This is a genomic window from Ornithinibacillus bavariensis (assembly GCF_050433565.1).
GTDB lineage: Bacteria > Bacillota > Bacilli > Bacillales > Amphibacillaceae > Ornithinibacillus > Ornithinibacillus bavariensis.
Genome location: NZ_JBNPWZ010000001.1, coordinates 666,515 through 724,185, shown reverse-complemented (window position 1 = coordinate 724,185; position 57,671 = coordinate 666,515). Strand labels below are relative to the sequence as shown.

The 57,671-nt window shown below is 35.5% G+C and carries 56 protein-coding genes, 2 riboswitches and 1 other annotated feature (1 of these 59 cut by a window edge); of the genes, 16 read left to right on the top strand and 40 right to left on the bottom strand.

The window, feature by feature from the left end:
- Positions 1-320 carry the 5' portion of a 3-hydroxyacyl-CoA dehydrogenase/enoyl-CoA hydratase family protein gene (locus HNR27_RS03415; RefSeq protein ID WP_429338760.1) on the bottom strand. Its footprint begins 2,080 nt before the window's first position, so 320 of the gene's 2,400 nt are visible here — the first part of the coding sequence; it begins with the start codon at positions 318-320; the stop codon falls past the left edge of the window.
- A 338-nt stretch (positions 321-658) separates the two neighbouring features.
- On the opposite strand from HNR27_RS03415, the gene HNR27_RS03410 reads away from it, so the two are divergent.
- The 6 genes from HNR27_RS03410 to crcB (HNR27_RS03385) all read left to right on the top strand — a co-directional run bounded on the left by HNR27_RS03410 (position 659) and on the right by crcB (HNR27_RS03385) (position 4,454).
- Positions 659-1,597, top strand: coding sequence for a metal ABC transporter solute-binding protein, Zn/Mn family (locus HNR27_RS03410; RefSeq protein ID WP_429338759.1), 939 nt, complete (start codon positions 659-661; stop codon positions 1,595-1,597).
- A gap of 16 nt (positions 1,598-1,613) precedes the next feature.
- Positions 1,614-2,372, top strand: a complete 759-nt coding sequence (locus tag HNR27_RS03405) for a metal ABC transporter ATP-binding protein (RefSeq protein ID WP_429338758.1) — start codon at positions 1,614-1,616, stop codon at positions 2,370-2,372.
- 15 nt (positions 2,373-2,387) lie between these two features.
- Positions 2,388-3,224, top strand: coding sequence for a metal ABC transporter permease (locus HNR27_RS03400; RefSeq protein WP_429338757.1), 837 nt, complete (start codon positions 2,388-2,390; stop codon positions 3,222-3,224).
- A gap of 80 nt (positions 3,225-3,304) precedes the next feature.
- Positions 3,305-3,718, top strand: a complete 414-nt coding sequence (locus HNR27_RS03395) for a Fur family transcriptional regulator (RefSeq protein WP_212922132.1) — start codon at positions 3,305-3,307, stop codon at positions 3,716-3,718.
- The gene (crcB, locus tag HNR27_RS03390) at positions 3,694-4,101 is read left to right on the top strand and encodes a fluoride efflux transporter CrcB (RefSeq protein ID WP_429338756.1); all 408 of its coding nucleotides are present in this window, start codon (positions 3,694-3,696) and stop codon (positions 4,099-4,101) included. The genes HNR27_RS03395 and crcB (HNR27_RS03390) overlap by 25 nt, the downstream gene beginning before the upstream one ends.
- Positions 4,098-4,454 (top strand): fluoride efflux transporter CrcB, encoded by a 357-nt coding sequence (crcB, locus tag HNR27_RS03385; RefSeq protein ID WP_429338755.1) that lies wholly within the window; start codon positions 4,098-4,100, stop codon positions 4,452-4,454. Before crcB (HNR27_RS03390) ends, crcB (HNR27_RS03385) begins: the two co-directional genes overlap by 4 nt.
- On the opposite strand, the gene HNR27_RS03380 is transcribed toward crcB (HNR27_RS03385), so the two are convergent.
- The 12 genes from HNR27_RS03380 to HNR27_RS03325 form a co-directional block, all read right to left on the bottom strand.
- A complete protein-coding gene (locus tag HNR27_RS03380) occupies positions 4,437-4,751 on the bottom strand; it encodes a DMT family transporter (protein WP_429338754.1) in 315 nt (104 codons plus the stop codon). The two genes, crcB (HNR27_RS03385) and HNR27_RS03380, sit on opposite strands and share 18 nt — an antisense overlap.
- Positions 4,752-5,093, bottom strand: coding sequence for a DMT family transporter (locus HNR27_RS03375; protein ID WP_429338839.1), 342 nt, complete (start codon positions 5,091-5,093; stop codon positions 4,752-4,754).
- Positions 5,094-5,197: 104 nt separating this feature from the next.
- Positions 5,198-5,287: riboswitch (guanidine-I (ykkC/yxkD leader) on the bottom strand.
- A gap of 42 nt (positions 5,288-5,329) precedes the next feature.
- On the bottom strand, positions 5,330-6,526 hold the full coding sequence (locus HNR27_RS03370; RefSeq protein WP_429338753.1) for a hypothetical protein: 1,197 nt from the start codon (positions 6,524-6,526) through the stop codon (positions 5,330-5,332).
- Between the two features lie 23 nt (positions 6,527-6,549).
- Positions 6,550-7,740 (bottom strand): hypothetical protein, encoded by a 1,191-nt coding sequence (locus tag HNR27_RS03365; protein ID WP_429338752.1) that lies wholly within the window; start codon positions 7,738-7,740, stop codon positions 6,550-6,552.
- Complete coding sequence (locus tag HNR27_RS03360; protein WP_429338751.1) at positions 7,730-8,947, bottom strand: DUF58 domain-containing protein; 1,218 nt, start codon at positions 8,945-8,947, stop codon at positions 7,730-7,732. The genes HNR27_RS03365 and HNR27_RS03360 overlap by 11 nt, the downstream gene beginning before the upstream one ends.
- Positions 8,947-9,888, bottom strand: coding sequence for an AAA family ATPase (locus tag HNR27_RS03355; RefSeq protein ID WP_212922139.1), 942 nt, complete (start codon positions 9,886-9,888; stop codon positions 8,947-8,949). The genes HNR27_RS03360 and HNR27_RS03355 overlap by 1 nt, the downstream gene beginning before the upstream one ends.
- A gap of 165 nt (positions 9,889-10,053) precedes the next feature.
- Complete coding sequence (locus HNR27_RS03350; protein ID WP_429338750.1) at positions 10,054-11,337, bottom strand: hemolysin family protein; 1,284 nt, start codon at positions 11,335-11,337, stop codon at positions 10,054-10,056.
- A 387-nt stretch (positions 11,338-11,724) separates the two neighbouring features.
- Positions 11,725-12,927 (bottom strand): C40 family peptidase, encoded by a 1,203-nt coding sequence (locus HNR27_RS03345; RefSeq protein WP_429338749.1) that lies wholly within the window; start codon positions 12,925-12,927, stop codon positions 11,725-11,727.
- A 362-nt stretch (positions 12,928-13,289) separates the two neighbouring features.
- Positions 13,290-14,123, bottom strand: a complete 834-nt coding sequence (locus HNR27_RS03340) for an undecaprenyl-diphosphate phosphatase (protein WP_429338748.1) — start codon at positions 14,121-14,123, stop codon at positions 13,290-13,292.
- A gap of 14 nt (positions 14,124-14,137) precedes the next feature.
- Positions 14,138-14,746 (bottom strand): DedA family protein, encoded by a 609-nt coding sequence (locus HNR27_RS03335; RefSeq protein ID WP_429338747.1) that lies wholly within the window; start codon positions 14,744-14,746, stop codon positions 14,138-14,140.
- Positions 14,747-14,966: 220 nt separating this feature from the next.
- Positions 14,967-15,344 (bottom strand): PilZ domain-containing protein, encoded by a 378-nt coding sequence (locus HNR27_RS03330; RefSeq protein WP_429338746.1) that lies wholly within the window; start codon positions 15,342-15,344, stop codon positions 14,967-14,969.
- Positions 15,345-15,503: 159 nt separating this feature from the next.
- Positions 15,504-16,109 (bottom strand): DUF1836 domain-containing protein, encoded by a 606-nt coding sequence (locus HNR27_RS03325; RefSeq protein ID WP_429338745.1) that lies wholly within the window; start codon positions 16,107-16,109, stop codon positions 15,504-15,506.
- A 128-nt stretch (positions 16,110-16,237) separates the two neighbouring features.
- Here HNR27_RS03325 and trhA point away from each other — a divergent pair, with 128 nt between their 5' ends.
- Entirely contained in the window at positions 16,238-16,885 is a 648-nt protein-coding gene (gene trhA, locus HNR27_RS03320) for a PAQR family membrane homeostasis protein TrhA (protein ID WP_429338744.1), read from the top strand.
- A 71-nt stretch (positions 16,886-16,956) separates the two neighbouring features.
- On the opposite strand, the gene HNR27_RS03315 is transcribed toward trhA, so the two are convergent.
- Positions 16,957-17,706 (bottom strand): AraC family transcriptional regulator, encoded by a 750-nt coding sequence (locus tag HNR27_RS03315; protein ID WP_429338743.1) that lies wholly within the window; start codon positions 17,704-17,706, stop codon positions 16,957-16,959.
- A 124-nt stretch (positions 17,707-17,830) separates the two neighbouring features.
- Here HNR27_RS03315 and HNR27_RS03310 point away from each other — a divergent pair, with 124 nt between their 5' ends.
- The 5 genes from HNR27_RS03310 (at position 17,831) to pgmB (ending at position 24,284) form a co-directional block, all read left to right on the top strand.
- Complete coding sequence (locus tag HNR27_RS03310) at positions 17,831-19,093, top strand: extracellular solute-binding protein (protein WP_429338742.1); 1,263 nt, start codon at positions 17,831-17,833, stop codon at positions 19,091-19,093.
- Between the two features lie 107 nt (positions 19,094-19,200).
- On the top strand, positions 19,201-20,418 hold the full coding sequence (locus tag HNR27_RS03305; RefSeq protein WP_429338838.1) for a carbohydrate ABC transporter permease: 1,218 nt from the start codon (positions 19,201-19,203) through the stop codon (positions 20,416-20,418).
- Between the two features lie 11 nt (positions 20,419-20,429).
- Positions 20,430-21,263 (top strand): carbohydrate ABC transporter permease, encoded by an 834-nt coding sequence (locus HNR27_RS03300; protein ID WP_429338741.1) that lies wholly within the window; start codon positions 20,430-20,432, stop codon positions 21,261-21,263.
- Positions 21,264-21,310: 47 nt separating this feature from the next.
- Positions 21,311-23,623, top strand: coding sequence for a glycoside hydrolase family 65 protein (locus tag HNR27_RS03295; RefSeq protein ID WP_429338740.1), 2,313 nt, complete (start codon positions 21,311-21,313; stop codon positions 23,621-23,623).
- On the top strand, positions 23,616-24,284 hold the full coding sequence (gene pgmB / locus HNR27_RS03290) for a beta-phosphoglucomutase (RefSeq protein ID WP_429338739.1): 669 nt from the start codon (positions 23,616-23,618) through the stop codon (positions 24,282-24,284). The genes HNR27_RS03295 and pgmB overlap by 8 nt, the downstream gene beginning before the upstream one ends.
- Positions 24,285-24,315: 31 nt before the next feature.
- Here pgmB and HNR27_RS03285 read toward each other — a convergent pair whose 3' ends face one another.
- The gene (locus HNR27_RS03285) at positions 24,316-25,371 is read right to left on the bottom strand and encodes a M42 family metallopeptidase (RefSeq protein WP_429338738.1); all 1,056 of its coding nucleotides are present in this window, start codon (positions 25,369-25,371) and stop codon (positions 24,316-24,318) included.
- Between the two features lie 945 nt (positions 25,372-26,316).
- Here HNR27_RS03285 and nhaC point away from each other — a divergent pair.
- Positions 26,317-27,705: a Na+/H+ antiporter NhaC gene (gene nhaC, locus HNR27_RS03280; protein WP_429338737.1), complete on the top strand. Its 1,389-nt coding sequence runs from the start codon at positions 26,317-26,319 to the stop codon at positions 27,703-27,705.
- 383 nt (positions 27,706-28,088) lie between these two features.
- Here the strand turns inward: nhaC and HNR27_RS03275 are convergent, their stop codons facing one another.
- From HNR27_RS03275 to HNR27_RS03205, 15 genes are all read right to left on the bottom strand, one after another.
- Positions 28,089-28,469 (bottom strand): rhodanese-like domain-containing protein, encoded by a 381-nt coding sequence (locus HNR27_RS03275; protein ID WP_429338736.1) that lies wholly within the window; start codon positions 28,467-28,469, stop codon positions 28,089-28,091.
- 33 nt (positions 28,470-28,502) lie between these two features.
- Complete coding sequence (locus HNR27_RS03270) at positions 28,503-28,802, bottom strand: rhodanese-like domain-containing protein (protein WP_212922154.1); 300 nt, start codon at positions 28,800-28,802, stop codon at positions 28,503-28,505.
- 138 nt (positions 28,803-28,940) lie between these two features.
- Entirely contained in the window at positions 28,941-29,213 is a 273-nt protein-coding gene (locus HNR27_RS03265) for a hypothetical protein (RefSeq protein WP_429338735.1), read from the bottom strand.
- Between the two features lie 33 nt (positions 29,214-29,246).
- Positions 29,247-31,508 (bottom strand): hypothetical protein, encoded by a 2,262-nt coding sequence (locus tag HNR27_RS03260; RefSeq protein ID WP_429338734.1) that lies wholly within the window; start codon positions 31,506-31,508, stop codon positions 29,247-29,249.
- A complete protein-coding gene (locus HNR27_RS03255; RefSeq protein ID WP_429338733.1) occupies positions 31,498-31,824 on the bottom strand; it encodes a hypothetical protein in 327 nt (108 codons plus the stop codon). Before HNR27_RS03255 ends, HNR27_RS03260 begins: the two co-directional genes overlap by 11 nt.
- Positions 31,784-32,362, bottom strand: a complete 579-nt coding sequence (locus HNR27_RS03250; RefSeq protein WP_429338732.1) for an RNA polymerase sigma factor — start codon at positions 32,360-32,362, stop codon at positions 31,784-31,786. The genes HNR27_RS03255 and HNR27_RS03250 overlap by 41 nt, the downstream gene beginning before the upstream one ends.
- Positions 32,363-32,728: 366 nt before the next feature.
- The gene (gene aroD, locus HNR27_RS03245; protein ID WP_429338731.1) at positions 32,729-33,493 is read right to left on the bottom strand and encodes a type I 3-dehydroquinate dehydratase; all 765 of its coding nucleotides are present in this window, start codon (positions 33,491-33,493) and stop codon (positions 32,729-32,731) included.
- Between the two features lie 260 nt (positions 33,494-33,753).
- Positions 33,754-34,791, bottom strand: a complete 1,038-nt coding sequence (locus HNR27_RS03240) for a YkvI family membrane protein (RefSeq protein ID WP_429338730.1) — start codon at positions 34,789-34,791, stop codon at positions 33,754-33,756.
- A 73-nt stretch (positions 34,792-34,864) separates the two neighbouring features.
- The gene (metG, locus tag HNR27_RS03235) at positions 34,865-36,508 is read right to left on the bottom strand and encodes a methionine--tRNA ligase (RefSeq protein WP_429338729.1); all 1,644 of its coding nucleotides are present in this window, start codon (positions 36,506-36,508) and stop codon (positions 34,865-34,867) included.
- Positions 36,509-37,226: 718 nt separating this feature from the next.
- Positions 37,227-37,493: a binding site (T-box leader), on the bottom strand.
- Positions 37,494-37,572: 79 nt separating this feature from the next.
- A complete protein-coding gene (locus tag HNR27_RS03230) occupies positions 37,573-38,850 on the bottom strand; it encodes an MFS transporter (protein ID WP_429338728.1) in 1,278 nt (425 codons plus the stop codon).
- A 262-nt stretch (positions 38,851-39,112) separates the two neighbouring features.
- Positions 39,113-40,312, bottom strand: a complete 1,200-nt coding sequence (locus tag HNR27_RS03225) for a M20 metallopeptidase family protein (RefSeq protein WP_429338727.1) — start codon at positions 40,310-40,312, stop codon at positions 39,113-39,115.
- A 65-nt stretch (positions 40,313-40,377) separates the two neighbouring features.
- A complete protein-coding gene (locus tag HNR27_RS03220; RefSeq protein WP_429338726.1) occupies positions 40,378-41,787 on the bottom strand; it encodes a YfcC family protein in 1,410 nt (469 codons plus the stop codon).
- A 184-nt stretch (positions 41,788-41,971) separates the two neighbouring features.
- Positions 41,972-42,150: riboswitch (Lysine riboswitch) on the bottom strand.
- Positions 42,151-42,293: 143 nt separating this feature from the next.
- Entirely contained in the window at positions 42,294-42,803 is a 510-nt protein-coding gene (locus HNR27_RS03215; RefSeq protein WP_429338725.1) for an RNA polymerase sigma factor, read from the bottom strand.
- Between the two features lie 24 nt (positions 42,804-42,827).
- Positions 42,828-45,080: a HAMP domain-containing sensor histidine kinase gene (locus tag HNR27_RS03210; RefSeq protein WP_429338724.1), complete on the bottom strand. Its 2,253-nt coding sequence runs from the start codon at positions 45,078-45,080 to the stop codon at positions 42,828-42,830.
- Entirely contained in the window at positions 45,058-45,750 is a 693-nt protein-coding gene (locus HNR27_RS03205; protein ID WP_212922167.1) for a response regulator transcription factor, read from the bottom strand. Before HNR27_RS03205 ends, HNR27_RS03210 begins: the two co-directional genes overlap by 23 nt.
- A gap of 254 nt (positions 45,751-46,004) precedes the next feature.
- Here HNR27_RS03205 and HNR27_RS03200 point away from each other — a divergent pair, with 254 nt between their 5' ends.
- Positions 46,005-46,151, top strand: a complete 147-nt coding sequence (locus HNR27_RS03200; protein ID WP_212922168.1) for a hypothetical protein — start codon at positions 46,005-46,007, stop codon at positions 46,149-46,151.
- Between the two features lie 513 nt (positions 46,152-46,664).
- On the opposite strand, the gene HNR27_RS03195 is transcribed toward HNR27_RS03200, so the two are convergent.
- From HNR27_RS03195 to HNR27_RS03150, 10 genes are all read right to left on the bottom strand, one after another.
- Positions 46,665-47,006, bottom strand: coding sequence for an SCP2 sterol-binding domain-containing protein (locus HNR27_RS03195; RefSeq protein WP_212922169.1), 342 nt, complete (start codon positions 47,004-47,006; stop codon positions 46,665-46,667).
- 24 nt (positions 47,007-47,030) lie between these two features.
- The gene (gene fabG / locus HNR27_RS03190; RefSeq protein WP_429338723.1) at positions 47,031-47,774 is read right to left on the bottom strand and encodes a 3-oxoacyl-ACP reductase FabG; all 744 of its coding nucleotides are present in this window, start codon (positions 47,772-47,774) and stop codon (positions 47,031-47,033) included.
- 180 nt (positions 47,775-47,954) lie between these two features.
- On the bottom strand, positions 47,955-48,680 hold the full coding sequence (locus HNR27_RS03185) for a GTP pyrophosphokinase (protein ID WP_429338722.1): 726 nt from the start codon (positions 48,678-48,680) through the stop codon (positions 47,955-47,957).
- 406 nt (positions 48,681-49,086) lie between these two features.
- Positions 49,087-49,689: an alpha/beta hydrolase gene (locus HNR27_RS03180; RefSeq protein ID WP_429338721.1), complete on the bottom strand. Its 603-nt coding sequence runs from the start codon at positions 49,687-49,689 to the stop codon at positions 49,087-49,089.
- Between the two features lie 15 nt (positions 49,690-49,704).
- Positions 49,705-50,691 carry a ring-cleaving dioxygenase gene (locus HNR27_RS03175; protein ID WP_429338720.1) on the bottom strand — a complete coding sequence of 329 codons (987 nt, stop codon included), beginning with the start codon at positions 50,689-50,691 and terminating at the stop codon, positions 49,705-49,707.
- A 3-nt stretch (positions 50,692-50,694) separates the two neighbouring features.
- Positions 50,695-51,633, bottom strand: a complete 939-nt coding sequence (locus HNR27_RS03170; RefSeq protein WP_429338719.1) for a ring-cleaving dioxygenase — start codon at positions 51,631-51,633, stop codon at positions 50,695-50,697.
- 10 nt (positions 51,634-51,643) lie between these two features.
- The gene (locus HNR27_RS03165) at positions 51,644-52,252 is read right to left on the bottom strand and encodes a flavin reductase family protein (RefSeq protein WP_429338718.1); all 609 of its coding nucleotides are present in this window, start codon (positions 52,250-52,252) and stop codon (positions 51,644-51,646) included.
- Between the two features lie 12 nt (positions 52,253-52,264).
- Complete coding sequence (locus tag HNR27_RS03160) at positions 52,265-53,200, bottom strand: ring-cleaving dioxygenase (RefSeq protein ID WP_429338717.1); 936 nt, start codon at positions 53,198-53,200, stop codon at positions 52,265-52,267.
- Between the two features lie 408 nt (positions 53,201-53,608).
- Positions 53,609-54,160: an NADPH-dependent FMN reductase gene (locus HNR27_RS03155; protein WP_429338837.1), complete on the bottom strand. Its 552-nt coding sequence runs from the start codon at positions 54,158-54,160 to the stop codon at positions 53,609-53,611.
- Between the two features lie 606 nt (positions 54,161-54,766).
- A complete protein-coding gene (locus HNR27_RS03150) occupies positions 54,767-55,207 on the bottom strand; it encodes a cell wall hydrolase (RefSeq protein WP_212922178.1) in 441 nt (146 codons plus the stop codon).
- A 218-nt stretch (positions 55,208-55,425) separates the two neighbouring features.
- Here HNR27_RS03150 and adh point away from each other — a divergent pair, with 218 nt between their 5' ends.
- Together adh and HNR27_RS03140 are read left to right on the top strand one after the other, a co-directional pair.
- Entirely contained in the window at positions 55,426-56,946 is a 1,521-nt protein-coding gene (gene adh, locus HNR27_RS03145) for an aldehyde dehydrogenase (protein ID WP_429338716.1), read from the top strand.
- A gap of 69 nt (positions 56,947-57,015) precedes the next feature.
- Positions 57,016-57,372, top strand: coding sequence for a DUF779 domain-containing protein (locus HNR27_RS03140; protein WP_429338715.1), 357 nt, complete (start codon positions 57,016-57,018; stop codon positions 57,370-57,372).
- Positions 57,373-57,671: the final 299 nt, after the last annotated feature.

Here is a 57,671-nt window from a genome sequence, read left to right as displayed (position 1 = left end):
ACTTCTATTATCCAATCCACATCTGCAAGTTTTTCCATATCATCGTCCATATTGCCAACTTCAATTAATTCAAGACTTGCTTTTGAAGTGATTGGTGATGGCTTTTGCTTTAATAAAGCCGCTTTACTTTGTTGTGCTATTCGATTACGTACATCCTTATCCTCTAGTGTTAGTCCTTGCTTTTGCTCTTCATCTGTCAAGGATCTTGGCACGATATCAAGCATTATGGTTGGAATACCAATATTCGCCAAGTGAGCAGCAATTCCAGAACCCATAACCCCAGAACCTAAGACTGCAGCACGCTTGATTGTTCGCTTCATGATTTGTCCCCCAATCATTATTTGAATGAATACTCATTCATTTTTTTGTAAAAAATTAAGGACAGTCCCCTATCCATATATACTTACTATAATGTAATTTCAGATATTTCGCAATAAAAAATACGAAGGAAAAATTATATTTTTATATACTTTCCTCGATCCCTATCCACTTAGCCTTACTAGTATTGTATACAAAAGCTTAAAATAGCCATTTTATTAAGAAGAGTAGCATCTACAAAAATGACATTCCAAAACGTAATCATTCTTATTTACAAATCGTAACGATTACGATATTATACAATATGTTCACTATTATTGCGATATTTTGTGAGGTCAATATGAAACCATTATCATCATATATATCAATCATTATGATTATCATCCTTCTTTCTGGTTGCTCTAGTTCCTCTCAAGATGACATATCAAAAGAGAAACTCTCTATTTATACATCGATTTACCCTATTCAATTTTTGGTTGAAAGGATTGGTGGGGATACAGTTGTTACTAAAACTATCTTCCCACCTGGCGTTGAAGCTCACTCGTATGAGCCAACTGCAAAGGACATGGTATCCATTGCAAAGAGTGATGCATTTATTTATATGGGTGGTGGTATGGAAGGTTTTTCGGAGACAATTGCTTCCGCACTGGAATCCGAACAGGTTGAACTTATACCACTAAGTGCGAATGAAGAACTATTCGAGCATTCCCAAAGAACAGAGATACATGGGGCACGTGAAGAAGAGCACAACCATCATGACCACAATCCACATTTATGGCTAGATCCGATACGGATGATACGTATGGGACAATCGGTAAAGGATGTACTAATAGAACTAAATCCAGATAAAAGAACAATCTATGAAAAGAATTTTAACTACTTGTCAATTGAACTTAAATTACTGGACAAGAAATTCAAGGAAACACTGCAAAATAAAACAAAAAGAGAAATTCTAGTTTCCCATGCTGCCTATAATTATTGGGAGGAGCGGTATGGAATTATCCAAATTCCTATAAATGGCATTACATCAAGTGAAGAACCCTCACAAAAAGACCTGGTAACCATTATTAAAGAAGCGGATAAAAGTAATTTGCATTATGTACTATTTGAACAAAACACAATTAATTCCGTATCAGCGATTATTCAAAAGGAAATTAGAGCCCAGGCATTCGTTCTTCATAATTTAGAGGTGCTGACAGAAAATGATATCGAGCATGGCGAGGATTATTTTTCCTTGATGTATCGAAATCTAAACGTATTGGATAAAGTTACAAAATGAAAAGGAGTTACAATGCATGAATGACAAATCTATCATTTCTTTACAAGACGTATCCTATTCCTATGAAAAAAAAGTCGTTCTAGATCATATTAATTTCACTATTGATAAAGGATCATTTATCGGGCTGATTGGTCCTAATGGTGGTGGTAAAACGACCCTAATAAAATTAATATTAGGAATTTTAAAGCCTGCTAGTGGAGCCATTTCCTTATTTAATCAACCTATAGAGCAATTTAAGGACTGGAGAAAAATAGGCTTTGTCTCTCAGAAATCGAATTCCTTTAATAAGGGATTTCCTGCAACCGTATTTGAAGTAGTTTCTACTGGGTTGACGAGTAAAATAGGGTATTTTAAATTTTTCACGCAAAAACATAAAGCTAGTATAAAGAAAGCAATCGAGCTGGTTGGAATGGGTGAATATGTATATGAGAACATTGGCAATCTATCTGGCGGTCAACAACAACGTGTCTTTATAGCTCGTTCACTCGTTAGCCAGCCTGAATTACTAATCTTAGATGAACCAACTGTCGGTGTTGATACAGAAAATGTGAAACGCTTCTATGAATTATTGCATGATTTAAACCGTAATCAAGGGATTACATTATTATTGGTTACGCATGATACTGGAACAGTGACTAAATTTGCAACTGATGTGGCATGTCTAAACAAAACCCTTCATTTCCACGGAAAACCGGGAGATTATGAGAAATTATCATCAGAGGAAATATCTAGAGCATATGGTCATTCTGTAAATTTAGTATCACATGACCATTAAAACGGGGGAAAACAAATGATTGCTGATTTAATACAATTTGACTTTTTACGAAACACTTTTTTAACGGGTATACTAATCGGAATTATCGCACCTTTACTAGGAACATTTATCGTAGTAAGGCGTCTGTCCTTAATTGCAGATGCACTATCGCATGTAACTTTGGCAGGCATTGCATTTGGATTGTTTTTAGAAAAAAAATTTACATTTATATTACTACCTCCATTATATAGTGGCTTAGCATTTTCGGTTTTAGGATCTATTTTCATTGAGAAGCTTCGCAGTGTGTACAAATCCTATCAAGAAATTGCAATTCCCATCATTCTATCTGGTGGGGTTGGCCTTAGTGTCATTTTTATTGCACTTGCAGATGGATTTAATACGGAATTGATGAATTTTCTCTTCGGTTCAGCTTCTGCTGTTAGTCAAGGCGATTTCATTACAATTCTAGCAATATCTATATTGGTTGTACTTATTATTTATTTATTTTATAAAGAGCTATTTACACTCTCATTTGATGAAGAATATGCTAGTGTATCGGGAATACATGCAAAACAGATTCATTTACTATTTATTATATTAACAGCACTTGTCATTGCTGCCTCCATTCAAATAGTTGGTGTGCTATTAGTTTCTGCATTAATGACACTACCAGTTGCAGCAAGTATGCGAATTGCAAAAGGCTTTAAACAAATGATGTTTCTTTCTATTGCATTTGGTGAGCTAGCTGTTATGATAGGATTAACGTCAGGTTATTACTTAAATATTCCTCCTGGGGGGACAATTGTAGTTGTAGCGATTCTTATTCTGCTTATTACAATCGGCATGAAGAAATTACGTATTCGAAAAGCGTAAGGCGCCGGGGTGTACATGGCTGTTGCTATTTAACCAAAACTAGTACTTTCTTACTCTGAAATAAAGGTGGGGAACTAATCATGAATACAACGGACGCAATTGAACTCTTAAAACAAAAAGGCTATAAAACAACAGGGAAAAGAAAAGATATATTATCTTATTTCGAGGAAGCAGATGGTTACCGAACTGCTAAGGATCTCATTCAACATCTTGAAGAAACCTATGAGGGAATAAGCTTTGATACCATTTATCGTAATCTCCATTTATACAATGAAATGGGGATCTTAGAAACTACTGAATTAAATGGGGAGAAGCATTTTCGCATGAACTGTACCCATCATCATCATCACCATTTCATTTGTAAGGACTGTGGAAGAACAAAAGAAATTGATGTTTGCCCAATGGAAGAAGTTAAAAAGTCCCTTAAAGATTACGATATTGAGGACCATAAATTTGAAATTTATGGCCTATGTCCAGAATGTCAAAGGGTTTAAATCATAGTAAGCTGTACCTTTCTGTCGGAATAGGAGGAATGATTGGTGCTACATTGCGTTATAGCGTATCCCTCCTATTCGCAAATAATATACTATTTCCTTATGATACCTTATTCGTCAATCTTCTTGGGTGCTTTATTTTAAGCTATTTACTTCATCAGGACCTTGTAAGAAGGAATTTTAAACCAGAGATCTTTACAGGTATTACGACTGGTATTATAGGCTCCTTTACTACTTTTTCAACTTTTTCCGTTGAGGTAGTATCGTTATTCCATAGTAGTATTTCGTTCGCAATATTTTATATTATAATAAGTATCGTTGGCGGAATTTTTCTATGCTATATTGGCTATTTATGTGCTACTAAAAGGCAGGAATCTATATGAGTTTTTTATATGTTGCTGTTGGAGGGTTTTTTGGAAGTATTCTCCGTTTTTATATTTCAACCAAATTAGACAAACGATTAATTGGGACTTGGATTGCTAATATTACAGGCGCATTGCTTCTTGCTTTCATTGTTTATGCCCATGAAACCAGAATATTGTCTGAGACCTTTTGGCTATTTTTAGGGGTAGGGTTTTGTGGGGCCTATACGACTTTTTCAACATTTGGTAATGAAGTACTTCAACTTTTATTACAGAAACAATTCGTACAGGCCGCTTGGTATATTCTAATTTCCATACTTGTCTCTATTAGTATCGTTTCGTTGATACTATGGAGCTTAAGATATCAATTTTAATCCAACTGCAGCGACGATAACCATACCAATAAAAATTATGCGCCAAATGTCTTTGGATTCATGATATATAATCATACCAATTAGTACACTACCTACCGTACCTATTCCCGTCCAAATGGCATAAGCAGTTCCCATCGAAATGGTTTGCATAGCAATTGATAAAAAGAGAAAGCTCATTGTAAAACCACCAACTAGCAGCAGGAAATTTCCAATCGTTTTTTTCTGATTAACTCTATTAATTCCAGTCACACCAAGTATTTCTCCAACTCCTGCAATAATTAAACATATCCATTCCATTTAAAACTGATCTCCTTTCTGCTTCGGCTCTTTTGTTACGGCTTTTAAGCCGATAACACCTGTTAATAATACTAAAATTAGTACTATTTTTATTGGATTAAAAGGTTCATGAAACACTACCATTTCCAAAAGTACTGTCAGTGCCGCACCTGAACCTGTAAATACAGCGTAGGATGTACCTACTGGTAGCTTACTGGAAGCAACAATAAGTAAATGCATACTTACATAAATAGCAACAATCGTAAGCCCCCATGTCCACCAACTATTAGCATGTTTTAGTCCAGTAACCCAGCCTACCTCAAAAACGACACCTATCCATATTAAATTCCAATATTTATTCATCATGCCACCTCATTTTTCTTTTCATTTATTTAATCAGATTTTCCTTCATTCATAGCTCCTACTAAAATGGTAAAAGCCCGGGAAAGATATCAAAATAGATGATATCCTCCCGGGCTTTTCTCCCTCCGTGTACACTTTCGTGCGTTTTCTCTCGGACCAGACCATTATTATGCGGAACCCTAGAAAACCTTTTATGCAATTACTTATAGTATATCACATGAACAGTTACTTTTCATTTAAACTTCTTCTAATACTGAAAGTCTATTCTCTAATCTCTTCAAAGTAAGCTTTATTTCTTCTTGTTCTTTTATAGTAATCTCTTGACCACCATATCTAACCTTTTGATATATATCGATATTTTCCTCAAAACCAAGTCGCTGAAACCAATCTTCTAATGACTCATAGGATAAGCGTCCCATTTTAAGCTTTGCTGCTCTTTTTTCAAATTGATACATTAGTTTTCGTACAGGATGATCTATTTTGACCTTCTTTTTTCTAAAAAGCACTTGTTTTCTTCTTCCAGGCAAATCTAGCTTTTCTTCCGTTTTATTAAAATTTGAAGGAGAGGTTATATTTCTTTCTCTTACTTTTGCTTTCATCGCTCTGTATATTGCTAATATGAACATAATAATGAGCGCACAAATTATAATCGCCATGAAAAAATCAAGATTACCAGTACTCGACGCTTCCTCAGGCAACTCAAAAGGTTCATCCTGATTTATCAACTCAACACCCTGCATTTCATTCGCTGAATGATTGTTAACAAAATTATTGATATGAAGAAAGTCAAATATATTCACGATTCCCGTTAAAATAAAAGAAAGGCTGTCACCAACTAAATTCCATAACCCATTTGCCATCAATGTTAAGGAGTCTCTTAACCAATAAATAACAACAGTAAAAACGGTAAACGTGCCAATCCATTTCATCCACATGGTACGATTAAAGGACTTTCTTTCCTCACGATCAATTTCTACCAAATTACTGATTGTATATCCGAGCATATTTACAATAATTTGGACCAATGGAAGAATAACTAGCTGAATATCCCTTACAATTAATATTCCTAATAATGTAAGAAATATAGACATGCTTAGATAGGCTGTCTCTGAGTTATAATATAATCTAGCTCGGATTACAATATACCGCCAAGCTATGATTCCGGCAAATGCTATACTCAAAAAAAGCGGATAGCCTAATAAAATAAGAACAAAAGTGATAATCGGAATGAGTGCTACATACGGTGTATAACTCTTAAAAAATTTGGCGCAAATTGAGAAGACGAAAGCAATTCCTACTATAATTAAGAAGTATCTCCACCATGAGATCTCCCGAAAATAATAGAAACTAATCGGAAGTGCTAGCAAGTATAAGATGATACCTTCACTTATTAGATAATAGGCATGTGTTATTAGCATATTTTTCGGGTGCATTTCACATCATCTCCTTGTGGACCTTAACGATTAGTTGTAAGCTTACTTTCCATTTTCCTCAACTGCTCTCTCAATTGATTACGTTCATTCTCGCTCACTACTATATCTCCATACCGTACTCTTTGATAGACACTGATATTAGCTTCAATGCCTATACGTTTAAACCAGTCCTCTAATGTCTCATTATACTTTCTTCCTTTATTTAGTTTCTTTGCCTTCCGTTCAAACTGGAAGACCATTTTACGGATTGGATGTTCTGGAGCTTTAAAAACCCGCTTAATAAATGATGTCTTATCTTGACTCATATAAGTTGCCTTCAAACCATCAATGGTACTAATTACAGGGACATCTCGGGTTTCTATCTTTGATAGTTTAAGTTTTATTCTTTTCCTCATTGTCAGCAAAAGAACAATTACCAAGACAAACAGACTAATAAAAAGCACTGCAAATATTAATAAGCCAGACATTTGCTCAACTACATTGTGCTCCTCAAGTGGCTTAACAAATTCATAATCCTCTTCACTAAGCTTCCTATCCGCCCAACTACGTTTTTCAACTGTGATAAAGCTCATAAAATTAGAGATTGATAGAAATAAACCACCTGTTGCATCTATTAAGATGCCCCAAATTTGAGCAGTGATTGAGCGTAATACACCAAACAAGAGATAGAATGTTCCTGCACCTGTAGCAAGAATACCAGTAAAATATAGTAGTAGTTTAGAACTAATTTCCTTCTTTTCTACTTTTGAAACGTACACATAATGGCTTAAAATGTAGCCAGCACATAGAATAACAAACAGTAAAAAGGGGTAGACCATGATATGGCTTTCATGAACTAAGCTACTTACAAGTACTGTTAGAATAGCTGTAATTAGGACATAAATCGCTTCCCTTTTTATATATTCTTGGTTTCTAATGTTTATATAACGCCATACCAATAATAGTGATAAGGAGATAGACATGATTATAGGATAATTTAGTAAATGAAATAAGACAAAAAGAACTGGCACTACCATGAAATAAAGAAATAATGTAGGTTTATATTTTGTAATGATAGTAAATAGGATACAAGCTCCAATAACGACTGCTAAATAGCTCCAATAAGGTACAAAGAAAAAGCGATGATAAAAAAAAGGGATAGCTATTAAAAAAATAATAATAGCTTCACTAAGAAAATGATAGGCATATGCAATCAAAGGATGATTATGTTGCATTCTTAATTGTCCCCCTCTTCATTGGCCGTACAAAGGCACCATTATCCCCTTCCATGATATGATAGACACTATTTTGCACCTGTTTCCACGAATGGATCATCTCCAAAGCTCCATTTGGTATATCCCCAATGAAAATAATCGTCTTTGGCTGGATTAATTGCTTTCCAATTTGGTATAGCATTTTATTAAATGGTAAGATGGGTGATTGCTTATGTACCCTTGCCAGCATTTCAAGAGCATGCATATAATGGTTTTTTCCTTCACCTTCATGAAGATGAATGTATTTCTCCTTCCCAGGTTTTCGAGCATTAATAAAAATCTCAAATGGGATACGCATTTTAGTCGCATACTCACTTAAATAAGCCGTATAAGATAATAGATTTTCCAGATTTTGATTAAAGCTCACCATATTTTTATTGTTTTGTGTGCCTAAGTTAATAATAAAAATAAATGAGCGATCTACTACTTTCTCATAGATATTCGTTTGAAGCTTTTGTGTTTTTACACTTGCCTTCCAGTTAATCTTATGAAAAGGATCACTGTAGCTATAGTCTCTAGTACCTAAAGGACTTTGCGCATCTTCAAATGGCGAGTAATTTAACCTACTTTCCCCAGGCATCATATGAAATACCGCATGAATCCCATGAACGGGTAACAATTTCGGATAAACTATGAATTCCGTACGATGAAAATTAGTGTATCGTAAGCGAACCATATTAAAATTGAGTAAGTGCGGAAAATAAAAAGAAATATTTCTTATTCTAGCCACTCCACGTTGTTCTGCAATTACCGGAAATTCAACTAAGGTCTTCTTCTTTTGGATAACAGATAATGGAAGCTTGATATCCTTCCAATAATCCTTTTCACTTTTTACAATCGTATATGCCTTCATTGCTGCACCAAGATTAAAACTAAACTCACCATTAATATGTGCAAATATCGATCGATTTTGGATTTCGAAGCGAAATGTTGTTTCTTCACCAGGAAATAGTTTAATTGTATTCCGTTCATTCTTTAAATGAAGACTTTTCTCTAAGCTCTTGTCATAGATTTTGTAGGCAATTAGATATGCAGCAAAGATACCAACAGCAATAAATACAATTGCTGACTTAAAAATGACACCAATGATAAAAAATACGACTAAAGCTAAAAGAATATAATCAAAACTCCTTGAATCATCCGTGCCAACTTCCTTTCGCCAACTCATTAGTTTACTGCTCCTTCTTCTACAGGTACAGAAACCGCTTCGAGAATTTCACTTACGATTTGATTTGCTGTCTTTTTAATAGCACCCTCCATTGTTAGTATCAAACGATGACCAAACACATACGGAGTTAATTTCTTAATATCATTTGGTGTTACATATTCTCTACCATCTAAAAATGCCTTAGCCTGAGAAGCACGCATTAGTGCAAGCATTCCTCGTGGACTTATTCCAAGTTCTACTTCTTCATGATCTCTAGAAGCATGAACTAAATCTAATAAATAATCATAAACAACTTCAGAAATGGTAACATCCTTAATTTGCTGTTGGATAGAGCGAATTTCTTCTAAGGATAATACTGGTTGAATATCCTTGTATGGATCTCTTGTTCGATAAGTAGTTAAAATTTGTCTCTCTTCCTCTTTAGAAGGATATCCAATATCTACTTTAAATAGAAAACGATCCAACTGTGCCTCTGGTAGTGGAAATGTTCCGTAATTACTTTCAACTGGATTTTGAGTAGCTATCACAACAAATGGTGCTTCTACCTTTATTGTTTCACCGTCAATCGTTGACTGGTATTCCTCCATTACCTCCAGTAAACTTGATTGTGTCTTTGGCGTTGCCCGATTAATTTCATCAGCCAATAAAACATTCGAAACAACTGGGCCAACACGAAGTTCGAATTCCTGTGTTTTTGGATTAAAGAAACGAATTCCCGTAACATCACTAGGCAAAACGTCAGGAGTGAATTGAACGCGACTAAACTTTCCATCCATCACCTTGGCAAAGCTCTTTGCCAATTTTGTTTTTCCTGTACCTGGAACACTTTCTAGTAATACATGTCCACCAGCAAATAACGCAATAAACATTAAGTCTACAACATCTTCTTTTCCATAAATTACACGATTTAATGAATCCTTTGCTAAGTTTATGTTTTCCATCTATATCCTCCTAATTTTGATAAAAGTGTGATAATTGGATTTATTATAACATGTCTTAATGTTTTTTACGATGATCAGTTTAAATAGGTTTCAAGTAATTTTTTGATTTATTTTCTTTAAATGCAAAAAAGAAGATAGTCACTTACATGACCATCTTCTAACACATTACAATCTAATAATTCTTATTTTCTTAATTTGGTAGCCATCATTTTCTTCTACGATAAATTGGTAGCCATCCTGTTCAACAGCTGTTCCCTTTTTAGCTTCCACATTGTGATTTATTATCCAACCAGCAATTGTATCCACTTCTTCTTCATCTAGATTAATGCCAAGGTATTCATTTAGTTCATATAGTAATAATTTTCCATCAACTAAAATAGTCCCATCTTCCATTTCCTCAATCATCGGTGTCTCATGAGCATCAAACTCGTCTCGTATCTCTCCAACAATCTCTTCGAGGATATCTTCAACGGTAATTAACCCTGCTGTTCCACCATATTCATCCACCACAATAGCCATATGAATACGGTCCTTTTGCATTCGAAGTAGTACTTGTTTAATTGGTGTTGATTCTGACACATGAAGAATTGGTCTAATATGAGATTCAATGGATTCCTTTTCACTTGTTATGTGACCTGTAAATAATTCCTTAATATTAACTAGACCAATAATATGATCTTTATCACCATCAGCTACAGGGTACCTAGTATATTGTCCTTCACGAATTACATTAATATTTGTTTCATAACTATCTTCTTTAAAAAAGCAAACCATTTCTGTACGTGGAACCATAATCTCTCGAGCTACTCTCTCGTCGAATTCAAAAATATTATTCACATACATCATTTCTGCTTTATTAATTTCGCCATTTTTATAGCTCTCAGAGAGAATTAGTCGAAGCTCTTCCTCTGAATGTGCATTGTCATTTTCTTGTACTACCTTAATGCCAAAAATACGGACAATAAATTTCACTATACCATTCAAAAGAAATGAAATTGGATACAAAATAACACGAAGAAATAACAATGGCTTTGCCAGATTTAATGCCATTACTTCTGCTTTCTGAGTAGCTATATATTTCGGCACCAATTCACCAATAACTACTCGTAATACTAGAATAATGAAAAAGGCAATTAGAAATGATAATACACTAGTAGTAGCATTCGTCCATTCCAATTTTGTAAAAACAGTCTGGAAGGCCGTCTCAATAGAGCTCTTCCCTAACCAACCAAGTCCCAATGCTGTTATTGTAATACCTATTTGACATGCATTTATAAACGTATCAAGATTGTCATCAATCTTTTTCAAACTAACCGCTTTCGTATTACCTTCTTCAATTAATTGGTCAATTCGGCTAGAACGGACCTTAACAATAGCGAATTCGGTTGCTACAAAGAATGCGGTTAAGAGAATCAATGCAGCAACCCAAAGTAAGTTAACTATATCCAATTAGGAAGAGGATGCTCCTATAGATCTTCTCTCAATAAAGAGCAACTGGATCTACCTCTAGTGGAACAACCTCACTTCACCTCCTGATTTTTTAGAAACTAAATTATTTAATATTCCGTCCATATTGTAGATGATTCACTCCATAGGAAAACAGAACCATCTATTTTAATACTTATTACATTTTTGATTGCCTTCCCATCAGAATCACCTACCTCCCTATTATGATTATATTCTATCTCATAAAATCAGTCTACAAAATTTTTTGAATCATAAATATCAAAGAAGATGAGTCATAAATGCTTACATCCCTACTAAAAATCCATTTTTAAATAACATTAGAAAAGACAGCTATTCTTACGAAATAGCTGTCTTTATTTTCAAATGTGATTATTTTACAACACGTCTAACGTGTCCACTGAAATGATTTTTCCAATAACCAGAAGTCATATCTGCAACGGCTAAGCCAGTTGAGTTTTGAGCACCGATGAATTTACCATTTCCAACATAAATTCCAACATGTCCATTCGTTTTGTACGTATTGAAAAATACTAAATCACCAGGTCTTATATCGCTATAAGAAACTTTTGTTCCTGAATTTTGCATTGCTGCTGTACTAGATGGCAAGGAAATTCCAGCCTGTCTATATGCCCAAGATACAAAACCAGAACAATCAAATCCACCTGGTCCTTTTCCTGCCCATACATATGGAGTCCCTAAATGAGGGTATCCTGCATTGATTGCAATTTGAGCAGCGTTACTACCAGCTTTTGTTACACTTGCTCCACTACTTAACTGAGTAAGTGAACTGGATCCTGATGACTTCGAGCTACTAGAACTAGTGGAAGCTACAGGATTAGAAGCTGCACGATTTGCTGCTAGTTGACGGTTAACTTCACTTTCAATAGAAGCTAATGAGCTTTCTTCAATCTTTAAATCAGAGATTTTAGCCTGTAAGGTGTCTTGTTTTTGTTTTAATTCTTTTTTCTTCGCATCATTTTCTTCTTTTTGTACAAGAATAGTTTCTTGCATGCCTTTTAATTCAGTTTGTAATTCGGATAGTTCATCAAGCTTTGCAGTTACCGTTTGTTTATCTTCTTCAAGCTGATTTACTAAATCAGCATCAGATGAAGTAATTTTATTAACAGCAGTTACTCGACTAATGAAATCAGTAAAGCTATTTGAACCAAAGATTACATCAAGGAAACCAATATTCCCGCCACTTTTTTGGTAATTCATCATTCTATTACTTAAAATATCATATCGCTTATTTATCTCATCTTGAAGATCAGCGATCTCTTTCTTTTTTGTATCGATATCTTTGTTTGTATCATCTATCATTTTTTGATTCGCTTTTAAAGCCTGTTCAACTTGTTTAATTTCTTCGTTTAATTCTTTTAAATCCATTAAAACATCTGCTATTTGTCCTTCTGCTTCTGATAGTTTTGCTTTAATAGATGAACGTTCATTTTGAATCTGTGCTTGCTTATTTTGTAAATTATTAATTGTTTCTGCATGTGCTGTACCGATAGCAAAATGGCTTGAAATACCTACTACTGCTACTGTAGCTATTGTTACGAAAGACTTCTTCACGTTTCTTTTCCCCGCTTTCCAGACTTTCTACGAATCTACTAATTTATTTTATTTTCTATGTAACTTTATTAAATCTATTAATCAATTAAGTAAAAGTATAGCATCCATAGGTTTCACAATTATTATTGTTGTGTTACAAAAGTATTTCAATATATAGTACCAACTACTAATATTTACTACAACTTTAGCCCTAGAATAATAGGGAGAACATAAAAAAGGACAGCCCCTTCTAGTAGAACTGTCCCTATTTCTAGTTATTTAGACACTACCGAGGTACCACCAAATATACCTCAACAAAAGTCCTGTACAGACCACACAAAAATAGACCATGTACCTTTAATAAGCTTACATGGTCCTTTCCATTAAAAGAAAATTATATAAATAATGATCACTAATACAATGCGATAAATTGCGAACGGTACTAGTTTTATACGATCAATCAGCTTTAAGAAAAATTTAATGGAAATTAGTGCAAAGATAAATGCACTAATAAATCCAGCAATAAAAAATGGTAATGCATCGATAGAAAAATATTCCCAGTTTTTAATAAGAGATAGGAGACTAGCACCTGCCATGATCGGTACAGCCATGATAAATGTAAAATCAGCTGCTGCCCGGTGGCTCATTCCCATTAATACTCCCCCTGAAATAGTTGCACCAGAACGGGAGAAGCCTGGCCATAAGGAGAAACATTGGATAAGACCTACACTCAATGCCTGGCGATAAGTAATTTGATCAACCGTTTTAGCGGCTGGATCCTTTTGGGCATAGCGGTCAGCCACAATCATAAGGACCGCTCCAAGAAGTAAACCTATTAGTACAGTCTCTGTAGAAAACAAATGCTCGTCAATGAAATCCTCAAACAGAAATCCAAAAACACCTGCTGGAATAAGTCCCACAATTACTTGTGATAGCTTTAGTCTTTGTTGTGGTGAATCTACATGTTTTTTCCCTATCCGATTAAGTCCCAGCAAATCAACAAATCGCTTCCAAAATACTACTACTACAGCCAGAATCGATCCAAGCTGAATTACAACTTTAAATGTATTTGCGGTATATTTCCCTAGAAACTCCTGTGATTTTAACCACATATCATCCACAATAATCATATGTCCAGTTGAGGATACAGGCGCAAACTCTGTTAATCCCTCAACCAATCCTAATATAACTGCTTTTATAATTTCAAAAATATCCATTTGTCTTCCCCAATCTATTTACGAATTCTTTTCCTAATAAACAATATTCCTAGAATAATGATTACTATTCCAATCAGAAAATAGGTGATCGATGAATACATATCCATAAACGAAAGTATATGTTCCCAATTTTCCCCTAATGCCACGCCAACCATAATGAGAATTACATTCCAAATTAATGTACCTATTAATGTAAACAATAGGAAAAGTGTAAAATTCATATTGGCCATTCCAGCAGGGATAGAAATCAAACTACGTACTAGTGGGATCATTCTACAAAATAAAACCGTCCAATACCCGTAATTGTCAAACCAGTGATCAGCCTTTCGAATATCTTCTTTTTTAATTCGGATAATATGTCCCCACCGATCAACAATTGTTTCTAATCGTTCTACATCAATTAGTAGACCAATTCCATATAGGATGATAGCGCCAAGTACCGAACCACTTGTTGAAGTAATAATTACTCCCATTGCAGTTAAATCTGATTTTGTTGTTAAAAAACCTCCGAAAGGTAACACAATTTCTGAAGGTATCGGTGGAAATACATTTTCTACTAGCATCATGAAAAATATCCCCGTATAACCATACTGTTCCATTATATTCGTTATCCATTCTTGCATAGTTGCCCTCCAACGGAAACCAGTTAAGTTCATGGCTCCAACAGTTTGTCTATATAAATATAATCGACAATTGATCAAAATATGCACATTTAACTATATATGAAAAAAGAAGAACTCGTCCACTACTAAATAAAAAAATTCACCAGTCGTTAATCAAACTGGTGGTACAGACTACTTTTATTCTTCAATTCTGCATAAAGGACTATCTACTGGCAAATTCTTAAGATTTTAATTGAGCCATCTGCTTCCCAATAATCTTTAAATCACCCAAAATAGAATCGAGTAAATCAGGACCAACAAGAAATTTCAAACCATAAATATATTCCTTAAATCGTTGTTTCTTCCATACTAATTGACCTTGAATCGTATAGTTCCGATTATTTAATAAGAAATGAACGGTTACCTTAATTTCTTGGGGACTATTAACAGGAAGGGGTATAGATGTAACTATTTTCATCCCTTTCAAGCTCAGGTCTAACATTTTAGCCTTACAATCAGATAATGTCATTCTCTTTCCATTAATTTCATCAACCTGAAAAATAATCGGTAAAGGCTCACCAAACTCAAAACGAAAGGCTTCATCACGTTTGAACCGCATCAATAATCCCTCATTTCTTATCGTTTAACCCTATACTAATAGGAATCCTCCAATAGAGCAATAATGATCGACAGCACTCCTACCTTTGCATGTAGTGAAGACGAATAGGTTAGTAAACTAAATTTCTAGCTCACACCTATTTTTTAATTATCATCTATGTTAATCCTTATTTTTCTTAGCCTTTTCTACTTTTTCCCTACCAGAATCTAAATTATCAACAAGTTTCTCTGCAAGTCGTCGGTAGAAATTACTCATATTAACGAGAGAAGCAATAAGTAATAGCTGTTCTAAATAGCCCTCATCTTTATCTTGTAAATGTCCAATTTCTTCCGACACTTCCTGTGAACATTCTCCAACATCCTCATAAAATCTGTCTACATTTCGCTCAGACAGCTTTAAATAACTTTTATATATTGTCTCAACCGGAAAACTTTCTTCCATGATTTTTTGATTTAATGTACCTAAGGTTATTTTAATATCGTTGATTGAGAGCGCACCTTTTAGCTGATAGATTAAACCAATCAGCATAATATGCTCTTTCGAATACTTCTTATTTTCAATAGGAAAAAATAATTTACCTTTTGCATAATTATTTATCATTGTTTTGGTTAATACTTTGTCATCCTCATTTCGCTTTGTTTTCTCTAGCTTACTCTCAAAAATTTGAATGACTTGATCCATATATAAATCAATATTAGGTAATTCATCAATTAATAATTGATTATCTAGGTGCAAGTTCTCCACTATAGTCTTAATATCTTCCATGGTTTACCTCGTTTATTTTTTATCCTTATTATAATGAAGACAACCTTGAAAGTAAATGTTGACTACTTGATAAAACACATGTATTATTTAATGTAGTTATCAAAACTACATGGAGGGGTTTAATTAACATGAACACATATATTCGCGAACCAATCAATGGCTTTACTCATTTATTCGGAGCTCTTATATCATTTGCTGGGTTATTGGCACTAGTAATAAAGGCATCTATTGATTCTGGATCACCACTTGCTATTACTGCGGTAACCATATTTGGAATTAGCCTTATCTTACTTTACTCTGCATCTGCAACCTACCATATGGTAGTTGCTAAGGATCATATCATCGCCTTCCTGCGAAAAATAGATCATTCCATGATATTCATTCTAATTGCTGGTACTTATACTCCTATATGCCTAATAAGCTTAGGTGGTACAACAGGTTGGATTCTATTTATAGTGATTAATACACTTGCCCTATTTGGAGTTTTATATAAATTAATATGGTTTCAAGCTCCTCGATGGCTTTCTACTGCACTCTATGTTGCAATGGGATGGATTATAATTTTCTTTAGTCCTTCATTATCAAAGGTTTTATCAACAGAAGGTATGCTTCTTTTACTATTAGGTGGTATAACATATACTGTAGGAGCCTTCATTTATTGGTTGAAGCCAAAATTTTTAGAATTTAAACATATGGGATTTCATGAAATATTCCATCTGTTTATTTTAGGCGGTAGCTTCTTTCATTTCTTTTGTATCTTCTACTATGTTTTATAAACATGATATGAAGACTTTCACATCTATACAAAAAAGGCGAGTAGCGTTTGAATTGCTACTCGTCTTTTGCTTTATCCAATGTTCCTTAATTGTTTATATTGCTTTGGAGTTATACCATTATATTTCCGAAACAAGGCAGTATAATAGCTTTGATTGCAAAAAGCAAATAAGATTGCAATATCAAGTAACGATGAATTCGTATGTTCTAGAAAATATTTAGATTCCTCAATTTTCTTTCGATTAATATATTCTATTAAGGGAAAGCCAACTATTTTTCGGAATAAAGTAGATAAGTAATTTGCACTCACATTTGCTGCATCAGCAATTTCTTGTAGCTGAATAGGCTGTAAAATATGATCGTGAATATAATGAACTGCTTTGTCCACGATTTCATTTTGATATGGATCCGTTTGGTAATCTCGAATCGCTTTTATAAAGGTTGTTACCATTTCATATTCAAGCTCTTGCAATAGCATAGGATCATCACGTTTCTCTATCTCTCGTATATAGATATCACTTAAATCAAATGCATATTCTGGGGTAACTCCTGCTTTTATTGTTGCCCTCGTGAATAATGTACAAGAACAAATCAATGAATTTTTTAATGATCTTAGTGGGTAATGGGAAAGCCTTGCTTTTTCTAAATTATTTATTTTTGACAACACTTCCTTAGCCTTTTCTTCGTTTGCTTGTTTAATCCAATGCAGTAATTCCTGTTCTAATTGATAAGAAGGATGAGCAAAAAGTGTTTCTTCATTTTCTTTTCTCGTATTCAAAAATTGTTTAATTACATCCTGCTGAATTGTTGATAGTTTTCTCAATCCTATCCCTCCTCAACATATGTATATTTTAATAAAAATCTTAAAATTCTAATATAATTATAGTATGTAAGCCTTTACAATTCAAGATAGCACACGCTTTACCAAACGATAAGGGGGAAATAGAATGAAAAAGGGTAAGCTTGGATATTTATGTTTTGTTATCTTATCTATAGTAATCTTAGTAGCTTGTTCTAATGATAAAGCATCGAATACCGAACAAAAGGGTAACAAAAATAACTCAACAACTGGAGAAAAAGTAACGATTAAGGTCGGGATTCAGAATGATAATACACCTGCAACACAAGCACTAATTGATGCGTTTAATGAGAGTCAAGATAAATTCGTTGTCGAGTGGGACCCACTTACAAATGACTCCGCCCAAATGCATGACCAACTTTTAAATTCATTAAATAGTGGTTCTAGTGAATATGATGTTCTCTCACTTGACGTAGTATGGGCAGGTGAATTTGCTGGAGCGGGATTTTTAGAACCAATTGATGTTTTTATGAAAGAGGCTGGATTCAGTAAAGACCAATTTAATACTGGTTCAATGGCATCGGGAAATTATACAGGGAAGCAATATACTCTTCCTTTTTTTCCTGACTTGGGACTATTATATTTCCGTAGTGACATTGTAAGTGAAGAGGATGCGATAAAATTAGAAAGTGGTGACTACACATACGAGGACCTGTATGCCATGGCCGAAAAATATACAGGTGAGAAAGGTACAAAATATGGATTCCTTTATCAGTCGAAACAATATGAAGGCTTAACAGTTAACGTGACTGAGTTTACCAATTCCTACAACAATGTTCAAACAGGTTTAGAATCCATGTATAAATTTACGAATGCAGATTTTTCACCAAGTGATTTATTAAACTATACGGAAGCTGAAACACATACAAATTTTGAACAAGGAAATGCAGTATTTGCACGTAACTGGCCATATCAATTCGGACGAATTAAAGGACAAGAAGACGGTGTTACTATTTCATTAGATCAGGTTGGAATTGCCCCTCTTCCAAATGGTGGAGCAGTAGGTGGTTGGTTACTTGGAATTAATAAGAACTCCGAAAATATCGATGGTGCATGGGCGTTTATAGAGTTTGCAGCAGGCAAAACCGGACAAAAAATAATGGCTACTGAAGGTGGGTATTTACCCGGATTCAATACTCTACTTGAGGATGAAGCGGTTATAGCTGGAAATGAATTACTTTCTTATCCAGGATTCCAGAATGCTTTAGCCAATACACTTGCACGCCCAGTATCACCTGACTATAACGCTGTGTCCGATACGATTCAAGTAGAATCCCATAAATATTTAAGCTCAGGAGAAGGACTTGATACAATTTCTTCGGCTATTGAACAGTCCGCAAAGACTGAGTAAATAACGGTTTGCAATAAAATAGGTTGAAACTCCTTATGAGCAAATTTCATAAGGAGTTTCCATTTTATCATAAGGCAAGTCATATGAAGCGTTGCGAGGTGAAAACAATGAGGCAAAAGCTAGGCTTTAGTGGTTGGTTGTACCTATTACCAACGTTAATTCTTATCGGTATCTTTTCCTTGTGGCCAGTCGTTCAATCAATTACGTATACTTTGTTCGATTATAAGCTAAATGATCAACAAAAGGCTGGACTTTATTTGCAAGAGAGATTTAACACCGATTTATTTCAAGAAACTGTCCTTTATATCGACCTATTTTTATCCGAGGACTTAACTAATATCACCGATTCAAAAGACAAGGAAAAAGTAGAAACTGTACTACAAAATCTCAATAGAGTTGCATCGTCCTATACAGACAATAAGGGTATTATTGAAATTTCTAAGGAAGAACGATTAGAAATTAATCAGCTGTATGAAAATACGAAAGCTTTAATAGAACATTTAACGAAGAATTATTCCTTAACACATACGGATAGTCTTCCCTTACTTGTCGAGGATATTGAAAAAAGCATGATACCATCCAACTTTATCGGATTAAAAGCTTATAAGGAAGCTCTAGGTGATAAGCGAATTCACATCGCATTAGGAAATACTTTTCTATTTACTTTAGTATCGGTAGCAATTGAATTGATACTCGGGCTAGGGCTAGCACTCATCCTAAATAAAGCTATAGTTGGGCAAGGACTAGTAAGAACGACCTCCCTTATTCCATGGGCAATCCCTACAGCAGTTGCAGCGTTAATGTGGTGTTATTTATATGATGGAACTAGTGGAATCGTCGCACATTTTTTTGAGAACCTCGGCCTTATTAGTCAATCGCAAAATCTTCTATTAAGTCAAGGTGGAGCTATGGTGTCGACGATATTAGCAGATGTATGGAAAACAACGCCATACATGGCACTTCTCTTATTAGCAGGCTTACAAAATATTCCTTCTACTTTATATGAAGCAGCATCCATCGATGGGTCATCCAAATTCAAAAGCTTTTTTACAGTAACCCTACCGCTACTGAAGTCTTCTATTCTGGTAGCTTTACTCTTTCGAACACTTGATGCGTTTCGTGTATTTGATTTAATTTTTGTCCTCACTGGTGGAGGACCAGGGGGAGCTACTGAGACCCTATCCATTTATGCCTATAAAACCATGTTTGGACAGACTAATTTTGGATATGGATCTGTTGTGGTCATGATAATGTTTGTTTGCGTTGCTATTATCGCTATTATATTTGTCCGACTACTCGGTAAGAATCTACTAGATCGTAATTAAGGGGGGAGCACATGAAGAATAATAAACGTAAATTATTATTTGCTTTTGGCATTGTTGTCATCGGTTACTTATTTATTATGGTTTTTCCTTTTATTTGGATATTTATTACATCCTTTAAAACTAGCGGTGAAATTTTCGGTACCGGAGCTTTTAATGTATTTCCCGAGAACCCCACCCTGAAAAACTATGTAACCATTCTCTTTGAAAAAGGGATATTACGAGCAATTTTAAATAGTTTTATCGTTGCTACTTCAACAACTATATACGTTATTATTGTCGCATCTCTATGTGCCTATGCAATTTCACGCTTTCATTTTAGAGGAAAAAGCATTTTATTAGGCTTGGTTTTAGCAGTTTCCATGTTTCCACAGATGATTATAACTGGTCCTATTTATAATTTATTCTATGATTTGGATTGGCTAAATAGCTATTTTGTTATTCTTCCGTACTCCACAATTACGTTACCAATGGCGGTATGGATTTTAGTTACACATTTTAATCAAATCCCACTAGCACTTGAAGAATCTGCAAAAATAGATGGGGCATCAAGAGTACAAACACTAACAAAGATTGTGTTTCCGTTGGCAGCTCCTGGGGTCTTTACAACCGCTATTATTACCTTTATCGCTGCCTGGAATGAATTTCTGTTAACCATAACATTAAATACCGAATCAAATTTTCACACTGTTCCAGTTGCTATATCCTTTTTACGTGATCAATTTTCAATCCTGTGGGGAGAGGTTGCAGCTGCTACAACTATTGTTACGATTCCAACATTAATAATCGTCTTGTTTTTCCAAAGACAGATTGTTTCAGGACTTACCTCTGGTGGAGTTAAGGAATAAAAAAATTAGCGCATTCAACATAATTTGTTCGTCTGGAGTGATACTACTTGTCATGGAAAATACAATCAAAAAACATAGATTTTGAAAAACTATTAATTGAAGAAAGCTTGTTTTTTAATGGGAATGGCTATATCGGAATACGTGGTAATTTAGAAGAAGGTTTGCCAGAACATGTAGAAACAATCCGTGGAACTTATATCAATGGCTATCATGATATCGTCAACATCCCATATGGGGAGAAACTATTTGGTTTTCCCGAAACACAACAAAAACTAGTAAACATTATGGATACACAAGGAATTGAAATATGGGTTGGGAGCGATCAGGAAAAGGAAAAGGTCTCTCTATATACTGGTGAAGTTCTATCCTATAACCGAATTCTTCATATGGATAAAGGATTGACAGAGCGAATACTACATTGGCGATCCCGTCAAGGACATGAATTAATCATAAATTTCACCCGACTTGTTTCCTTTCATATACAGGAGCTCTTTTATCAATTTGTTACATTAACACCGATAAGTAATCCTATTCCCGTTCAGATTGTGTCGACAATGAATGGGGACGTGAAAAATTATGCGAATAGAAATGACCCTCGAGTTGCAAGTGATGATAAAAAGCATATCAAGATTAACCAGCTATTACAGTGTGAGGACTATAGTTTCATAGAATTGGAGACATGTCGTTCAGGCCTCCGGTCAGCTGCTTTATCAACAATGAAGCTATCCAATCCATATGCAAAATATCATTATGAAATGAAGAAATCAGCTATTGTATCTACCGTTGATTTTCAATTATCAGCGGAAACTTTCTTAGATAAACGAACATTTATAGCTGAATCGACAAGATATGAGGATTTAAGAAAAGAATTAGTTGCTATTAAAAAAGAATCAGCTTCCCTAAATTATCATGAGATTGCTATTCAGCAAAAGAGTTACATGAATTCATTTTGGAACGATACCGATGTCATCATTCAAGGTGATGAGCAAATTCAAGAAGCTATTCGTTTTAATTTGTACCACCTACTACAATCAGCTGGACAGGATGGGAAAACAAGTATTGCAGCAAAAGGCCTTTCTGGTGAAGGCTATGAAGGACATTATTTTTGGGATACAGAAATTTATCTACTCCCTATGTTTACTTTGACAAATCCAGCACTAGCGAGAAAACTATTACTTTATCGGTATACGATTCTCAATTCTGCTAGAGAAAGGGCAAAGGAGATGGGCCATAAGAAGGGAGCCTTGTATCCTTGGAGAACAATAACAGGAAAAGAGTGCTCCTCCTATTTTCCTGCTGGCACTGCACAATACCATATTAGTGCTGATATCGCTTATAGCTATGTTTATTATTTTTTAGCCACAAATGACATGGAATTTTTAAAGGAAGCTGGTGCAGAGGTATTACTCGAAACTGCAAGACTGTGGATTGAGGTTGGACATTTTAAAGAGGATGAATTCCGTATTGATACTGTTACAGGACCAGATGAATATACTGCGATCGTAAACAATAATTATTACACTAATGTAATGGCGAAATATAATCTACAATGGGCATATAACATTATCTTGAAATTACAAATCGAAGAGCCAATATTTTGGAAAAGGTTAAAGGAAAAGCTTTTATTTACAGAGGGTGAACTAGAAAGCTTTAAACAAGCTGCAGAAAGAATGTACCTACCTTATGATGAAAATAGGCAGATAAATCCTCAGGATGACACGTTTTTACAAAAGGAAATTTGGGATTTTGAAGGTACACCAGCGGAACATTATCCGCTGTTACTACACTACCACCCGTTAACCATTTATCGGTATCAGGTATGCAAGCAAGCCGACACTGTACTTGCCCATTTTTTAGTGGAAGATGAAGCATCTGAAGCGGTGATCAAGAACTCATATGATTACTATGAGAAAATCACCACACATGATTCCTCGTTATCCTCATGTGTCTTTAGCATGATGGGAGCTAGAGTAGGCTATGTAGAAAAGGCATATAATTATTTCATTGAAACAGCTCGATTAGATTTAGACAATATCCAAGGAAACACCAAGGACGGATTGCATATGGCTAATCTGGGAGGGACATGGTTAGCAATAGTCGCCGGGTTCGCAGGACTTCGATTAAAGAAGAATGGCATCTGCTTCAGACCTCAGCTACCAAAAGCATGGAAAGGCTACAAGTTTCCTCTGCGATACCAGGGACGTTCACTGTTTGTCCATCATAATCAAGATCATTTTACGATTGAGCTTCTAACTGGTGAGCCTGTTACTATTTCTATCTGGAATAAAAATTACACCGTCACAAAGGATAAACCGATTTGCCTACCATCTGCTTCAAATGAGGTATTAACGTATGATTAAAGCCTTTATTTTTGATTTAGACGGGGTCATCACCGATACTGCTGAATTGCATTATCAAGCATGGAAACGATGTGCCGAAAAATTAAATATTACAATTGATTCAAAGTTTAATGAACGGTTAAAAGGTATCGGGAGGATGGAGTCTCTTGAACTTATCTTAGAGCATGGTGGGAAACAAAATCACTTCACGGAGAAAGAAAAAAGAATAGTAGCAGAGGAAAAGAATGAATACTATAGATCCTTACTATTAGAAACCCAATCACTAGAGATGCTTCCTAACGTGCACACCCTTCTACTCGATATAAAACATTCCGGATATAAGCTAGGATTAGCATCCGCAAGCAGAAATGCTCCGTTAATTTTACAAGCGTTAGGAATTACTCAATTATTTGATGTACTAGCCGACCCGAGTATAGTGAAAGGAAAGCCTGCACCAGATTTATTCCTTCAGGCAGCAGCACTTCTACAAGTGGAAACACAGGAATGTATTGCAATTGAGGATGCACAAAGCGGCATCGAAGCGATTAAACGAGCAGGAATGTTCGCGGTAGGAGTCGGAGATGTTACCTATTTAAAACAGGCGGATTACGTTGTCCCTACCACAAAAGAATTATCATTGAACGAGATTTTAGTTAAATGGTGGGAGAAGGAGTATAATTAAAGATGGCGCACTGATTGTGCGCCATCTTTAATTAGTAATCTATCATATCCGATAATACATAATGGTAAATTAACTTTTCTGTATTAATCAGAGATTTTTCATGTGTCCGTTCAAACGCATGAGAAGAGTCAATTCCCGGTCCAATTAAACCATGAACAATATCATGACCAGATTTAATGGCAGCAGATGCGTCTGAGCCATAATACGGATAAATATCTAGCTTGTATTCAATTGAATTTTTCTCCGCTAGCTCTACTAGTCGCTTACGTAAGCCATAATGATATGGTCCAGTAGCATCCTTCACACAAATAGATACCGTATATTCATCTGTAGACTGCCCATCACCCATTGCACCCATATCTATTGCCAAGTATTCCACTGTTTCTGGTGTAATATTGGAGTTTCCACCGTAGCCAATTTCTTCATTATTGGAAATTAGAAAATGTGTTGTATAAGGTAAGGTTACATTCTCTTCCTTTAATCGTTTTATGAGCTGAAGTAGGATCGCGACACTTGCCTTATCATCTAAATGTCTAGATTTAATAAAACCATTTTCTGTAATTTCAACACGTGGATCAAAGGATACGAAATCTCCTACCTCAATTCCAAGCTCTCGAACTTCCTCAGGGCTACTAACTTCCGCATCAATACGGACTTCCATATTTTCTTGATTTCGTTCTGCTTTTCCTGCGTCCTTATATACATGAACAGAAGTTTGATGCATTAAGATCGTACCTGTATATGTTTTTCCGCTTGAGGTATGAATTTCACAATATTCACCTTCAATCGAGTTGTAGCGGAATCCACCAATAAGATCTAGCTTCAGACGACCACTACTTTTTACTTCCTTTACCATCGCACCTAGTGTATCCACATGAGCTGTTAGCATACGATGCTCATCTTGATTGTTACCAGGTAACACCGCTAGTAATCCACCTTTTCGGCTACGCTTTGTTTCTACATTTAAATTTTTTAAGAAGTTTTCAGCAAATTGGATTACATTTGCCGTATATCCCGTTGGACTTGGAATAGAAACTAACTGCTTTATTAATTCTTTCGTTTCATTGACATTTGGGTATGTAGACATGTTGAAACTCTCCTCTCTTTATATCAATTAATTCTATAGTATCGTTATTTCGTGTAGATGAACAGCGTTTATTACCAGCTTTTGTAGAAAAAATATAGGGCAAATGAGTATCTCATCTCTCATTATCGCCTTTACTTAAACAGTGTAACAAGAAGGTAATTTATTAGAAAGAGGATATGTTGAGAAAAATTTTTCAGGAATTGATTAGAACTTACTAGCTCATGAAAGGTTTTTTAATGGAGATGAAGCTAACTTTGAATACCCCAATTTTTTAGTATTTATTAAGATAGAATTTGTGTAGGAGGAAATCATCTTTGACAGGAAATATATAATATTGATGTAATAAGAAAAATTTATTAGATAGCATTATTATTAGATCAAAACCATGACGAGACGTTCATTATGCTCGGGTTACAACACCTTGAATGTGGCTTAGTGACAGCATTTTAAACGATTGTTTTTATTTTATAAAGGAATTCTATGATATTTATTTATTAGTAGACTTTTAGGATTTCCTCTTGATTAATTTAAAAATCGTGTTATATTAGTTAATAATTTCTATCATACACAAATATGTAATGCTTTACAGCTATGAAGCGTTTTAGTAAAAGAATATATTATTGTATCCAAATCACGAACCTAGTAATTCACTTATTAGCAGCAAAAAGAGACTGGATGGTTGCTGAAAATCCAGGCGATAAGTAGGATGAAATACACCGTGTGCAGTTTTGGAAATAAAGAGTGAATGAGTGACATCATTAACAAGGGTGGTACCGCGGAGAGCTTCTTCGTCCCTATTTGGGGCAGGAAGCTCTCTTTTTTATTTCTCACATCATAGAAGAGACTTATAGTTAAATTATTTTAGTTATCTTTCACTAGCTACACTTTTCCAAAAATGAGCAATGCACGTTACGCTTATCTTTATAAACATAGGAGGTTATCAACATGAATCAAGTGAAGAGTGTATACACTCCAACCATTAGGGAAGCGATTTTTCTTACATTTTTTATTATCGGGACTACTAGCATTAGTATTATAAAATTTTCTGCAGCTCCACATATCCCTATATTAATCGCTATTTTCCTGTTAATTATTTTTGGACTTATAAAAAAGATTCCTTTTAGGCTTTTAGAGGAGAGCATGATAAAAGGGGCGCAATCTGGCCTAGGGGCTATTTTTCTCTTTTTTTTAATTGGTTTATTAATTGCTACATGGATTGTTAGCGGGACGATTCCGACCTTAGTATACACAGGTTTTCAACTAGCAACAGCTCATTTTTTCTATGCTATTGTCTTTTTAGTAACTGCTATCGTCGGGATAGCAATTGGCAGCTCCTTAACGACTTCTGCTACCATTGGCGTAGCCTTTATTGGGATAGCGTCAGCATTTGACGCTTCAATGGCTATTACTGCTGGTGCCATTGTATCGGGTGCCTTTTTTGGGGATAAAATGTCACCATTGTCCGATACAACTAACCTTGCATCAACTATCATGAAAGTAGATTTATTTGAGCATATACGCAATATGGCGTGGACTACGGTGCCTGCATTTATAATTAGTTTTATCGTATACGTGTTACTATCTCCAAATGACGCAAATGTTGATTTAAGTAAAATGGAAAGCTTTCAGGAGGGATTGAATGCAACTAATTTAGTCCATTGGTACAGTTTGCTTCCAATTGTCCTACTCGCAATATTTGCATTAAAGAAGGTTTCTGCATTTATCACGCTAGCATTTAACTCTATTTTTGCGATAATCCTTTCCTTTTTTCACTTTCATACAACTGGGAAAGAATTGTTCCAAATTATTTTTAATGGCTATGTATCTTCAACCGGAAACGAAGCCATTGACAGCTTACTCACTAGAGGCGGATTAAATAGTATGATGTCTACTATTTCTTTGGTGATATTAGCTCTAAGTATGGGGGGACTTACATTCGCCCTGGGAATTATCCCGGTTTTATTGCGATCAATTGAGAAAGCATTAAATAAGATTGGAACAGTTATCATGACAGCAGCATTTACGGCCATTGGGGTGAATATTTTTATCGGGGAGCAATATCTGTCTATTATTTTAACTGGAGAAACATTTCAACAATCGTTTGCCCGACTTGGTCTAGCAAATAAAAATCTTGGTAGAGTAGTAGAAGACGCAGGAACTGTAGTGAATCCACTCATACCTTGGAGTGTTTGCGGGGTGTTTTTAGCTAATGTCCTTGGTGTGAATACACTGCACTACTTGCCCTTTGCCTTTTTCTGTTTACTATCTCCAATCCTGACAATACTTCTTGGCTTCACTGGTAAGACTTTATCTTTTATCGAGCCCAAAAAGTAGGAGATCCAAAACGGGTCCTTTAAGAAAAATGATAGCAGAGATACAATAACTCACTTCCCCTACAATAAGAAACATCCCTAAAAAACAGATGCAAATGACAATTTGTATCTGTTCCTAGGGACTTTTCATTTGAAGGGAGAGCTTCTGTTGAAGCTACAACCACTTATCCGTTTCATCGGACAAATCTATTTCTATTATAAGGGTTAAATATAACTTGAGATAAATACAAATTGCTATCTCTCCAATAAAAGGATTTCGCTTCTATAACATGTTTTTTAAAGTTTTAGAACATGCTCAGAAACGAAATAATTCCTTATGAAAATGTTTCTTTGTATTCAAGAGATTTTTTACATAGCTAGAAACCGTTGTAGTATAAAGCCTAATTAATTATTTTGCATCTTCATTCTCTTCCAAGCGCTCATTCCGCCCTTGACGTTAAAAATTTGGTTAAACCCATGCTTTTTTAATACTCTTGCAGCCTTTGAGCTTCTAATACCACTTTGACAAATAACAACAACATCTTTCGTCTTATTGAGCTCATTAACTCGTTGTGTCAGTTCATAAAGTGGAATATTACGAAACGGAAGTTGATGGTTACGGGTATATTCACCAGGTGTCCGAACGTCAATAAATTGCACATTTTTTTGCTTGAATTTCTCTTTTGCTTCCGTTGGAGTGATATTCGTAATTCCTTTTACTGGAATGAAGCGAGTAACAATTAGAATGACAATAACAATAGCTAGAAGCCAGTAATTTAATTCCATCTCTCTTTTCTCCAATCCTTTTTTTATCCTTATTTAGAATTCAAGTTCATCATCCCATGAAAGCATGCCACCTACCATATTGGTTACACTAAACCCTTTTTCCAATAGAATTTCACAGGCCATAGAACTTCTTCCACCTGAACGACATACCATATAATAATGCTCATTTTTATCAAGTTCATCCAAACGATCTTCTAAATCGCCAAGTCGGATATGGCGTGCGCCAGGGATCTTCCCTGTAGCAACTTCTTCATCCTCACGAACATCGATTATATGTAATTTTTCACCATTTCTCATTTTAATTGCTAATTCATCTGGTGTAATTTCTTTCACATTTAATACCCCCATTTCAAATACTATTTCTATTATAAAGGATTTAAGTAGGGAAAAAAACAAATGAAATAAAAAGCACCAAGTCAAAAGAAACTAAAGCGTTTCCTTTGCCATGGTACGATAAAGCTTTTCAATGATTTATATGCTTTCAAGTAATGTTTGTCTATCATATTGTAAGGATGACAGCTTTTCCTGGAGGTTGTCAAACTCTTCCTTTAGTTGATTTACGATTTTCACTACCTTTGACTGGTTCATATACTGATCAAGTGAATCGTTAATTCTTCCTTGAACCACCCAGTCTACGATAAAACCATAATAGAAATGGTCAACGAATCTTAGTAATTCGGATACGTTCAAATCCATCTGAATCATTTCATTTATATCTAGTAATTCCTTCTGAAATGATCTCATTTTATACTGGGCTACATGTAGGTACTTGGTATTCTAATTTATATTCTGTACACCGTCTATAAATTGCTTCATAGCAGCCAGTTTCGTTGTGCTATGCCATTTTTCTAGTTTGTCTTCTTGACCAGAAAAGTATAGATCTAATACATGACATAGTTCTTGGATATATTCCTTTTCTCCTCCACCTTCTTTTACCATCTGGTTCACTAGATATTCCCAATTCAGGACGATTTCTCCATAGGGACGTTCAGGGTACATCCTGGCAATCTCTTTCGCCTTTTCTAAATCTCTATTTCTATATATCTCGTTCGCAATCCAATGACCAACAAACCGATTGCTTTTATCGATTTTCATCGCTTTGTCAAATTCTATACTTGCTTCATCATACTTTCCTTGCTTCATTAAGGCACTAGCATATATCGATTGGTCATAACCGTCTAATTTGTCTACTTTATCCGAATAGATTTTGAACCATGTATTAAATTCGGTCCAATTCTGTATATCGTAATAATGCTGTACAATATCGAATAACTGCTGTGCTGAATTCGTTTTTAATGCTAGTTCCTCCATATATGGTTTGGCCAATTTGTCACGAGCTATAGTAGTACCGTCCCCGTTCATACCTATTAACCTAACGATCATTCGCAAGCTATGAATATCATCTGGATTATTTTCATAATTTAATTTATATTGCTCTAACGCTTTTTCTGGTTTTTTATTGATCAAGAGCTTATCCGCCCTAGTTAAATCCCGTTCTTTCAAGTAAAAGAATGGGAGATTACCAATTGTTTTATCATCCAAACGATGACCATTACTTTTGGTAATGAGTCGATCATGTTGGTCAAAAGCCTCCACACTCCAGTAAAAACGATTATCTGGGTTGGTAAATGCTAGGAAGGATTTTGCATCATAATCATCTTCATCACCAAAAGCGACAGCACCTGTTTGATTATAAATTTCTTCAATCGGTACAACAATTTCATTTTCTTTCAAATTTGTTTTAAAGCTAGTACTTACAGAACCGTATTCAATTTCATAAGCTAGACTTAAGTTGTAATATGCTGCACCTTCTACATCCTCCCATGAAAAGGTTACTTCATCATCCCTGATTACCTTCTGGTTTACTGGTGACTTGATTTTCATTAATTCTTGTAGGGTCACATTATAGGTGATATCCTTACTCCCATCGATATCAATCCAATCATCCATTTGAATAGGCCAAGTCCATCCATCGATTTGGTCATAGTAAAAGCCTAGAAAGATTTGATAGCGATTCGGGAGGACACCGTTAATTACAAATCTTCCTTCATCGTCTGTTAGTACGTAATATTCATCAGGCCCTACACTCTGGTTAACACTGCTTTCATCTCGTAAAAATACACCAACACCTCTCATCGGTGTCCCATCACTTCGAACTACCTTCCCAGATACACTTACTACATCTACTGTACCTTTTTCCATCGCCATGCTTAAAGATCTTTCTAATGATGTTAATTGTTGATAGACAACACGATTTTCCACTTTGTCTTCCTCAATCGATTCATCCTCGTCAGAACTGTCCTGCCATTTCTTCTGCTCTTCATTAAACTCTTTCTCATATTCCTTAATTGCCTTTGTCACTTCTTCATAAGCTTCGTTAAGCATACCTTGCGCGAGAATAATTTCAGTTCTTAGCTGTGTCACTTGAGCTAACGTGTCATAGTTTTCTGTGCCAAGCTCCTGTAGTAATTCTTCAATATATTGATTCGCTTCCGTGAATTGGTCATGATTCTTAGTTAATCGAATCCGTTCCACTAGCAACTCGTTTCGATGATATTCTTCTAAGGGGGAGAAGCGCTTCGAGGCATCAAACAACGTATGTTTTGCCTTTTCCAAGTCTCCTTCCATCTCATAATGAGAAGCTAGCATTTTTGCAGCTGTAACTAAAAATCCATTAGGAGGTGCTTGCATCACATATTCTCTTATAAAAGGTTCCTTCTCCTCCCAACTAAATTCAATATAATTCTGGTCTTCATTTGCCCAATGCGTTAAGGACGGACCAATATAAATATCGAAATTAGTTAATAATCCATCACCAATCATATATTCCTGGATTAAATCATATTTTTTTGTTTCCATTTGAGTCGTTCTTAGTAGGTCCAAAATTTCCTGCTTCTCTTCCACCTTACCAGCAGTGATATTTTTCTCTGCAACATAGATTTCAATATATGGGAAAACAAAAAAGGATAGAAAAGAAATGAGTGTTAGCATTCCAATTATCATAAAAACGAGGTGCTTCACCTTCATTTTAATCCTCATGCTTTTTCAACTCCTTTTCAAAAGCATCCTTCCAATAATAATTGCCTGCTACATTGATTAATTCTCTTTTCTCATTATCTGAGTTACTATGTTCTGTTGGTTTTATTTCAACATAACCGATCACCATAATAAGCAATACAAATACGGCACTAACCGGGACGATTGGAATAGTTAATTCCTTATTCCAGAGCTTAAGGAATTTCTGCTTCCAAGTTTTAGGATAGACCCTGTTTAGCACTTCCTTTTGTCCAGAAAATTGAATTATTTCTAATTCCTTATCTAGTTGATTTTTGAGATGCTCGTTCACTTGCTTCAAGAAATTCCTCTCCCTTCAGTAAAATCTCTTTTAACTTTACTCGTGCTCGTTTTAATCGTGTTTTAACCGTGGTTTCTTTTTCATTCGTATAAACTGCTATTTCTCTTATTTTCATTTCACTAAAATAGTAAAGTGTAATGACTTCTCGGTACTTATAGTCTAATTGATGAATGGCATCACTAAGATTTTCATTCCAGACTATCTTTAATAGTTCTTCCTCTGGGGTAGAAGTAAACACTACTTCCTTTGACAGTTCATTTTCAAATGGTAAAAGAATATGCTTCCAGCTCCACCTTCTCATTCGATTGCGACAGCAATTGATCACAATAGAGGTGAGCCAGCTTTTTAATTTTGTCGGATTATCCAGCTGCATTATTTTCTCAAATGCAGTAACAAATGTATCCTGTACTGCTTCTTCTGCGGATTGATGATCCTTTAGCAGAAGATAGGCGGTACGAATCAAGTAATCACCATATTGGTTCATTAATTCAATTAATGCACTTTCCTCTTTATCTCTTAGTCTATCAACAAGATCCAAGCAGGCTCCCCCCCTTTCTATATACTTAGATGCACTCTTTACGAAATAAGTTGCGATAAAGTAAAAATAATTTATCGGGAAAATAACATGAGTTTTATTAGAAGATTTCAAATCCAGTCGTTACGCTAATTGTTATCAAACTTTTGGCTAAATAGCTTTCTCCAACATATCGATTTAATTACATAATAAAGCACCCTTCCATTTAGGAAAGGTGCTAGGAAATATCGACTCCTTATTTTCACTAAAATGATTTTTCCTCATCCGCTTTTGCCAAATTTAAGCGGAGCCCATATCCAAATCTACACACCCTATTGCTGTGAATTTATCTCTTGTAGCTGTTCGATGTAAAAATATCGGTTTTAAATCTTATTTCCCGTATTGATGAAGAAGCTCCAAAATATGTCTTAACTCTGAAATTTCAATTTGTCCTGGTGCTGATTTGTTCACACCGGAAGCAAACGTTGCTGAAGAACCAAACAATTCGCCAGTTAACCTACTAACTACGCCTTTATCCCCCATTGCTATTGTAATAAATGGTCGATTAGCAATGTTCTCTTTTATCTCTTGTGTTGTATCTAGTAATGTAATTACATCATGGGCACTATTTGGCATCACAGCTAATTTAGGGATATCTGCACCAAGCTCCTGCATTTTAGAGAATCGTGTAAGTAGCTCCTCCTTATGTGGTGTACGCTGAAAATCGTGGTTGGAAAGTACAACGAAAACGCCATTTTTCTTTGCTAATAAAATTAACTCCTTTATTAAACCTTCTTCAAGAAAAAGCTCAATATCTACCAGATCCACTAATCCTGAAGAAATAACTTTCTTCAGAACCTCCCTGTAATGTTCAAGGGAAATATACTTCTTCCCATCTTCATTTTCCGTCCGAAAGGTAAATAGTAAAGGGGTATTTACAACATTTTCTCGAATAACCCCAAGCGTCCGTTCAATGGAAGTGGGATCATCAGCCGCATCATACAAATCTGCACGCCATTCAAACATATCTGGCTGCATTTTTAGTAAACTTTCTATTTCTTTACATAACGCCTGCTCTGTTGCCCCTACTAGCGGGACAATAATTTTCGGTACGCCTTCACCTATTACAATATCCCTTACTTTAAGAACATTCATCCAACTTTTACTCCTTCATATATTAAACTAATAGTATCATACCACCTATTCAATTAGTAAAACTAGACATCCCCCAATCCCCATTTTGAAGATATTTCACTTAAAGGGAAGTCACTTATGGTTACAAAAATAGGAGAGACCGAAACTTGGATGGTATTTTTTCAGGATACAGAAGGTCACATCCCATGCTTTAAGGAGTAGAAGACAATCAAATGAATAAATGGCTAAGGAGATATTCTAGGCCATTATGCTAAGAATAGCTATTTAGGTTTCCTTTTTAACAGTAATGCTATAAGAAATACTAATCCGAGGTAACCATAGAATGGATATAGTGTGGTGAGAAGTTGATTATATCCAAATTGGCTTATACAGAAGATAACAGCTAAAATTAGCCAGACTGCATGATGGTATTTTATCTGAAGGCTTACCTTCAATTGCCGTGAAATCCCATAAACATTGGCAACAACTGTATTAAAAATCTCCCCATATACAACAATTATAAATAAGATATGGATGAAAGAACCAAGCAATTTGATAATCTCTGCCATAGGTATGTCGAAGCGAAAGGTCTCTGGATTAGTAGCTAGGGAAAAATGACCTAAAAGTAACATCAAGCATAATCCTAATCCACCGAAGAAACCACCCCATTTTAGCACATTCTCATCCTTTATTTCTTTTCCTAATGGTACAAGGACCACAAGAGCAGTAATGATGTTAAAGGATGCATAAGTAAAAGGAGAAGATACCCATAGAAATTGGTGTGGAACCTCTTTAAAAGTAAGCATCCCGAGTAGCTTATCTGGTTGATGGTCGAACACTGAGATGAAAATAAACAAGCTAAATAAGATGATAATTGGAACAATATATGCGTTAATTGCCATTATTCCTTTTAACCCTTTTAAAACAACAAGATAACAAATGACAAGTGTAGAAATAACTCCAACCTGAAAAGGAATTCCTAGCTGTTCTTGAAATACCGCACCAGCTCCCGAGAGCATCACAGATGTGACCGAGATAACAATGACAAAAATAATAAAATTAACAATTTTTCCAAGCTTATATCCAAAAATATGTTCATTGAATTCTTTATACGAATAAGCTTCAATACGTGCTGCAATTATCATTATCTTATTTCCAAATAGAATAAATAATATACAGCTTATTACCACTCCAATTGTTCCAATCTCACCATATTTACTAAAGAATGTAACAATCTCTTTACCGGTAGCAAAGCCTGCCCCAATTACTGTTCCAATATAAGTAGCTGCTACTAGTAATACAGAAATCCATTGCTTCATTTATCATTCCCCCAATATTAATCTATGTTATTGGGGGAAGAAAAAGACAAGCTATTTTTATATACTTGCATACCTATTCTTCTATATCGGTTCCTCGTCTTAATATCTCGATTTCTTCATCAATCCTATCCAGATCAATTTTTTCAAATAACAGTTCAACCTTACTTAAAGAAACAGGATTATAGCTAGCTTCCATCCATTTCATCTCACTTATTCCTAGCATTCTTTGCAGCGTCTGACTTGAAAATGGTAGAAATGGATTCAACAACTGAGCAAGATTAGCTATTGTATAAACACAGGTTGCTATTGTATTTGCACAGCCTATTTCATCCTCTTTTATCTGGTTCCATGGTTTCTTTTCATCAAAGTATTTATTAGAATCACGAACGATAGAAAACAACGCTTCAATTGCCAATTTAAATTTTGTGTCTTTAATTAAGGCTCCAATCTCATCATATGCTGCACATACTCTTTTCCTAATCATTGAATCGACTTTTCCTTTTGGTGTAGTGCACCCATAGTACTTCTCAACAAATTTCAATGTCCGATTAACAAGGTTTCCATAAGCACCAAGCAGCTCACTATTATGACTATAAATAAACTCACGCCAGGAAAAATCAGCGTCCCTACTCTCTGGTGCGTTAGCAATTAGAAAGTAGCGTATCGAGTCAGGCTGATATCTTTTCAAAATATCTGGTACCCAAATTGCCCAATTACGACTAGTTGAAAGCTTTTTCTGTTCAATGGTTAAGAATTCATTGGATACAATATGAGTAGGTAGTGGCTGTTTATCTATGCTTTTCAAAATAGCTGGCCAGATGATACTATGAAACGGAATATTGTCTTTACCATGGACATAATAGGATATTGTTTCTTTATTCCAAAACAGAGCTTCATCAGCTTGATGCTCCTTGGCCCATTGTTTGCTTGCAGAATAGTAGCCAATGACAGCTTCAATCCAAACATATATTGTCTTATTTTCGAACCCCTTAACTGGAACACGAACCCCATTTGAAAGATCCCTAGATACAGCCCGGTCCACCAGTCCTTCCCTTAAATAACGCTCTGATAGCTGGATAGCATTATCCCGCCATAGCCCTTCTTTTTTAGCATGAGAAACAAAATTTTCAAGTTCTTCTTGTAATGCACGCAATTTCATATAAAAATGCTCTGTCGATTCCACAATCGGTGAGTCTCCACATGTTCTGCATCGTTTTTGGATTAATTCAATTGGGTTTAATAGCTTTGAGCAATAATCACATTGATCCCCCCTCGCCTCAGCACCACAGTTCGGACATATTCCTTCTACATAACGATCAGCTAAAAACTGATTACAAGTCTTGCAAAAGCACTGACTTTCCACTTTCGTATATAATTTATCCTTCTTTAGCAATTCCAGAAAAACTTCCTGTACTACTTGATGATGCAATGAATGATCAGTTCTTGTATAGCAATCGAAAGTGAACCCTAATTTCTCAAAGCAATCCTTAAATTCATTATGATATTTATCTGCAATCTCCTTAGTTGACACTCCTTCTTGCTTAGCCTTTATTGCAATTGGTGTCCCATTACAATCGCTCCCCGACACATATAGAACATCCTCCCCCTTTAAGCGAAAATATCTTGCTAAAACATCTCCCGTTAACAAACTTGATAAATGACCAATATGCAGTGAGCCATTTGCATATGGCCAAGCACCACCAATAAACACACTCATTTCTTTTCTCCTCCTTTAAAATAGTAGATTGTTCTTCCATTGTTCATTTTGAACTTGGATGACTTGTGAAATGATGTATAGAATACTGCTATGATTCATTTCGCTCGGGATTATTTTCTGAAATGATGCATAGAGCTTGGCTATACTTCATTTCATCCCATATTTTTTTCCGAAATGACGTATAGAGTGCTCCTATACTTCATTTCATCCCAAATTATTTTCCGAAATGATGCATAGAGGGCTTCTATGCTTCATTTCACTCCGGAATTATTTCCTAAATGATGCGTAGAGGGCTCCTATACTTCTTTTCATTCCGGAATATTTTCCAAAATGATGCATAGAGGGCTCCTATACTTCTTTTCACCTGAGATTCTTTTCCGAAATGATGCATAGAGCTTACCTATCCTTCTTTTCACTCCGGAATATTTTCCGAAATGATGTGTAGAGTGCTCCTATACTTCTTTTCACCGGAATTCTTTTCCGAAATGATGCATAGGGGGCTTCTATGCTTCTTTTCTCTCCAGAATATTTTCCGAAATGATACGTAGAGGGCTTCTATCCTTCATTTCACCTGAGATTCCTTTCCGATATGATGCGTAGAGTACTCCTATGCCTCTTTTAACCCGAGATTATTTTCCGAAATGATGCATAGAGCCGCCTCTGCTAATACCAACTAATCTTTCCATGGAAATACAAAAACCCTCGCCCCTAGATATCATCTAAGGACGAGGGTTAACTCGTGTTACCACCTTAATTTACTAATAACTCACATTATTAGCCTCTGTAAGTACGGAGTTGGAAACAACCCTTATACTTTGACATTGGTAACGAGTGCCAAATCTCGTCAAAGCCTATTTTCAAAATGAAAGGTCGACTCTGAAGCTCCAAGGCCATTTTCGATTAACAATTTTCTGCTTCTTTTCAGCTACCGAAGCTCTCTGGGAAGAAATTAGAGTTAGTCTACTTTCCTTTTCATCGCTTTATAAAAAATATTTTAATTATTATTACATAAAATCTGTTTTTTTAAAAGTAGTTTTTTATAAAAATTTACTTTTAATCCCATTCTAATTTATGTTTTCCTTCACCGAATACTTAACAGGATCAATTCCAAATAACTCAGGTGTCAAATCCTTGGCAATTGGTAAAGTCCTTAACCTAGGATGAAGAATCCAGACTATGGAAAGAAATAATAGTCCGAGCCCAGTTAGTGCAAATATTAGTGTACTACTCGTAACTGTCGCAAAATACCCGCCAGCTAGTGAACCAATAGGCATGGCGATAGTCCCCATGCTACCTGAAACAGAGTTCACCCTTCCAAGAACTTCATTGGGTACAACCGTTTGAATTGCCGACGCAATAATTACATTCGTTCCTCCGATTGGGATCCAAGCAATACCGTAAAATATAGCACCTAGCGTCGGCCACGGCATAATTGCTGCCAATATCCAACAAAGAGCAGAAAAAGAAAAGGAAATAATACTAAAATATCCTACTTTCAGCTTTCCCATCCATGAGGAGAGAAGTGCACCTACTAAACCACCTGTTGACATTGCTGCTAAGTAGAACCCATATATCTCTGATCCGCCATTTTGAGAAGCAAATGCAGGTAAAACAGCAAGCGCACCACCTATTGCAAAATTTGCAACGACAGATCCAATTAAAAACGTTCCCAAAATCGATCGAAAGACAATCGAAAATCCTTCCCTTAACTCCGAAAAATAGGAAACCATCGCACCTTTTATACCAGCATTATTTTTGTTTTTATTTTCTTTTGCTGAAGGTAGTTTTATTAAACTAAAACAGATGGCGGCAATTGCAAAAGTGAAGGAGTCCACAAGGTATAATGTGACTGCCCCAATAAGAGCTACAAGGATTCCAGATAGTGCATTAAAAACTAAATCAATTCCTTGATAAGCAAAGGAAAAATAGGCATTTCCTTTAACTAAGTCCTCTTTTGACAATAATAATGGTAAGGCTTTTGACTGAGATGGATAAGCGAATTGCTCAATAAACGAAACAATGGGCATAACAATGAGGACGACTTGGACTGTTAAAATGTCTAAGTAGTAGAAAATTGGAATGACTAAAATTAGGATGGATTGTAAGATTTGTGTAATAATAAGCGTTCGTTTTATTTGCCATCTATCTACAAAAGGTCCAACTATAAAACGTAAAGCAACTGGTAATAGTGTTAGAAAGCCAGCCAAACCAGAATAAAAAGCATTTCCGCCAAGACTATAGACAAGCCACATTGCAGCGACATAATAGATACTATCCCCTATGTTTGTTACAATTCTTCCGAGAAGAAGAAAGAAAAAGCTCCTATTTTTGATGATATTCACGGTATTCCCCCCAATCCCTATATGCATTTTCCATCTAATTATACTAATATCGGATTGTAAAACATCCGTCTTAAGTAGGAAACAATAAAGTTCTAAGTCCTAACTATAAGATTAGTTATGTGCTTTAAAGCCTATGCGTTAATTAATATGTATATATTATTTAGTGCTTTAGCTCTCGAATACTTTTGAAAAATTCCTAGCAAACACAAAAAAGCCCAACATTTAAAAAGTTAGACTTTTTCATAAAGCTATACGTAACCCACTACTTACTTTCCGGTTTAATTTTTCCATCGGAAAGAAAATTAAACACTAGGCTAATGAACATGTTACCGATATGGAGAATAGCACGTTCATCAATAGTAAATTTTGGATGATGATGTGGAAAAACTGCACCGATTTCTTCGTTTCTACCACCAACTAAAAAATATACACCAGGAACTTCCTTTTGATAAAAAGCAAAATCCTCACTTCCCATCATCGGAACACCTGTAATTAGATTTTCCTTCCCAACCAATAGCGTGGCCATTTCTTCCACACGCTTTGTTTCCTGTGGATCATTATATATAGAAGGGCAATCCTTAATGTATTCAAAATCAACTGTTGCACCATTTGCTGTACAGGTAGCATTTGTAACGTTTTCTAGTGCCTCTGCAATAATTGTACGTGCTTCTTCGTCAAATGTGCGAACTGTCCCTTTTATAACTGCTGAATCCGGGATAACATTATTTACTTCACCACTAACAAATGATCCAACCGTTACTGCTGCTGCTTGGAGTGGATCTACTCGACGGCTTACAATTTGCTGTAAATTAACAACCAATTGACTGCCCGTTACTAGTGGGTCAACAGATAAATGAGGTTGAGAGCCGTGGCCACCTCTTCCATGAATCACAATATTAAAATCATCCTGTGCAGATGATGCATATCCTTCTTTTACACTAACCGTTCCAAATTCCTCTGTAGACATAACATGGGCGCCATAAATCATATCCACCCCATCCAAACAACCATCAGCTACCATCGCTTTTGCACCACCAGGTGTAGCTTCTTCAGCAAATTGATGGATAAATTTAATCGTTCCAGGTATCTCATCTCTTACTCCACTTAAAACCTTAGCAACTCCTAAAAGTGTTGCAGTGTGCAAATCATGACCACATGCATGCATCACACCAGGAACACGAGATTTGTATTCGACATCAGTTTCTTCCTGAATCGGCAAAGCATCAAAGTCGGCCCTCAAAGCAACCGTTTTTCCTGGTTTACCGCCCTTCAATGTACCGACAACTCCTCGGCCACCCACTTCTGTTCTAACTTCCAAACCAAGTTTTTCTAGATATTCAGCGATTTTTCTAGGTGTATTTACTTCCTGATGAGAAAGCTCTGGATACATATGAAGATCACGACGAATATCTACTAATTCAGGATAAATTTCCTCTAATTCATCAAATAATTTTCTTAGCATGTTTCTATTCCTCCGATGTTGATCATTCTAAATGTAAAAATCCAACTGTTTTTTCCTATACTAAATTACCAAATAAACATATGAGCAACTGTTACAAAAATTGCCCCTAAAATATACTGGATAACGATTAATGGAAATACCCATTTTAACCATTTCACCCAAGGAATCTTAGCAATAGCTAGTGCAGCCATAAGTATACCTGCAGTTGGTGTGAATATATTAGAAATACCATCACCATACTGAAAAGCAAGTACTGCAGTTTGTCTGCTTACCCCTACAAGATCACCAAGTGGAGCCATAATCGGCATACTGATTGCCGCTTGACCACTTCCTGACGGGACAATAAAATTAAGTAAGCTCTGGGTGATAAACATACCAATTGCTGTCAGACTACTAGGTAATCCTGCCACTAAATTAGATATGCCATATAAAATAGTGTCGATCGTATTTGAGTCCTGTAAAATGATTAGAATTCCATATGCAAATCCTACAATCAATGCTCCCATTACTAGTTCTTCGCAACCTTTTACAAATGCTTCTGCCATCTGATTAACACGTAATTTCCCAATAATTCCTACAACAATACCCATAATAAGGAATAATGAAGCTATTTCTGGTATATACCAACCTTCTAAAATAACACCAAGTGCTAGTCCAATTAGTGTTAGAACAAGTACTGCCAATATCAGCATTTGTCTCTTCGTTAATGTTTGTTGTTGCATTAATTCGTGATTAATTTCTCGTTTCAAGTCTTCTTCATACATCAAGCTTTTAGTAGGATCCTTTTTAACTTTTCGCGCATAAAGCATTACATAGGCGATTGTTACACCAACGAAAATCAACCAGAATACGAAACGAACTCCCATTCCTGAAAATGTCGGTAAGCCCGCAATTCCTTGGGCTACCCCAACTGTAAAAGGATTCATGAAGGCAGATCCAAATCCAGCATATACACTAGCCAAAATCATTGCAGTTCCTGTAATGGAATCAAAGCCTAGCATCATGGCAAGTGGTACTGCAATTAGGATAAATGGGATTGCTTCCTCTGCCATCCCCCAAGTTCCGCCACAAATTGCAAAGAATAGCATAATCACTGGAATTAGAACAAGCTCTTTTCCTGCTAATTTTTTTGTAATTGAACCAAAAGCTGCCTCAATGGTGTTTGTCGCTCGGAATATTCCAAATGACCCACCGACGATAAAGATGAAGAAAATAATTCCTGCAGCATCTACCATTCCAACATGTAAGGATTGAAATAAATCCATAAACCCAGTTGGATTGGAATCTACTGTATGGTAAGTACCATCAACAACTAATGATTGACCATTTTCATCCGTAGTGCGTTCATATTCCCCCGCTGGAACGAAGTAAGTTGTAATAGCTGTCAAAACCATGAACGCAAACAAAATAACAAAACCGTGTGGAAACTCAAATTTTTTCTTTGCTTTTACTGTTTGTGTACTCAAGATGCACATCCCTTTCTTTATTATTTTATAGGGTGTACATAGAGAAAACTTTAGAAGGGTATTTAGTATAACTTTTTATCAGCATGTTCAAATTTGATGTAGTGGCTGTAATTTGCTCAAACTGTAAAAATAAAAAAACAATGATAGGAAAATAACCTACCATTGTTTATCAATTTATACGTTATCCTCCATCCTGATCAGTAGTTCTCCATGCACATAAAACAAGCATGACAGTATGCCTCTTATTCAGAAGACATCCCAGCAATAATGAAGTTGACCTTCATTACGCTTCGGCAAATAATCCTTTCAACAATCTTCATCGATGTCATACTCCAATTGTCTACTAATATTATTTGCGCCTCTACCTCATCGAATGACAAGGTTCAATATGAAATTATTTATATACTAGCAAAACATTTACAAAAATACAAGTCTATTTTTATAGTTTTCTATTTATTTTCTGCTAATCTACTATTTCTTATGTGTTCTTTTGCATGATAGGTTGTGAGATGTATTTAACCATTTACCTCAGCTAAAGCCCTTAATTCCTTTCTCGCACGGTATATTCTCGTCTTAACAGAGGCAGGCTTTATTTTCAACTGACTTGCAATCTCTTTTCCCTTCAATTCATGCTTCACCAGAAGAACCATTACATCCCGATACGTATTCCCTAAACGAAGAATTGCCTTTCTAATTTCTTCCATAAAAAAGATAAACTCTACTTCTTGTTCTACATCTTGATTCATTTCTTTTCCCAAGTTTACTAACATATCATTCTCCATTGGTATACCTTGTTTCTTCCGTTCGCTTCGCAAAATATCGATTGCGGTTCTCTTGGCAACTACAGACAGCCAAGCTGCTATTTTTCCATCATCCTGAATAGAGTTTGCCTTTTTCCATACTTTAATAAACGTTTCTTGTACGGCATCCTCTGCTAACTGAACATCTCTTGTTATCGAATAACTAAGATGGAATAACTGATTATAATGCATGCTATATACCTCGGAAAGGTTAATGGTATTCATTGTTGCGCACTCTCCCTTTTCCTCCTATTCTTCTATTGGTAAAAAGATAATAATCTTAAATAAATCACCATCTATTTCTATCTCAAGTTGACCATTATGAAGTTCAATAATTGACTGGGCAATTGCTAGCCCTAGACCACTACCCTCTGTATGACGCGATGTATCGCCACGTTTAAAGCGTTCAAATAATTCATCACTATTTTCACTCAGCTCATATTTGGATACATTCTTAAAAGCTATTATTGCATGACCATTTTCAACGGAAAGATTAATATATACTCGTGAATTCTCCATGGAATACTTTAGTATATTTCCAATTAGATTATCAAAAACTCTCCAGAGCTTTTGACCATCCACTATCGCGTGAACAGGTGGGTCTATATGGGTTACACGAAACTGCAAGCTCGATTCATGTATCATATCATCATACTCACCTAACGCTTGCTGTAATAGCTGAACTAAGTCAACCTTTTCTTTTTTCAATTCAATATTTCCGCTGGCCATTTTGGATACCTCGAATAAATCCTCAATTAATACTTTCAACCGCTTCGATTTCCGATCAATAATTTCTAAATATGCAGCACTTTCATCATTCATTTTCTGCTTTTCTTTTAATAGCTCCGTATAGGTAATGATAGAGGTTAGCGGCGTTCTCAGGTCATGACTAACATTCGTAATTAATTCTGTTTTAAGCCGTTCACTTTTAGCCTGTTCGCTCTGCGAGTGTTTAACTCCCTGCTTAAGGACATTAATGTTCTCAGCTAATGTAGCAAGTGCTGTATTTCCCGTTATCTCTAAATCCTTACTGAGGTTTCCAGCTGCTAGTTCATTCGTATTTTCTACAATCCTGTTAAAGAACCCAACATTCTTTAAGATGACATTCCCAAGTGGTATTCCAATACTAACTAGTATTAGGATATAGAAAAACAGAAATATTGGATGAAGGAAAACCATAATACCCATTAAACCTAAAATAAATACCATACCAAAAATAAATATTAATTGTGTACCAGTTGTCTGATCTAAAAATGCTTCTTTTAGGTTTTGGATTAGTTTAAGAACTACTCTTTTCAACATAATATATAACTTATATGATAGACTCTTTTCCCAAAGATCTTGTACGTTTCTCCAATCCTTTAGGGTTTCTCTTAAAAAATTCACTTGTATCACGATAATAGCTATTCCAATTGAAGCTACTATCATTTCTATTACCGTAAAGATACTAAAATAAAACGAGAATATATAGGAGATATAGTGAATTTTTTGCACCAAAGAAATCATCATCAAAATAGTAACAATACTGAAAAAGCCTAACAAGCCTATCCTAGCATCAATTGGAATTCTATTATAATAACGTTTCCAGTTAGATAGTGCTGCCCATGTCTTTTTTGCCCTTTTAGCGATAATAAGGGAAAGAATAAGAGAAAGGATACTAAGTGATATCACAATCCAAATAATTAATTGTTCCTTTTTATATTGTTCATTTCGATCCAAGAGACTGTGTGAGCCGGACGCTAACTTTGGAACACCAATTTTCCCTTCAAGCTGCCTATCTAAATCTCCAAATATTTCTAGAGCATCCTCACTTCCTGGAAATTCATAATTAATTATAAATCCATTATGTAACGTAACAGATTCCAAATAGAGACTAGTCTCATTTGTAATTTGATCAACAGACGGTTTTTTACCAGGAATATCCAAATTGGTATACACTAAATTATTGTCAGGATCTTTTAAATAATATTGAAACATCGTTTGAAGTTCTTCAAATTGAGGTCGATAATTTTCCAGCTCCTCAAAATAGGTATCGAGAATTTCTTCTTTCTCTTTTATTATTTTATTTTTTACATAATCATCGCTCTCAAAATTTTTCGTAATATCCTTAATCTTATTGTCACGTTCTTTTGTGTATGCATCCGCAACCTGCTGTTCGTTTCTATCCATTGCCTGTTGAATAAGGTCCTCGTATTGTTCCTTAATGCTTTCTACTTGCTGTTCCATATCACCATAGCGATAACGATGTTCTTCAATTTCATCCTTCGTTACCGTAATTTTTTCTTTTGCTTCTTCTAGGGTTACATCATTTAACTCAAACATCACAACTAATTGCTTAAATTGTTCTAAATCTCCATACTGAAAATCTTCTGTATGGAAATAATCTTTTTGAGCGTAATACCAGCCATTATTCGATAATAATATTATTCCGCAAAAACCCCCAACAAATAATACAGAACAGGTTAATATTATGAAAATACTACTTTTCCATCTTGTACCCAAGTCCCCACACCACCTTTAAATACCTTGGATTTTTGGAATCTATTTCAATCTTTTCTCTAATTTTTCGGATGTGAACCGCTACGGTATTTTCCGCATTAAAGTTAGGTTCTTTCCAAACCAGTTCATATATTTCATTAATCGAAAATACTCTACCTGCATTTGTCATCAAAAGTTCCACAATTTTGTACTCAATAGGAGTGAGCTTAACTTCCTCTCCGTTCACCGTAACTTGTTTAGAGCTCTGATCAAGAGTTAATCCATTCAAATCAATTAATTTATTTGCTCCTGCAAATGTGCCTAGTGTTACATAGCGCCTTAATTGTGATTTAACCCGGGCTATCAATTCCATTGGATTGAATGGTTTTGTTATGTAATCATCTGCTCCCACTTGAAGTCCTAATATTTTATCTGTGTCCTCACTTTTCGCACTTAGAATAATAATCGGTATGTTTTTCTGTTCCCGGATCTTATAGGTTGCAGCGATTCCATCCATACGAGGCATCATAACATCCAGTAATATAAGGTGAACCTCATTCTCATGTAATAGCTCGATTGCTTCCACTCCATCCTTTGCCTTTAGCACGGTCACCCCCTCATTTTTTAAATAAATTTCGATTGCATCGCGAATTTCCTTTTCGTCATCAACAACTAATACATTATATTTATTCATTAGTATCCCCTTCACACTTTCCTATACGTCTATAGCTTATCCATCAAATCTTAACATTCGTTTAATAAATTTCTTAAGAATTTCTTAATATTGGTAAATTATGATTCTATTATATAGTTTCTACGTCATTGGAGATACTATCTATTTTAGCTATGAATTCAATAGACTATCTTTAGTTATGGCCTGATAAACATTTTTTCTTACCAATAGCAATTATTTTTCGGGGAAAGCTATGAATAAGGAGGCGATTATTTATGAAAAAAGAGACCAGGGAAATCAAAGGTCCTGGCGCTGACCAATACTTACTGAGGCAAGAAAATGTGCAACAAAATGAACAAAAAAATGAATATGCTTATTTAGATCATGGGAAGTTTAACGATAAAGATAATGAGGATATGTAAAAGATGGACCTTACAGTAATTTTGTATTCGAGATTCATGAATTCCCATTTGGAAATGTCGCTTCGTTATCAAAATACTTAGCGTATTAGAAAAAGTATTATTCTCACTATAATGAATAAACCACATGGAATCTGGTTATCCCATGATTCCATGTGGTTTGTTCTAAAGGTGTACAGCTATCAACAAATTCAGAAACAGTCTAAACTTCTCAAGAATAGCTAAAGTGAGGGGATTATCCCAATCCCAATTGAAAGGAGTTCCTATAGGATAACTCCAATTTACTTATAAGCTGTCAATATATTTTTACCTTTTAAAAAAACGCAGTATTCCAACTACGGTTAGTAAAATAATTAGAATGATCCCCACATAGCTTACGATTAGGAAAATAGGTAAATCCATTACATGCACTCCTTTTTAATTATAAACTATCAAGCACTTGAAAATAATACTAAGTTAGATAGTGTTTCATTAAACAGTGCTTTTCTAAAGTTAGTTAAGAAATATTTACTTTTATTATCTAAAGTCATATTCTTTTAAAATTGTTTCTAACTTCATTGCTTTAGTGATATCACCTTTAATTTTTAGCTTGCCTGTCATAAACGCCATCGTTCCTTTTAGCTTTCCCGATAGAAATTTATCAAAACTATCTAGTGACATGGTTAACGTACAATCTGCAGGAGCTTCACTTCCTGTTATAACTTTTGCCTGACCGTCTCGAAGCTGCAATTGATAATTTCCACCATCATCGCCCGTTATGTCAAATTGATATGTAACTGTTACTCCAGAAATCGGTGTAGGATTCTCATTGAATTTTTTTTCAATTAATTGAACCGTTTCTACTAGATTACTCAACATAATTCATCTCCCTATATTTCTATTTTATGCCATTAAGAAACCACCGCTAACAGAAATACATTCCCCATTAACAAAACTGGAATCATCTGAAGCTAAAAATGATACTACGGCTGCAACTTCTGAAGGTTTACCAACACGCCCGGCAGGTGTTAATAATAGAGACATCATTTTTATATTTTCCGGTAGGTTCTGTGTCATGTCTGTATCTATTTGCCCGGGTGCAATTGCATTAACCGTGATGTTTTTACTACCATTTTCCTTTGCTAATGTTCTAGTCAGGCCAATTACCCCCGCCTTCGCTGCACTATAGTTTGCCTGTCCCATATTCCCCCAGCTTGAAGTTGAAGAAATGTTTACAATTTTACCGTATTCCTGCTCTCGCATTTTTGGAATTACAGCTTGACAGGTGTGAAACATACTCGTTAAATTCACATTAATCACAGCATCCCATTGTGCCTTCTCCATCTTATGGAAAAATTTATCTCTAATAATACCAGCATTATTTACTAAGATATCTACTTTCACTAGTTTTTCATAAATATGTTGAAACGTTTCCTTAACTTCCTTCTCACTAGATACATCGCACTGCCATATAAAAATTCTTTCACCAGTTGGGTCCAAATCTCTCGCTGTTTGCTCAAGCTTCTCCAGATTTATATCAAGTGCTACCACGACTGCTTCGTCCTCTAAAAATCTCTCCATAATCTTAGGGCCTATTCCTTGAGCCGCTCCAGTAACAACTGCGACCTTCCCCCGTAACTTTGCCATCAGATTCCCCCTTGTTGCTATTACATAAATTGTTTGTTTTTAATTAAAATTCAGATACCTCACTTTCGATAGTACCATTTTTCATTTGAAATTTGAATGGATTTTTCTGTTAATACGTCCTTTGCAACAATTTTAAAGGGCTGCAAAAAAGTTAATAGTTACCTTTTTTGCAGCCCTTACTTATTTTAGTCCGTTATTTAAGAATCCATAAAGACTCTCTAATTGCTTCGGTGATTCAAACAAGTTGGGAAGTGCTTCTAATTCTTTTCCTTTAATCTCAAGCATCTCCCGTTGTAGCTTTTCCATTTTAACATCTAATTGAGCAGCTGTTTCTGCAGCTTCCTTTAGTTCATCCTTCATATGTTGCGGAATTTCTTTGTTATATTTATAAAATATTTTGTGCTCCAAGCTTGCCCAAAAATCCATCGCTATAGTCCTTATTTGCAACTCAACATAGACATCCTCTACATGGTCCGACATGAATATAGGAATTTTAATGATTAAGTGAAGACTTCTATAGCCATTTGGCTTAGGGTTTTCAATATAATCTTTTATTTGGATGACTTCGATATCTTTCTGTTTCTGTATCATTTCACTAACCTTATAAATATCAGATATATAGGAGCAGGTTATTCGGATACCGGCAATATCGTGAATGTTGTCTCGAATATCCTTAATCGTTAACGGATAGCCTTTTCTTTGCACCTTATTGATAATGCTCTCTGGTGACTTCAGTCTTGACTTCACATGTTCAATTGGGTTGTGATCATGAATATATTGAAATTCCTGCATAAGAATGTTTATTTTAGTACTTACTTCTTCTATTGCAAACTTGTAAGACAGCATAAAACGTAGTATTTCTGTTTTCATTAGTTTAAAATCGTTGATGTTTAATTCAAGTGCCATTTTTTTATACTCCTTAAGATTCAGGTTCCAGTATCTATTTGTGTGTTATGATTTTTTGCTTTTTCTTGTAGTTAGCTTGAAATTATCTCAAAACAAATAGGGAAATGAATGAAATACACTACCTTTGTAATTTACATATTGTTTGGCAATGTTCTATGTTATTTTACTTTCTTTGTCCCTCATTTTCTCCTTTTTCATTACAAGAAAAACTAAAACCTCCTACTTTTATTTTAGCTTGTCATTACTATTTGATAAAGTTTTTACTCGTTTCATATCGGTTTTACTAGTATGACCTGGTAGGTACGGTTAAAAAGCCATCACTACAGAAGATGAAATATTCACTATTAACCAATAAAAAAAGAAGGATGAGTTCAATAATGAACACATCCTTCTCTCTATATAAAGACTATAATTGCTTATACCAACTGGCTGCTGCCTCTACCTCAGTAATCGTCAACTGATGTCCTCTATCCTCCCAGTGCATCTCCACACTAGCACCTGCGTCTTTAAATAAAGAAGCTAGTTCCTCTGATTCTTGTGGCGAGCAGATTGGATCGTTTGTTCCTGCTCCAATAAACAGATGCTTACCGGATAAATCAGGTAATGTGATGCCTCTTCTTGGAACCATAGGGTGATGAAGCATGGCTCCTTTTAAAGCATCCTGAAAATGGAATAGTAAGCTTGCAGCAATATTTGCTCCATTTGAATAACCAATTGCAATAATATTATTACGATCAAATTCGTACTTTATCGCAGCATCATTTAAAAAATCATGTAATTCATTCGTGCGATACACTAAATCCTCTTCATCAAAGACACCTTCAGCTAATCTTCGAAAGAACCGTGGCATCCCATTTTCTAATACATTACCTCGAACACTCAATATGGAAGCGTTAGGATCAATGATGTCCGTAAGTGGAAGTAGGTCATGCTCTGTTCCACCGGTTCCATGTAGTAATAATAATGTTGGTTTTGTTGGATCATTTCCTTTTTGATAAATATGTTTCATCCGTTTTCTCCTTTATTAATCCTCATATTCTTTTTCAAATACTTTTGTACTTCTAATCGTATCAATTGGTCTTACAAGCCTCTCAATTTCTTCACGCTGTGCTTCAAAGTATGGTGGCAGTGACAATTTTTCTCCAAGCGTTTCATATGGCTCATCCCCCATAAATCCTGGGCCATCTGTTGCTAGCTCAAATAAAATCTGTGGCGCAATATTTGCATATAACGAACCAAAATAATAGCGCTCCACAAAACCTGAATTTGGCACACGGAAGGATTCATATCTCGTCATCCACGCATCTAATGCAGCCCGATCCTCTACACGGAATGCAGCATGATGGACGGTTCCGTATCCCTGTCTTGCACGAGGAAGAATAGCATTATATTCTACTACTACTTGTGCTCCATTTCCCCCTTCACCCATTTCAAATAGATGAAAAGAACCTTCTTTTCCAATTTCCTTGAAAAGATAAACCTGTTCCAATACGGCTTTAAAATAATCAAAATTGGATACTCGGACAAATACTGGTCCTAAGCCAGTAATAGCAAATTCTAATGGAATTGGTCCTTTCTTCCATGGAATCCCAGAAGCTACACCTTTATTGTTCTCATCAGAGATTAATTGATATTGCTGTTCATCAAAATCCTCAAATGATAGCGTCTTTGTCCCAAATTGTTCCTTAATGCCATCATGCTTAACATTTAATCGATTAAATCGTTTTACCCAATAATCTAGTGATGCATCAGTTGGTACACGGAATGATGTCTTGGAAATCTCATCTGTACCGTGAACACCTTTTGGAATTCCAGGAAAATCAAAAAACGTCATATCTGTTCCTGGGCTACCTTCATCATCTGCAAAGAATAAATGGTATGTTTGAATATCATCTTGATTAACTGTCTTTTTCACTAATCGTACACCTAAAACATTCGTGAAGAAATCATAGATTTTCTCCGCACTACTAGTAATTGCTGTTATGTGATGTACTCCTTTTAATTGATTCATTTTTTATTCCTCCATATTTTTATTTAAGGGTGTTAGTATTGCTTCATACTCTTTTCTCTTGGATTCAAGCCAATCTGGGAGCTTTAACATTGTTCCTAATTCCTCAAGTGACTCATCAACCGTAAAACCTGGTGTATCAGTTGCAATTTCGAATAGAATTCCATCCTCTTCTTGGAAATACAGTGCTTTAAAGTAATTACGGTCTTTTATTTCGGTTGGTTTAAACCCTTTTTCTATAAGTAACTCTCTCCACCTTTGATGCTGATCATCACTAGCTGTACGAAAGGCAATATGGTGAATAGTACCTGCTCCAGCCAGTCCACGTACAGAATGGGAAAGTTTTAAATCAATGGTATTACCGAACGTTGATTCCGTTTTAAACCGAATATATTCCTCATCCTTATCAACCATTTTTATGCCTAATGTAGTTTCCAAAATAGCTGCTGTGCGAGTCGGGTTATTCGAATAAAGCGTTGCTCCAGCCAATCCTTTTATTGCATACTTCTGTCTGCTATTACCTGAGTTACCCGAGTTATCAATCAGACTTTCCTTCTGTTCAGCCAGTTCTAACCATATTCCATCAGGATCTTGAAACTGGATGTAGCTTTTAGCAAAACGAGTTGTAGTTGTATAGGAGATCCTATTTTCCTGCAAATGTTGCTCCCAATATTCGGTCGAACCGGGAGGGATTGCAAAGCTAATTACTCCAACCTGCTTCGTTCCAATTCGACCTTTTGCCAGCTTTGGCCATGGGAAAAAGGTAATTATAGTACCAGGATCAGCAGTTTCATTCCCAAAATATAAATGATACACTTCTGGTCGATCAAAATTAACCGTTTTTTTAATTAGTTTTAGTCCCAATACCTTAGAATAAAAAGAATAATTAATCTGAGGATCAGAGACAATAGCCGTGATATGATGAATGCCAGATGTAGTAAACATAAAATCCCCCTTATTTTGGGCGCTCGATGGAAAATGTTTCTCCAATTTTAGCGTAATTAGATCCTGCTAGACGACTTACTGCTGCAAGTTTCACTTGGTTAATTCTACCTGACTCATATATTTCTTCATCAATATGAAACATGGAAATCTTTCCTATGATTAAATCAACACCAACATTTCCATCCTCACCCAGCTCAATTGCATGTTCTAACGTACATTCAAACCGAACCTTAGCCTCTTTAATCCCTGGAACTGATACATTTTGACTCGTTACAAGAGTTAGATTTGCCTGTTCTAGCTCACTCTGGTTTGGGGGGAGGGAGGCTGCTGTTTTATTAATTGCTTCTACATTTTCGTCATCAACAACGTGCACGACAAATTCTCTATTATTACGAATGTTTTTTGCCGTATCTCGCATCCGCCCCTCTTTCCGTTGAAGAGCTATCGAAATCATAGGCGGATTAGAAGAGACGATATTAAAATAGCTAAACGGCGCTCCATTAATCGTTCCATCTTCTGCCAAACTTGTAACAAATGCAATTGGTCTCGGAATAATGGTTCCAATTAATAATTTATAATTCTCTCTCTCCGAAATAGCTTTTGGGTCAAAGGTTAGCAACTATATCCCCTCCTAATCTAGTTCTCTTACTTTAATCGGGATTAAAGAATTATTAAGTCTTTCACGATAGTGCTCGTATTGCTCGGGCAATTTTAAATCCTGACCCATTGTTTCATAGGACTCATCATGTGCAAACCCTGGTGGGTCAGTGGCAATCTCAAACAGAATTTCACCATATTCTCTAAAATAAATGGCATTAAAGTAATTACGATCTCTTACTGCTGTTACACCATATCCTTTTTTTGCTAATAAACGTTGCCAATCCAATTGGTCTTCATCGTCCTTGGCACGCCAAGCAATATGATGGACAGTCCCTACTCCCATTTGTCCTCGATCCACCGGTGTTTTTTTGATATCAATGATATTACCAATATTTCCATAGGACTTGAAGCGAACAATATCTTCTTCTTCTCCAACCTTTTCAAGACCCATTACAGTTTGAAGCGTTTCCGCTGTTTGGGCAGGATTAACAGAATATAAAACAGCGCCACCAAATCCCTTAATTGCTACCTCTGGCGTTACATCTCCAAATGTCCAATTATTTCGTTCACCTTGATTTCGCTCTACCAACTCTAATTGTAATCCGTGGATGTCCTCAAAGTGCAAGTACGTTTCCCCAAACCGCTCAATTTTACTATAGTGGATATTAAATTTTTCTAACCTATCTTGCCAGTAGCTCATTTTTCCCATAGGGATTGCATAAACTGTTACTCCTACTTGACCACCACCGATTTTTCCTTGATAAGCATTTGGCCATGGAAAAAAGGTAATAATACTTCCTGGTCTTCCTCCATCATTACCAAAATATAAATGATAGGTTCCAGGATCATCAAAGTTAATGGTTTTTTTTACTAAACGAAGCCCTAAAATTCCTGCATAAAAATCTACATTTTCCTGTGGATGTCCTACAATTGCTGTGATATGGTGAATACCTTCTGTTTTTTTCATCCCATCGTCTCCTTTGTATTATCATTTAGTTTATACATTCATGTCAGAACTAGCCGACATTGATTCATACTTCTAGACTTACCAAAAACTACTCAAAGCGTCTCAATTTATTTATGAGTGGCTTTGAATCAATTATCTCTAATTCGAGATAATTTTCAGCAAAAAAATAATACGAACTTGCACGTTTTATTCTTAATTAAGTTATTCTTAATTAAATATAATGTTAATACTGATTTTGATAATTGTCAACTGGTTATGTTCCATAATATTTTATAGAGAAAAAACTTCTATATTTATCTACAAAAGATAAAATACATTCGGATAGATTAATAAAAGGTTGGCACTTAAGGAGAATTCCCTAATAAAATGCCAACCCTTTGAATGAAATTTTATCCTGTTATATTCACATTATTTGTTTCTTTGAATCAAATCAACGAACGTATCAACAAAGGACTGTAAAAATTGAACAGTTTCTTCATTGTTTAGTTTTCCTTCTTCATCTAATAATTCATGCACATTTCCAATATAAGCTTCTGGTTGTTGAACTACTGGCATGTTTAAGAAAGCTAGAATTTGACGTAAATGATGATTTGCACCAAATCCACTCAAGGCTCCTGGTGATATACTGATAATTGCTGCAGGTTTACCAGACCATGCACTTTCACCGTATGGGCGAGAAGCTACATCTAATGCATTTTTCAATACAGCAGGAACAGAGCGGTTATATTCAGGAGTTACGAATAGAACCGCATCCATTCCTTTAATTTTATTACGAAATTCCGTATATATAGAAGGCGTTCCGAGATTGCCTTCATAATCCTGATTAAATAAAGGTAGATTTCCTATTTCTACAAACTCTGTTTCATATCCTTTTGGGAATAAAGAAGCTACGTTAGACGCAACTTTTTTAGAGAATGATTCTTTTCGAAGACTGCCTAGTATAATACCTACTTTCATTATATAAAATCCCCTTCCATTATATCTCGAATTCGAGATATAAATATAACGGAAAATATATAGGAAGTCAATTATGATGAATTATCAACAAGCTTTTCAACGTTACTTACGAATTAATTACAGTCCAAAAGAGAGAAATCAAAATGATGGCTAACATTCCGAGGAAATCCATATACGAAATGACTATTACTTTTTTAAGTGATGGCTGAATCATATTTGAAGAAGTCTCACTGAATTGGTATTAAATTGTTCAGAAGGTGGGTGGTGTTATGATGCTCTAGATCATAGTTGTCGAACAATGCTATCACCTTGAAGGGAGTCAAGAATCGATTTACGAACTGAACTCCCTTCAAAGAGAAGTATTTTTATAATTGGTGTGGACGACATCATCATCCATCGTATAGAAGGAAATTACATTTTTTGCAAATTTTCTAGAGGAAGGTACAAAAAAAGAGTGGAAATAACGGAAAAATTATATATTCAAAGACCAATTGATATCGAGTATTACATTGATACAGGTGAAACAGGAAAAATAATTACGACGCCGTTATGAGCCTATTCTGGCTAAGCATTTCTATATAACAGCAATTATTACTACTCTTTATCCCATTATCCGCTATATACACTAGCACAAGTTCCTGCTTCTGGTTCATAAAAACAATGGTTTTTAAATTGACCAGTTCTTGGTTGACCATACCATGTTGGCGGGCATGGACCATATGGATTAAAATACCACAGAGAATATTTTGCCGGATGCTGTCTCCAATATTCCAAGTTTTGTCTTGCTAATCTTCTTTCAGATTCTCTTGCACGTTGATAAAATCCACTTCCCTTTTGAACAGCTTCAAAGGAATAATTTCCTCCTTGCACCTGAAAAATCACTTGAGGAATTGTCCGTAAATCTGCAAAGTCTAAGCAATTTGCTACAAGGCGATTTACAATTACATTTCCAACAAATAACATTCCCAGCTTTCCTTCTCCTTCAGCCTCCGCTCTCATCATTCTTGCCATTAAATCCACATCTGAATTTCGATAACTCGCTCGTGCCATTATTTCACCCCCAACATATTGTATGAACAATGGCCTACATTGTTGTTTACTTTTTACTTTTGAATTGGATAGGAAACATCGTATGTAGATATTATGCAAAGAGATTTAATATGAAAATTACTCGATAGCTTGTGAATATTTTCCAATATATTGGAATAGCCATTAAATAGGGACTTCTTCTAGGTTCTTTATCAAATAAATGAGGAGGAATTACTTTCATGAAGTATGCAAATCCAAATACGGATGGGGCGTTAGTACATTTTAAAGAGAGGTACGATAACTATATTGGTGGTGAATATCGTCCTCCTGTTAGTGGTGAGTACTTTAAAAATGTAAGCCCAGTCACAGGACTGGTTTTTTGTGAGATTGCTCGCTCTACGAAAGAAGATGTTGATGCAGCAATTGATGCTGCCCACGCGGCAAAAGAAGCTTGGGGAACTACATCTGTAGCTGAACGTGCAAATATCTTAAATAAAATCGCTGATCGTATAGAGGAAAATTTAGAATTGCTAGCTGTCGCAGAAACATGGGATAACGGAAAAGCCGTCAGAGAAACACTTGCGGCTGACTTACCACTTGCTATTGATCATTTTCGTTATTTTGCAGGGGCAATACGCGCTCAGGAAGGTGGTATTAGTGAAATTGATCATGATACAGTTGCATACCATTTTCATGAGCCACTAGGGGTAGTTGGACAAATCATTCCATGGAATTTCCCGCTTCTAATGGCAACTTGGAAATTGGCACCAGCATTAGCTGCAGGAAATTGTGTTGTATTAAAGCCAGCTGAACAGACTCCTGCTTCTATTCACGTATTGATGGAATTAATTCATGATCTACTACCACCTGGGGTTGTAAATATTGTAAACGGTTTTGGACTGGAAGCTGGAAAGCCCCTTGCGACTAATAGTCGTATCGCCAAAATTGCCTTTACAGGTGAAACAACAACAGGCCGATTAATTATGCAATATGCATCTGAAAATTTAATTCCAGTTACGTTAGAATTGGGTGGAAAATCACCGAATATATTCTTTCCTGATGTAATGGATAAAGATGATGCTTTCTTAGATAAAGCTGTAGAAGGTCTAGTAATGTTTGCATTGAATCAAGGAGAAGTCTGTACTTGCCCGTCAAGAGCATTAATCCATGAATCTATTTATGATTCTTTTATGGAAAGGGCTATTGAGCGAGTCAATCAAATTAAAATCGGTCACCCACTTGATACGGAAACAATGATGGGTGCCCAAGCTTCTACTGAACAAATGGAAAAAATTCTTTCTTATTTGGATATTGGAAAGCAAGAAGGTGCTGAAGTACTTGTCGGTGGAACAGTAAATAAACTTGAGGGCGAGCTATCAGAGGGATACTATATTAAGCCAACCATTTTTAAAGGAAATAATAATATGCGTATTTTCCAGGAAGAGATCTTTGGACCAGTACTCTCAGTTACTACTTTTAAAGACAAGGAAGAGGCAATGCAGATTGCAAATGATACACTTTATGGCCTAGGAGCAGGAGTTTGGAGCCGTGATATTCATACAGCATACCGCTTCGGTCGTGGCATTCAAGCAGGAAGAGTATGGACGAATTGCTATCACCAATATCCAGCACATGCAGCCTTTGGTGGGTATAAGAAATCAGGCATTGGAAGAGAAAATCATCAAATGATGCTTTCCCATTACCAACAAACAAAGAATCTACTAGTAAGCTATAGTGAAGGACCTGTTGGATTGTTCTAATCGATTAATTCATGCAATTCTGCTTGCTAAATAATAGATTAAATTTAAAAAATTGAAGAGGTGAAATAAATGGTTGAACGTGTAATCGCTACTGATGAAACACTAAAGCTACTAGATAAATTAAAAACGATACATGGAGACTTAATGTTTCACCAATCTGGGGGCTGCTGTGATGGTAGCTCCCCTATGTGCTATCCACGAGGGGAATTTCGAATTGGCGAATCCGACATTCTATTAGGAGAGATTGGTAACACACCTTTTTATATTTCGAAGGATCAATATGAATATTGGAAGCATACACAGCTTATTATTGATGTAGTTGAAGGTAGAGGTGGCATGTTTTCAGTCGAAGGACCAGAAGGGAAGCGATTCCTAACTAGGTCGAGAGTGTTTACAAAGGAAGAGCGAATTGCGTTAGGACAATAGTGAGGGATTAAGAATGATTTAATATCTACCAAGATGAATGCCCCCCAATTACTAGATTGTCTAAAAATAGGGGGCTATTTGTCTTGAAGGAGGAAAATTACATTGTCATTATTTTAATCTATATTTCCAGCAATAACAGTTGTCTAATGGGTATTTAACTAAAAGAATAAGATAATCAAAAACATTCTCCTCTATTCTAGAATCTCTCTAGCCTTGCTCCCTCCGGTTGAAAGCCAAACTATATATAGGTGACCCCTGTTCGTCATTTTGGATAATTTTTTAGAGTGAAATGAAGCTTA

Bases quoted from the DNA above. Each gene is read 5' to 3' on its own strand.
- HNR27_RS03410 (WP_429338759.1), top strand. From the start codon at position 659: ATGAAACCATTATCATCATATATATCAATCATTATGATTATCATCCTT.
- HNR27_RS03405 (WP_429338758.1), top strand. From the start codon at position 1,614: ATGAATGACAAATCTATCATTTCTTTACAAGACGTATCCTATTCCTAT.
- HNR27_RS03400 (WP_429338757.1), top strand. From the start codon at position 2,388: ATGATTGCTGATTTAATACAATTTGACTTTTTACGAAACACTTTTTTA.
- HNR27_RS03395 (WP_212922132.1), top strand. From the start codon at position 3,305: ATGAATACAACGGACGCAATTGAACTCTTAAAACAAAAAGGCTATAAA.
- crcB (WP_429338756.1), top strand. From the start codon at position 3,694: ATGTCCAGAATGTCAAAGGGTTTAAATCATAGTAAGCTGTACCTTTCT.
- crcB (WP_429338755.1), top strand. From the start codon at position 4,098: ATGAGTTTTTTATATGTTGCTGTTGGAGGGTTTTTTGGAAGTATTCTC.
- HNR27_RS03380 (WP_429338754.1), bottom strand. From the start codon at position 4,751: ATGGAATGGATATGTTTAATTATTGCAGGAGTTGGAGAAATACTTGGT.
- HNR27_RS03375 (WP_429338839.1), bottom strand. From the start codon at position 5,093: ATGAATAAATATTGGAATTTAATATGGATAGGTGTCGTTTTTGAGGTA.
- HNR27_RS03370 (WP_429338753.1), bottom strand. From the start codon at position 6,526: ATGCACCCGAAAAATATGCTAATAACACATGCCTATTATCTAATAAGT.
- HNR27_RS03365 (WP_429338752.1), bottom strand. From the start codon at position 7,740: ATGCAACATAATCATCCTTTGATTGCATATGCCTATCATTTTCTTAGT.
- HNR27_RS03360 (WP_429338751.1), bottom strand. From the start codon at position 8,947: ATGAGTTGGCGAAAGGAAGTTGGCACGGATGATTCAAGGAGTTTTGAT.
- HNR27_RS03355 (WP_212922139.1), bottom strand. From the start codon at position 9,888: ATGGAAAACATAAACTTAGCAAAGGATTCATTAAATCGTGTAATTTAT.
- HNR27_RS03340 (WP_429338748.1), bottom strand. From the start codon at position 14,123: ATGGATATTTTTGAAATTATAAAAGCAGTTATATTAGGATTGGTTGAG.
- HNR27_RS03335 (WP_429338747.1), bottom strand. From the start codon at position 14,746: ATGCAAGAATGGATAACGAATATAATGGAACAGTATGGTTATACGGGG.
- HNR27_RS03330 (WP_429338746.1), bottom strand. From the start codon at position 15,344: ATGCGGTTCAAACGTGATGAAGCCTTTCGTTTTGAGTTTGGTGAGCCT.
- HNR27_RS03325 (WP_429338745.1), bottom strand. From the start codon at position 16,109: ATGGAAGATATTAAGACTATAGTGGAGAACTTGCACCTAGATAATCAA.
- trhA (WP_429338744.1), top strand. From the start codon at position 16,238: ATGAACACATATATTCGCGAACCAATCAATGGCTTTACTCATTTATTC.
- HNR27_RS03310 (WP_429338742.1), top strand. From the start codon at position 17,831: ATGAAAAAGGGTAAGCTTGGATATTTATGTTTTGTTATCTTATCTATA.
- HNR27_RS03305 (WP_429338838.1), top strand. From the start codon at position 19,201: ATGAGGCAAAAGCTAGGCTTTAGTGGTTGGTTGTACCTATTACCAACG.
- HNR27_RS03300 (WP_429338741.1), top strand. From the start codon at position 20,430: ATGAAGAATAATAAACGTAAATTATTATTTGCTTTTGGCATTGTTGTC.
- pgmB (WP_429338739.1), top strand. From the start codon at position 23,616: ATGATTAAAGCCTTTATTTTTGATTTAGACGGGGTCATCACCGATACT.
- HNR27_RS03285 (WP_429338738.1), bottom strand. From the start codon at position 25,371: ATGTCTACATACCCAAATGTCAATGAAACGAAAGAATTAATAAAGCAG.
- nhaC (WP_429338737.1), top strand. From the start codon at position 26,317: ATGAATCAAGTGAAGAGTGTATACACTCCAACCATTAGGGAAGCGATT.
- HNR27_RS03275 (WP_429338736.1), bottom strand. From the start codon at position 28,469: ATGGAATTAAATTACTGGCTTCTAGCTATTGTTATTGTCATTCTAATT.
- HNR27_RS03265 (WP_429338735.1), bottom strand. From the start codon at position 29,213: ATGAGATCATTTCAGAAGGAATTACTAGATATAAATGAAATGATTCAG.
- HNR27_RS03260 (WP_429338734.1), bottom strand. From the start codon at position 31,508: ATGAGGATTAAAATGAAGGTGAAGCACCTCGTTTTTATGATAATTGGA.
- aroD (WP_429338731.1), bottom strand. From the start codon at position 33,493: ATGAATGTTCTTAAAGTAAGGGATATTGTAATAGGTGAAGGCGTACCG.
- HNR27_RS03240 (WP_429338730.1), bottom strand. From the start codon at position 34,791: ATGAAGCAATGGATTTCTGTATTACTAGTAGCAGCTACTTATATTGGA.
- metG (WP_429338729.1), bottom strand. From the start codon at position 36,508: ATGAGTGTGTTTATTGGTGGTGCTTGGCCATATGCAAATGGCTCACTG.
- HNR27_RS03225 (WP_429338727.1), bottom strand. From the start codon at position 40,312: ATGCTAAGAAAATTATTTGATGAATTAGAGGAAATTTATCCTGAATTA.
- HNR27_RS03220 (WP_429338726.1), bottom strand. From the start codon at position 41,787: ATGTGCATCTTGAGTACACAAACAGTAAAAGCAAAGAAAAAATTTGAG.
- HNR27_RS03215 (WP_429338725.1), bottom strand. From the start codon at position 42,803: ATGAATACCATTAACCTTTCCGAGGTATATAGCATGCATTATAATCAG.
- HNR27_RS03205 (WP_212922167.1), bottom strand. From the start codon at position 45,750: ATGAATAAATATAATGTATTAGTTGTTGATGACGAAAAGGAAATTCGC.
- HNR27_RS03200 (WP_212922168.1), top strand. From the start codon at position 46,005: ATGAAAAAAGAGACCAGGGAAATCAAAGGTCCTGGCGCTGACCAATAC.
- HNR27_RS03195 (WP_212922169.1), bottom strand. From the start codon at position 47,006: ATGTTGAGTAATCTAGTAGAAACGGTTCAATTAATTGAAAAAAAATTC.
- fabG (WP_429338723.1), bottom strand. From the start codon at position 47,774: ATGGCAAAGTTACGGGGGAAGGTCGCAGTTGTTACTGGAGCGGCTCAA.
- HNR27_RS03185 (WP_429338722.1), bottom strand. From the start codon at position 48,680: ATGGCACTTGAATTAAACATCAACGATTTTAAACTAATGAAAACAGAA.
- HNR27_RS03180 (WP_429338721.1), bottom strand. From the start codon at position 49,689: ATGAAACATATTTATCAAAAAGGAAATGATCCAACAAAACCAACATTA.
- HNR27_RS03175 (WP_429338720.1), bottom strand. From the start codon at position 50,691: ATGAATCAATTAAAAGGAGTACATCACATAACAGCAATTACTAGTAGT.
- HNR27_RS03170 (WP_429338719.1), bottom strand. From the start codon at position 51,633: ATGTTTACTACATCTGGCATTCATCATATCACGGCTATTGTCTCTGAT.
- HNR27_RS03160 (WP_429338717.1), bottom strand. From the start codon at position 53,200: ATGAAAAAAACAGAAGGTATTCACCATATCACAGCAATTGTAGGACAT.
- HNR27_RS03150 (WP_212922178.1), bottom strand. From the start codon at position 55,207: ATGGCACGAGCGAGTTATCGAAATTCAGATGTGGATTTAATGGCAAGA.
- adh (WP_429338716.1), top strand. From the start codon at position 55,426: ATGAAGTATGCAAATCCAAATACGGATGGGGCGTTAGTACATTTTAAA.
- HNR27_RS03140 (WP_429338715.1), top strand. From the start codon at position 57,016: ATGGTTGAACGTGTAATCGCTACTGATGAAACACTAAAGCTACTAGAT.